The organism is Janthinobacterium sp. PSPC3-1 (genome assembly GCF_049896105.1).
Classification (GTDB): domain Bacteria; phylum Pseudomonadota; class Gammaproteobacteria; order Burkholderiales; family Burkholderiaceae_D; genus Janthinobacterium.
The window spans coordinates 65,270-121,049 of sequence record NZ_JAFCTQ010000018.1 but is presented as its reverse complement, the minus strand read 5'-3'; the positions used below and the strand labels follow the sequence as shown (position 1 = coordinate 121,049).

Below are 55,780 nucleotides of genomic sequence, written 5' to 3'. Positions count from 1 at the left end.
CATGGGTGATGCGGAAATTGCGGTAGTACTCGTCGATCTCTTCCTTGAGCAGCGCGATGCGATGCTGGGCTCGCTCCAGACGCTTGGTGGTGCGCACGATGCCGACATAGTTCCACATGAAGCGGCGCAATTCGTCCCAGTTGTGGGCAATCACCACTTCCTCGTCGGCATCGGTGACCCGGCTTTCATCCCAGTCGGGCAGATACGGCGTGCCCAGTTTTTCCTTGCTTTCGATATCCTGGGCGCAGGCGCGGCCGATCACGATGCATTCCAGCAGGGAATTGCTGGCCAGGCGGTTCGCGCCATGCAGGCCGGTACAGGCCGTTTCGCCCACCGCATACAGGCCTGGCAGGTCGGCGCGGCCGGCCAGGTCCGTCACCACGCCGCCGCAGGTGTAGTGGGCGGCCGGCACGATGGGAATCGGCTGCTTGGTGATGTCGATGCCCAGTTCCAGGCAGCGCGCGTAAATGGTGGGGAAATGTTCGATCAGGAACTCGGCCGGCTTGTGGCTGATGTCCAGGTGCACGTAGTCGAGGCCGCGTTTCTTGATCTCGAAGTCGATGGCGCGCGCCACCACATCGCGTGGCGCCAGTTCGGCCCGCTCGTCGTGGGCCAGCATGAAGCGCTGGCCGGCCGCCGCGCCCGCTTCCGGCGGCAACTTGAGCAAGCCGCCTTCGCCACGGATCGCTTCGGTGATCAGGAAAGACTTGGCATACGGGTGGTACAAACAGGTCGGGTGGAACTGGATGAATTCCATGTTCGACACGCGGCAGCCGGCGCGCCAGGCCATGGCGATGCCGTCGCCGCTGGCGGTGTCCGGATTGGTGGTATATAAATACACCTTGCCGGCGCCGCCCGTGGCCAGCACGGTGTGTTCGGCGGCAAAGGTCAGTACCTTGCCGGTCTGCTCGTCCTGCACATACAGGCCGTGACAGTGCGGCTGGGCATTGCGCTGCACCGGCTTCATGCCCAGCTTGTCGGAGGTGATCAGGTCGATCGCGCAATGGTGTTCGAACAGGGTGATATTCGGATGGGCGCGGACTTTTTCTTCCAGGGTCACTTGCACGGCATGGCCGGTGGCATCGGCCGCGTGGATGATGCGGCGCTGGCTGTGGCCGCCTTCGCGCGTCAGGTGAAAGCCCAGCTCGGCCGAAGCGTCGCGCGTAAACGGCACGCCTTGCTCGATCAGCCATTCGATCGCTTCGCGGCCGTGCTCGACGATATAGCGCGTGGCGCTCTCGTCGCACAGGCCGCCGCCGGCGATCAGGGTATCTTCGATATGCTGCTGGTGGCTGTCTCCGGAGTCGAGCACGGCGGCGATGCCGCCCTGTGCCCAGTTGCTGGCGCCATCGAGCAGCGCACGTTTTGAAATGATCGCGACGGTGCGCGTCTCCGCCAAATGCAGTGCAACCGAGAGACCCGCCAGGCCACTGCCGACAATCGCTACATCAAATTTCATGACATTTATATTTATTTTAGGGGAAGCATACTATAGTCCATTTCACATGATACGGACATGTGTTGAGATAAATTCTGTGAATCAAAGATAGCTGCGGTTGCGGTTTGCGACTCATCAAGGCTTGGGTTGAACAGTTCGCCATGATGGCAAGACCAGTTCCAGTCTGCCAGTTTCCTGGTAGCAGTGGCCTTGCTTTCGGGGGAGACATGATCCGCATATTCAGCCATTACGTGTCGAAGACAGCCTTTGTGCTGTTATTGCTGGAAATTTTGATACTGCTGTTTTCAGCGACCTTCACCTCCCTGATCGGGCTGGCCGACAGCCGTGGCGTGCTGCGCGCGGGTGAAATTTATCTGGCCTCGTCGATCTTCGCGCTGGTGATCGTGTTGTCGATGAGTGCGCTGGGCATGTACCAGCACCGCTCGCGCGAGGATATCCGCAACACCCTGCTGCGCATCCTGCCGGCGTTCGCCCTCGGTTTCGCGGTGCTCAGCCTGCTGGTGCGTTTCGTGCCGTCGCTGCATTTCGGGCGCGGCAGCGTGATCATCTTCGGCCTGGGCGCCATCGGCGTGCTGCTGGCGCGGCTGGTGGTGTTCAAATCGTCGCAGTCGGCGCTGATGGAAGGACGTTTGATCCTGGTCGGCGGCGGCGCGCTGGCCAGGGAGTGCATGGACCTGGCGGCCAGCAAGATCGGTTTCCATCAATTCACGGTGGTGGGCTGCATGAATGTGCCGGGCGAACAGTGCTGCGTGCCGGCCTCGTCCATGTTGCCGGCCGGTTTGTCGCTGCTGGCCATGGCCCGGCGCTACGACGCCCAGGAAATCGTGGTGTCCGTCAGCGACCGGCGCAACGGCGCCTTTCCCGCGCGCCAGTTGCTCGAATGCGCGCTGGGTGGCGTGCGCGTGATCGACGCGGCCACGTTTTTCGAGCGCGAAACCTGCCAGATCCGCATCGATTCCCTGCAACCGAGCTATCTGATCTATGGCGGCGGTTTCGACCAGAGTTTTTTCCGTGCCGCCTCGAAGCGCCTGTTCGACCTGGCCGCCAGCGCCACCATTTTCGTCGCCTCGCTGCCTGTAATGCTGATCACCATGTTGTGCATCCGGCTGGAAGACGGCGGCCCGGTATTTTACGAGCAGGAAAGGGTGGGGCTGGACGGCGTGCCCTTCAATGTATTGAAATTTCGCAGCATGCGCTGCGATGCCGAGCGCGACGGCACGCCGACCTGGGCCCAGGCCAATGACAGCCGCGTGACGCGCGTGGGCCACTGGATACGCAAGCTGCGCATCGACGAATTGCCGCAGATGCTCAATGTGTTTCGCGGCGAAATGAGTTTTGTCGGGCCGCGGCCGGAACGGGCCTTTTTTGTCGACCAGCTCAAGGAGCAGGTGCCTTATTACAATATCCGCCACAGCATCAAGCCCGGCATCACGGGCCTGGCCCAGGTGCGCTACCAGTACGGCGCCTCGGTCGACGACGCCGTCAAGAAGCTGCAATACGATCTGTATTATGTGAAAAACAACAGCCTGTTCCTCGACCTGCTGATCCTGCTGGAAACGGTGCAGGTGGTGCTTTTCGGCAAGGGTAGCCGGTGAACTCGGAGCCGGTCTTGCTGGCCGTGGCCGACGCGGCCGCGCTCAGCCACGGTGTCGCTTCGCTGGCGTTTTTCCTGCTCTCCCTTTTATTGATCAGCAACTGGCGCGCACGCCGGCATGCGCGCGCCTTGCTGGCCGCCTGCCTGGTGACGGGCGCGTGGGCCACCGGGGTGGTGGTGCTGGTGCTGCTGGAGCGGCGCTGGTCGCTGTTTGGCGATGGCCTGGAATTGCTGCGCACCCTGGCCTGGCTGGTGTTCCTGCTGCTGCTGATCGCGCCGTCGCGCGCGCGCCTGCTGGCCCTGGTGGCGGGCGGAACCGGCGTGGCGGCGATCGGCCTGGTGCTGTGGTGGTCGGTCTTGCCGCAGCTGGACGCCGCTCAGGCCGCGCTGGCGCGGACCGCCGCCATCGCCTGCCGCTTGCTGTTGGCCGTGCTCGGCATGCTGCTGGTGGAACAGTGGTACCGCAACACGCCGCCGCTCAAGCGCTGGGGCATCAAGTTTGCGTGCCTGGGCGTGGGCGGCCTGTTTGCCTATGATTTTTACCTGTACAGCGACGCGCTGCTGTTTCGCGAGATCAATGACGATATCTGGGCCGCGCGCGGCATCGTCGATGCGCTGTGCGCGCCGCTCCTGGGCGTGTCGGCGGCGCGCAATCCGGGCTGGGCGCTGGGCTTGTCGGTGTCGCGCCAGATGCTGTTCCGTTCGGCCGCCTTGCTCGGTTCGGCCATCTACCTGCTGGCGATGGCGGCCAGCGCTTATTATTTGCGCTATTTCGGCGGCGCCTGGGGTTCCTTGATGCAGATGGCCTACCTGGGCGGCGCCATGCTGCTGCTGGCCGGCGTGCTGTTTTCGGGCGCCTTGCGCGCCAAGCTCAAGGTGTTTATCAATAAACATTTTTACAAGGCGATCTTTGACTACCGCGAAGAATGGCTGCGCTTTACGCGCGCCTTGTCCGAAGATGGCCCGGCCCTGGGCGAACGCACCATCCAGGCGGTGGCGCAACTGGTGGAAAGCCCGGCTGGCGGCCTGTGGATCGTGCGCGAGGCGGGCGTGTTGACACCGGTGGCCAGCTGGAACTGGCCGCCGCAGCTGCCGTTCGAAGCGGCGGATGGTTCCCTGTGCCGCTTCCTGGAAGCGCGGCAATGGGTGACCGAGGTGGCCGACTGCCAGCGATCGCCGCAGCACTACGGCGGCCTGGTATTGCCGCCGGCGCTGCTGGCGCTGCCCGCCATCTGGCTGCTGGTGCCCTTGATGCTGCACGGAAAACTGTTCGGCGTGGTGGCGCTGGCCCGGCCACGCGCGCGCATCGGCCTGAACTGGGAAATCCGCGATGTGCTGAAAATTGCCGGCAGCCAGGCCGCCAGCTACCTGGCGCACCGCGAATCGCTCGATACCCTGACGGTGGCGCGCCAGTTCGAATCGTTCAACCGCATGTCGACCTTTATCGTGCATGACCTGAAAAACCTGGTGTTTCAATTGTCGCTGCTGCTCAGCAACGCGGAAAAGCATCGCGCCAATCCGGCTTTCCAGGAAGACATGCTGGCCACGCTGGAGCATTCCGTGCAGAAAATGAAGACCCTGCTGCAGAAGCTGGCGCGCGGCGAAGCGCACGATGCGCCCGCGCCCTTGCGGCTGGACGGCCTGCTGCAACTGGCGGTGGCCGCCAAGGCCAGCCTGGAACCAAGGCCGCAACTGGAAATTGTCGATGGCGAACTGACGGTGCTGGCCGACCGCCTGCGCCTGGAGCGGGTACTGGGCCACTTGATCCAGAACGCCATCGAGGCCACCGCCAGCAGCGGCCGGGTGGCCGTGCTGCTACGGCGTGAACAACGCACGGCGGTGGTTGAACTGAGCGATACCGGCGCCGGCATGAGCGAGCAATTCATCCGCGAGCGCCTGTTCAAGCCGTTCGACACCACCAAGACGGCGGGCATGGGCATCGGCGTGTTCGAAAGCCGCGAATATATCCGCGAAGTGGGCGGCAGCCTGGAAGTGCGCAGCGAGCCGCAGGTGGGCACCACCTTTCGCGTGATCCTGCCGCTGCATCCCGCCTGACACACCGCTGAAGCGCAAAGGAAACCACATGGGCAAGCAGAAACTGCTGGTGATCGAAGACGATCCCGGCCTGCAAAAGCAGTTGCAATGGAGTTTTGACGGCTACGAGGTGCTGCTGGCGGGCGAGCGCGAGGCGGCGCTGGCGCAGGTCAGGCGCCACCAGCCGGCCGTCGTCACGATGGACCTGGGCCTGCCGCCCGACCCGGATGGCGCCACCGAGGGGCTGGCCACCTTGCAGCAGATCCTGGCGCTGGCGCCCGACACCAAGATCATTGTCTTGTCGGGCAACCAGGAACGCGCGCATGCGTTAAAGGCGATCGCCCTGGGCGCCTATGATTTTCACCAGAAACCGTTCGACGCCGACATGCTGGGCCTGGTGATCGCGCGGGCGTTTTATCTGCACGCGATGCAGCAGGAAAACCGCCGCATGCTGCAGACCCAGGCCGACTCGCCGCTGGCCGGCATCGTCAGCCGCGACCCCGGCATGCTGAAACTGTGCCGCAGCGTGGAAAAAGTGGCGCCGTCGTCGGCCAGCGTGATGCTGCTGGGCGATTCGGGCAGCGGCAAGGAGCTGATCGCGCGCGGCCTGCATGCGCTCAGCAGCCGCAGCGGCCAGCGCTTTGTCGCCATCAATTGCGCGGCGATTCCCGAACACCTGCTCGAAAGCGAGCTGTTCGGTTATGAGCGGGGCGCGTTTACCGGCGCTGCGCGGCAAACCCTGGGCAAGATCGAACTGGCCCATGGCGGTACCTTTTTTCTCGACGAGATCGGCGACATGCCGCTGGCGCTGCAGGCGAAATTGCTGCGTTTTTTGCAGGAACGCGTGATCGAGAGGGTGGGCGGGCGCGGCGAGATCGCGGTCGATGTGCGCATCATCTGCGCCACCCACCAGGACCTCAAGGCGCTGGCCGGCCAGGGCCGTTTCCGCGAAGACCTGTATTACCGCCTCAGCGAAATCGTGCTGCGCATTCCGCCGCTGCGCGAGCGGGCCGGCGACAGCGCCTTGCTGGCCCACCATTTCAAGAACAAGTTCTGCGCCAGCGAAGGGCGCACCAGCCTGCATTTCAGCAATGACGCACTGCAGGCGATCGAGTCGTATGACTGGCCCGGCAATGTGCGCGAAGTGGAAAACTGCATCAAGCGCGCCGTCATCATGTGCGACGGCCCGCACATCACGGTCGACGACCTGGGCTTGCCCGAGCATGCGCACGCCGCGGCGCCGGACGAGAGCATCAACCTGCGCCAGGCGCGCGATGCGGCCGAATACAAGGTCATGGTACGCGCGCTGGCGCGGGCCGACGGCAATATCGTCAAGGCGGCCGAACTGCTGGGCGTGAGCCGTCCGACCCTGTACGACCTGATGAACCACCACGGCATCAAATAGCCGGTTGCTTGCCCGGCATGTATCAATATCAAGTTTGTGTATGGCGTCGCACATACGCTGGCGGCGCGGCGCGGCATCCTTGTTCTCATCAACTACAAGGAGGCGTCATGAACGCAATCAGCTTATTAATGAAGGACCACAAGAACGTCAAGGCATTGTTTGCCCAGTACGAAGGCTTGAGCGACCGTTCCTTCGCGACCAAGAAAAAACTTGCTGATCAAATCTGCCACGAACTGACCGTGCATACCCAGGTGGAAGAAGAAATCTTCTATCCGGCCGTGCGCCGGCCCATCCATGACGGCGACCTGATGGACGAAGCGGTGGTGGAACACGCCAGCGCCAAGGAACTCATCGCGCAAATCCTCGCCATGGACCCCAGCGAAGACCTGTATGACGCCAAGGTCACCGTGCTGTCCGAGCAAATCGAGCACCACGTCAAGGAAGAAGAGGGCGACATGTTTCCCAAGGTGCGCAAGACCGGCGTCGACCTCGACGCACTGGGCGAGCAGATGGCCGCCCGCAAGGAGCAGCTGGCGGCCTCTGGCACCTGATCACACCACCATATTTTTATAACAGGGGAAACTCATGCAAGCTACGCAATTGTCCGTCTCGGACCTGAATCAACCTGGCGTCTCCTGGGGCGCCGTCATCGCGGGCGCCGCAGCGGCCGCCGCCTTGTCCTTCATCCTGCTGATCCTGGGCGTGGGCCTGGGCTTGTCCTCGGTCTCGCCATGGTCGTTCAATGCGACCGCCATCGGCGTGGGCACCATCGCCTGGCTGGCGTTCATGCAACTGGCCGCGTCCGGCATCGGCGGCTATATGGCTGGCCGCCTGCGCGCCAAATGGAGCTCGGTGCATACCGATGAAGTGCATTTCCGCGATACCGCCCACGGCTTGCTGGCCTGGGCCGTCGCAACCCTGCTGACGGTGGCGATGCTGGCCGGCGGCACGCGCGCTGTGCTGAGCGGCGCCATCGATGCGGGCACGGGCGTGGCGGCGGCAGTTGCTCCAGCTGCGGCCGCCGGTGCCGGTGCAGCCGCATCGAATGCCAGCGAAGGCAGCAGTGGCGTTAATCCACTCGACTATTTCTCGGACATGCTGATGCGCTCGGCACCTGCGCCAGCCACCGCAACCGGCGCGCCAGCCATGCCTGCTGCTGATGCACCGGTGAACGCCGCCGACCAGCGCGTTGAAATCGGCCGCATCTTCGCATCGAGCATGTCGAACGGCACCCTGGCTGCCGATGACCGCGCCTACCTGGGCCAGGTGGTGGCCAAACGCACCGGCTTGACGCAAGCCGAAGCGGAAGCCCGTGTCGACGCCGTCTATGGCCGCGCCAGCAAGGCTGCCGCCGACGCCAAGGCCAAGGCCCAGCAAGCGGCCGAAACGGCGCGCAAGGCTGGCGCCCATACGGCCCTGTGGATGTTTGTCGCCCTGCTGCTGGGCGCCTTTGTCGCCGCCCTGGCAGCGACCTTTGGCGGCCGCCAGCGTGACCACGAGCGCGTATTGCGCCACGTGTCGATCTGATCATTTACCTTATTACAGGAGAAACTCCATGCGTTCCATCCTCTTGCTGTTGCTGGGCATCCCGCTGCCGATCGTCATCCTGATCGCCTTGTTCGTCCATTAAACACTCCAGCCATCGTCAAATCGGGCGCAGCCGCAAGGTCTGCGCCCGATTTTTTTTGTGGTGGCCAGACAATGAACATGGAATCGCCCACCACGTTTTTCAATCGCGATGTTGCTCAAAAAGCCAGTTTCGCCACCAGTAACCAGGGTAGAGGTCGGCATGCAACTGGTGATCGAGGCCCTCATACTCCCTGAATAAAAGGCGTTGGCCACCGCTTTTTTCAATCAGCTTGCTGAGTCTGCGGTCGGCAAGAATCGGGTTCTCGGTATCGGCATTGCCGTGCATGACCCAGATCGGCAAGTCCCGCAGCAGCTCTGCGGAGGTATTTGCTGGGGCGATGCCCGAGACCGGCATGATGGCGGCAAACAAGTTTGGCTTCAAGGTTGGCGCAAGCCAGGCGGCCGAGCCGCCCATCGAGAATCCGAGCGCATAAATCCTGGCGCCGTCCACCGGGTGTTGTTGGGCGAATGTTTCGACCAGTTCCAGCGCTGCGATCAAGTCCGCTGAGGGTTCGGCGTATTGATCCGGTGACGGCGGGCCGTAGTTTGCGCTTCGGACTGGAAACTGCGGCACCAGGACATAGGCTTGATATCGTGCGCGTATCTCCGGCATGGCCCAGGATTTTGCCAGGCGGTCGAGCTGCCGCAGGTTGTCGGTGCCGATGCCGCCGGAGCCGTGCAGTTGCAGTACCAGGGGATAGCGCACGCCTGGCTCCGGTTTCAGTGGCGCCAGGATGCGGTACGGCAGCACCGTCCCATTCGATGCCGTAAAAGTATGCTGCGCAAATAAGCCGGGTTCGACGGACGACACCACGTCACGCGCCATCGGTGCCGCGCCATTGATCACCTCATGCCTCGCCATGTGATGAGCGCATCCGCTCAGTGCAGCGAGGACGACGAGTGCCATCGGCAGTAGGAGTTTGTTCATGTAGACCCTTGGGAGTGTGAGCGCAGCATATGTTCCCAAAAGCATGGCTGGCAGGACGGCTGGTGTCAAAGCTTATTTTTCTGCATCTGCCGGTATTGTTGGCACGGATTTGTGTTGCGTCAAACGGCTGTGTAAGATAGCCGGATCACTTTTTCGAGAACCTCCATGACTGCCACCTCCAAGCGCTCCTTCCTGAAAAACGCCGCCATCGTCGTGCTTGCCGGCGGCATGCTGGCCTCGTGCTCGACCTTGATCGGCCCGCGCGACGTCAATCTGTCACTGGCCAAGATGCAGCAGGGCCTGGAACGCCGTTTCCCGATCGACAAGCGGGTGCTGTCGGTGCTGGAGGTGAAGGTCAGCAATCCGCAATTGTCCCTGCAGCCTGAACGCGAACGGGTGGCGCTGTCGGTCGACGCCAGCGTGACGCCGCCGTTTGTGCGCCAGCACTGGCGCGGCAACCTGGCCATCTCGGGCCGCCTGCGGCTCGACCCGCAGCGCAATGCCGTGTACCTTGCCGACGCCAGCGTGGACCGGGTCAATATCGAGGGAATGGATGAGTCGCAGCAGCGCCAGTTCGCCAAGGTGGCCAGCCTGGTGGCCGACCAGCTGATGCATGAAACACCGATCTACACCTTCAAGCCCGAGGATCTGCGCTATGCGGGCGTGCAGTTCGTGCCGACGCAAATAAAAACCACCGGCAGCGGCCTGGTGGTGACGGTCGAGCCGGTGAAATAGGCCGCCAGCGGCCGTCAGTGTGACGAAACAAACTCGACGCCGGCAAACGCCGGCGGAATGGCGAAGCTCGCCCGCATGCGCCTGGCCTCCGCCGCCGGGGCCAGGCCGAACAGCCGCCGGAACTCCCGGCTGAACTGCGACGCACTGGTATAGCCCACGGCGTGGCATGCCGCTTCCGCCGTCAGGTCCTGGCGCACCATCAGCAAGCGGGCCTGGTGCAGCCGCGTCGATTTCAGGTATTGCATCGGCGATGTCTGCGTGATCGCCTTGAAGTGGTGGTGGAAAGCCGGAATGCTCATGCCCGCTTCCCTTGCCAGCTGGGCCAGGTCGAGCGCTTCCGCGTAAGCGGCATGGATGCGGCGCAGCGCGCGGCCTATCCTTCCATACTGGCCTTTCAGCGCCAGCGCCTCGCGCATCGCGCGTCCCTGGGCGCCGGTCAGCACCCGGAAATACAGTTCGCGCAGCAGGCCCGGTCCCAGCACGACCGCCTCCAGCGGCCGGTTCAACGCCTCCAGGAAACGCAAGATCGACAGGCGCATGTCCGTATCGATGGGACTCGACAGCATGCTCTGCGGCGCCTGGGCCGCTTCGGCCACGGCCTGGCGGTCGATATGCAGCATCAGGTCGGCGGCGATGGCGAAATCGAGGTGCAGGTAGAGCGCCAGCAGCGGCTGTGCCGGCGTCGCATCCGTTTCCATGTCGAACGGCACGGGAACCGACACCGCCAGGTAATGCTGCGCGTCGTAGACGTACAGCCTGTCGCCGAAGTAACCGCGCTTGCAACCCTGGCAAACGATGACGATACCCGGATCATAGAGTACCGGCGTGCGCGTCAGGGCCCGGTCGGAACGCAGGATCCGCACGCTGGGCAGGGCGGTGAGGTTATAGCCTTCGGCCGGCGCCAAGGCCCGCAGCAGTTCGACCATGCGCTGCTGGGCCTGGCCGAAAACGTCATCGATTGGATAGTCGGCTATCGGATGAAACATAGTTTTAGGCAAGAAATATAGCGGATCATGGTTTATTGCAGTGCTTTTTGAAGAATAACATGCCAGTTCCGTTAACTTACTTAAAGAAGGCCGTATGGCATCCAATAAACTCTTGCTGATCACCGGTGTCAGCAGCGGCTTCGGCCGCGCCCTTGCGGAACAAGCGCTGGCGGACGGTCACCGCGTGGTCGGTACGGTCAGGAACGCGCAGGCCGCGGCGGCGTTCGAAGCCCTGTGTCCGGCGCGTGCCCACGCGCGCTTGCTTGACGTGACGCAAGTCGATGCCATCGACGGCGTCGTTGCCGAGATCGAAGCGAACCTCGGCGCGGTCGACGTGCTCGTCAACAATGCCGGCTACGGACACGAAGGCATCCTGGAAGAATCGCCGCTGTCAGACATGCGCCGCCAGTTCGACGTCAACGTCTTCGGCCCGGTCGCCATGATCAAGGCCGTGCTGCCGTCCATGCGCACGCGCCGGCGCGGCCATATCGTCAACGTCACGTCGATGGGCGGCTACCTCACGATGCCCGGCATTGCCTATTACTGCGGCAGCAAATTCGCGCTGGAAGGCATTTCGGACACGCTGGCCAAGGAAGTCCGGGCGTTCGGCATCGCGGTGACCGCCGTCGCGCCAGGGTCGTTTCGCACCGACTGGGCCGGCCGCTCGATGCAGCGCACCGCCCGCTCGATTGCGGATTACGACGCCCTGTTCGATCCGGTTCGCCAAGCGCGGGAGGAGAAAAGCGGCAGGCAGTTGGGCGATCCTGGCAAGGCGGCGCGCGCGATACTGGCCATTATCGAGGAGCTTGCGCCGCCGACGCATTTGCTGCTGGGCAGCGACGCGCTGCAGCTGGTGCGGGGCAAGCTGGCCGGCCTTGGGCGCGAGATCGATGCGTGGGAGCAGCTCACGCAGTCGACCGATGGTTGAGCGCCGATCACCATACCGATGATGATTTTCCAGAAATGACAAAACCGCCCGTGGGCGGTTTTGTCATTTCTGATGCGCAAGCACGCTCAGATATAGTAGATCAGCGCAATGATGGCAACCACCAGCGCGATGCGCGTCAGGTTGTAGGCGTTCTTGTTCCACGCCTTGAAGCGGCGGCGGTACTGGCCCATGGCCCACGAGATGCGGAACAGCTTGCTGATGCCGCCGGCCTGGTCGCCCAGTTCGTTCGGCGAGGCGGCGGCCGTCATCAGGGTGCGGCCCAGCCAGCGGTTCAGTGCCTGCGCCCAGCGGAAACGCATCGGGCGTTCGATGTCGCAGAACAAAATGACGCGGTCGCTGTCGGCGTCGTTGCGGGCCCAGTGGATATAGGTTTCGTCGAACATCACGGCCTGGCCGTCGCGCCAGCTGTGGCGCTCGCCATCGACGTCGATAAAGCAGCGGTCGTCATTCGGCGTCTGCAGGCCCAGGTGATAGCGCAGCGAGCCGGCAAACGGATCGCGGTGCGGGTTGAGCTTGCCGCCGGACGGCAGTTCGGCAAACATGGCGGCCTTGATCGACGGAATCGATTGCAGCAGGGCATAGGTTTGCGGGCACATCTGCTGTGCCGACGGGTGGCTGGCGTCATACCATTTCAGGTAAAAACGCTTCCAGCCGTATTTGAAGAAGGAATTGAAGCCGACATCGTCGTTCTTCTCGGCCGCCTTGATCTTTTTCAGTTCCTGCAAGCGCAGCGCTTCATCGCGGATGATATGCCAGTTCTGCTGCAGCGGCGCCAGTTCGGGAAAGTCGGAGACGGCCAGGTAGGGCGTGGCCGGCACTTTTGAAAACGTGTGCATGAACAGGTTCAGCGGCGCCATGAACGACGAGTGGTCGAAAATCTGGCGCCGGAACGGCAGGCGCACCTTGCCCCGGAAATGGATATGTAAAACGGAAAACACAAAAATGCCCAGCAAGGCCCATTTCATACTCAACCTCGATTGTAAAGAATGGGGCAATTATAACCAGTTAATGCGCGCAGCCATGGGGCAGGGTCGAATGCGCGGCTGGCGCCTGCATGGACAAAAAGGCAGGAGCGCGTCCTGGCGCTAAGTGAAGTGCCACACATTGTAGAGAAATAAGTGCTGAAACTTCGTCTAAAAGCAAATATATAGTACTTTTAGGCATCAAAATTCAGTTTCTGAAAATCTTTTTTTGTTTCCTATGAGTTATAGTCTCGCCTATAGAGAAAGCGCCGGTCCAGACCCGCGCCACTCGTTCGGCAAGACCCCCGACAGCCCAAAAAACGCCAGTCACCGGCCTGTATCCCATACCAGGATACCGCCTGCATCGTATCGCCTGCTGTACCACCTATCGCATCGACGCCGCCGTGTCCGGCAAGCATGTTTATTACAGGAACAGGATTAATCATGAAGTCACAACGTAGTCTTACCATCGGCATGCGCCTGACCCTCGGCTTTGCGGCCCTGGTGGCGCTGATGCTGGTGCTGGCCGCTTTTGCCATGCTGCGCATCGGCGCCATTTCGAATGCCATGAAGGCCCAGGAAACCGTGCAGCAGCAAAAACTCGAACCGCTGTACGTGGCGCGCGAGGCGCTCGACCAGACCGGCCTGGCGGCCCGCAACGCCTATATTTTTCCCGATGAAGCGGCCGCCAGCAGGGAGCTGGCGATTCTCGACCAGCAAAAAGCGCTGTACCTCGATGCGTTGTCGAAACTCGCGCCGGTGTTCAAGGGCGACCCGCAGTTCGACAAGGTCAGCATCGGCCTGAACGCCATGGCGCAGGAACTGCTGCGCCCGCGCCAGTTGCGCGAGGCCGGCAAGATGGAAGAGTACGGCACTTTCCTGGTCAATGACTGCAGCCCCCTGCGGCGCCAGATCGTGGCCGATATCGATGCGGTGCTCAAATCGGTGCAGCGCGAGTCGGCACAGGCCAGCGAAGCGGCGCACGCCATCTATGGCCAGTCGGTACGCTGGATGGCCGTGCTGGCCGCGGTCAGCGTGCTGGTCTGCGTGGTGGTCGGCACCGTCATCACGCGCCGTCTGCTGCGCCAGCTCGGTGGCGAGCCCGACTATGCGGCGGCGATTGCCGACCGCATCGCCCATGGCGAACTGGGCATCGAAGTGGTGACGCGTCCAGGGGACGACAGCAGCATGCTGTTCGCCATGAAGACCATGCGCGACAATCTGTCGGCGATAGTCGGCAAAGTGCGCCGCGGCACGGAAAACATTGCGGCCGCCTCGACCGATATCGCCTCGGGCAACCGCGACCTGTCGCTGCGCACCGAGCAGCAGGCCGGTTCGCTGGAGGAGGTGGCCTCGTCGATGGAGCAATTGATTGCCACCGTGCGCCAGAACGCGGAAAACGCCCAGCAAGCCAATCACCTGGCGCGCGAAGCGTCCAAGGTGTCGGAGCAGGGCGGCAGGGCGGTGGCCGAGGTGGTGCAGACCATGGGCCTGATCAACGCCTCGTCGAACAAGATCGTCGACATTATCGGCGTGATTGACGGCATTGCGTTCCAGACCAATATCCTGGCGCTGAACGCCGCCGTGGAAGCGGCCCGGGCCGGCGAACAGGGCCGTGGCTTTGCCGTCGTCGCCACCGAAGTGCGCAGCCTGGCCCAGCGCTCGGCCGCCGCCGCGCACGAGATCAAGGCGCTGATCCACGATTCGGTCAGCAAGGTCGGCACCGGTACCGTGCTGGTGGAAAAAGCGGGCGCCACCATGCATGACGTGGTGGCCGGCATCGGCCGCGTGACGGGCATCATGGCCGAGATCAGCCTCGCCACGCAGGAGCAGGGCGCCGGCATCGAGCAGATCAACCGCGCCATCGTCGACATGGATAAAGTCACGCAGCAGAACGCGGCGCTGGTCGAGCACGCGGCGGCCGCCGCGCACCAGCTGCAGCAGCAGGCGCAGCAGCTGGAGCAGGAAGTGGGCGTCTTCAAGCTGGCCCACGCCCAGCACCAGCCGCTGCTGCTGGCGGCATAGCCTGCGAAGCGCGGCAAGGTGCGCGCGGTTCCGCTGTTACGCGCTACAATGATGGCCGGACCAGCGCACCCAGGATCACCTATGCAGTTGCACCGGCGTCACGATGTCGACCGCCCGGACTTCTTCCCGAAGGCCCGCTTGCCGGTGCTGCGCCATATTCTCGGCGCCATCGGCTGGGCCGTGCTGACCTGCATCCTCTGCTTTGCCATCCTGTCCGCCGCCAAGGCCCTGCTGCCGCCCCAGTACTGGGGCGTGCACACCGGGCTGGCCAGGTTCCAGCGCGAAATGTCGCTGCCGCTGCTGCTGTTCTGGGTCGTCATCTATTCTCCCATCCTGGAAACGTTCCTGGGCCAGCTGCTGCCGCTGGAAATCCTGCGGCGTTTTGGCGTTGGACAGCCTTTGAGCATTTTTATCGGCGCCATCCTGTGGGGCATCGTCCATTATCTGAGCGGCGGCTTGCTGCATGCAATCGTCGCGCTCGGTTCAGGCGCCATGTTCAGCCTGGTCTACCTGCGTTACCGCGAACCGGGCGTGGCGCCGGCCTATGCCACCACCGCCCTGGCCCGCGCCGTCAACAATGCCCTGCTGCTGATCGCCGTCGCCTACGGTTTTGACGCCTGAGGACGCGCCTGGCGCAGCAAATACAGCAGCAATAGCGCGGTAGCCACCGCCAGCGCCGACAACAGCAGCAATAATTGGCGGAACGCCGCGTCATAACTGGCGCGCAGCAGTTCCATGTTGCCTGGCAGCAGCTGCGCGGCCTGCCGCAAATCGCCCAGCGCGGCGCGGCTGGCCGCTTGCGCCAAAGGCAGGCCTGCCGGCAGCGATTCCGCCAGGCTGATGCCGATCAGGCCGGCCAGCACGGCGCCCGCCACCGCCAGCGCCACGCCATCGGCCGAGACGCGCACCGTATTGAAGATGCCGGTCGCCATGCCGGCCCGATCCGCTTCCACCACATTCAGGGCCATCGCATCCATCAAGCCCCAGGGCAGGCCGATGCCGGTGCCGATCACTAGCAGCGCCCAGGGCGTTGCCGCACCGGCCATGGCCAGCCAGACCAGGCCCACGGCGGCCAGCAGCAAGCCGGCCGCGCACAGGAGTGACGCGCTACACCAGCGCAGCAGCATGCTGGCCAGCACAGGCACCAGCAACAGCGGCGCGGCCAGGGCCATCATCAGGCGCCCGGCCGCCAGCGGCGCCATGCCGTCCACCCCGATGAAGCGCCCGGGCAGCATGACGATCAGCACGATAAACAGGAAAGCGGGCGAGGCCGCCAGCACCTGCACGCCGACAAAGCGGCGCTGGCGGAACAGCGACAGGTCCAGCAATGGCTGCGCGGTTCCTTTTTCGATCCGTATGAAAGCTGCGAGCAGCAGCAAGGCCGCCAGGGCCGGCCACAACACCCATGGGCTGCGCCAGCCGTGCTCGGGCGCCAGCAGCAGCGCCACCGTCAGCAGGCCCAGCGCACCGCTGAAGGTGAGCGCGCCGGGCCAGTCCAGCCGGCCGCCGGCATGCGCCGGGTCCTGCGGCACGCTGGCGCCGGCCAGCAAGAACCCCATCACGCCGAGCGCGGCGGTGGCATAGAAGATGGCCGGCCAGGGCGCCACGGCCAGCACGGCGCCGGCCGCCAGCGGACCGAAGGCCAGGCCCAAGCCAAATGTCGTGCCCAGCAAACTCATCACCTGGTTACGCGCCGCGCCCTGGAACAACGGTGACAGCGAGGACATGGCCGCGGCAAACGCGGCCGCGCCACCCAGGCCCTGCACGAAACGCAGTGCGGCGATCAGGGGCACGGACGACGCGCAAGCGATGGCGACGGTGGCCAGGCAGAACACGCTCAAGCCCGCCAACCAAACGCGGCGCCGGCCCAGCAGGTCGGTCAGGCTGCCGGCCACCATCATGGCGCTGCCATAGCTGAGGATATAGGCGTTGAGGACCCAGTTCAGGGCCGATGGACTGGCGCCCGCCACCTGGCTCAGGGCCGGCAGCGCCACGGCCGGGCCGGTAAACGAGAGCGGTATCAGCAAGCCGGTCAGGCAGGCGGCCAGCACCTGCAGCGACAGGGTGCGGCGGGTGGAAGCGGTGGAAACAATATGCATGGCGACTCGCGGCAAGAGGAAGATGCCAGAGTATGGCGGCGCGGAGATTGCAGAAAAATGGGCTAGACTGACGAACATAGCGGACAAATATGTCTTGAATCAGTCACAAGGGAAGAAAATGGATAGCCTGGGCAGTATCGCCATGTTCGTGCAGGTGGCCGACAGCGGCAGTTTTTCGGCCACCGCCCGCCAGCTGGGCTTGTCGTCTTCCGCAGTGGGCAAAAGCGTGGCGCGCATGGAGGCGCGGCTGGGCGCGCGCCTGTTCCGGCGCAGCACGCGCCATCTGTCGCTGACAGTGGAAGGGGAACAGTTCCTGGCGCGCTGCCGGCGCATCCTGGCCGAGGTGGAGGCGGCCGAGCAGGAACTGAGCGCTTCAGCGAAGGGGCCCAGCGGGAAACTGCGCATCAGCCTGCCACGCTACAGCGGCCTGTTCGATACGGCCATCCTGGCCTTCATGCGGGCCTATCCGGCCGTCGAGCTGGACCTGGATTTTTCGGATACGCTGGTCAATGTCGTCAGCGACGGCTACGACGCCGTGGTGCGCACGGGTGCGCTGGCCGATTCGGGCCTGGCGTCGCGCCGCCTGTGCACGTTTCGCCGCCTGCTGGTGGCTGCGCCTGCATACCTGGCCCGGCATGGCCATCCCGCCACCCCGGCCGGGCTGGCGCAACATACACAGCTGCATTATCGCTTTCCCGCCACCGGCAGGCTTGAGCAATGGCCGCTGGCGCCCGGCGATCCCGTGGCCGCTTCTGCGATGGTCTGCAATAGCGTGGAGATGCGCGTGTTCCTGGCTGTGCAGGGGCAGGGCATCGCCTATCTGCCAGCGTTCACTGTCGGGCGTGAGCTGGCGGCGGGACAGCTGGAAAGCCTGCTTGATGACCATACGCAGGAACAGGCGACCTTCTGGCTGCTGTGGCCGGCCAGCAGTCATCTGCCGCCGCGGCTGCGCGTTTTTATCGATTTTCTGGTTGAAAAGCTTGAGAAAGGCGGGCCGGCGTCGCGGCCCGGGGAACCTTGGTTTGGCACTTGAACCGGTACATGCTTTGCCGGTTCGTCTATTTCTGGCCTTCCTGTTTTTTGCGTGCCCTGTTAAAAACTGGCGCGCAGCGTTAATTGTGCGTTGCGCGGGTCGCCATAATAGCCGCTGCCATACAGGCCATAGCCGCTGTAATACGTCTTGTCGAACACATTGTTGATGTTCAGCACCGCGCTGAGCTTGCTGTTGACCACGTAGCGCGCCATCAGGCCGGCCACGGCGAAGCTGCCTTCATCGGCGCGCGCCGGCACGTCGCCCGTCAGGGTGGTGCTGTACCAGGTGCGGCCCTGCCAGTTCAGGTTGGCGCCGACCGTCAGTTGCCGCCAGGCGCCGGGCAGGCGGTAAGTGGTGGCCAGCTTGGCGCTGCGTTCCGGGCGGGTGGTGTCGATGCGCCGGCCGTCCTTGTCGCGCGGGCGGCTCCAGGTGGCGCCGGCCATGATCTGCCAGCCCGGCCGCAGCTGGCCCGTTACCTCGGCTTCGATGCCGCGCGTGGTGGTGCCGTCGATGGCGCGGTACACTTCGCGCTCGTTGGCATCCGTGCCCACGTAATCGGCCAGATTATCCTGCCGGATCTGGAACACGGCCACGCTGGCGTTGAGCTTGCGGTCGAAAAACTCGCCCTTGATGCCGCTCTCCCACGAGGCGCCGGTGGTGGGCGGCAGCGCCCGCGCGTTGGCGTCGCTGACCGATTGCGGATCGAAAATGCTGGCGTAGCTGAGGTAGGCTGAATAGGTGGCGTTCAGGTCGTAGACGGCGCCCGCATACGGCACCAGCTGGTGCCTCTCCTTTGCGTCATCGCGTCCCGTGCCGCCCCAGCCATACACCAGGTCGCCCGTGCGTTCGTACGAATTGAGGCGGCTGCCGACGATCAGCGACAGGCCGTCGGTCGGCTTGAAGCGAGCCGCGCCATAGGCGGCGTATTCCTTGAATGCATATTGCTGCGTCAGGCTGACCTGCATGGCCGCAGGCTGCGGCACGGTATTGTTCCAGCGGCGATAGTCGATCTCCACATTGCCGCCGCCATAAGCGATGTAGTTGGAATCGCGGTGGCTGGCATTGATGCCGAACACCAGTTCATGCTGGCGCCCCAGCCACTGGAACGGCCCCGTCGCATAGGCATCGAGCGAATTGCTGTCGATGACATAGGTCTTGGCGCCGCGCTGCAATGTGGCCAGGCCCGTCGCCTGGTCGGGATAGGGGCCCCAGCTGATGATATTGGCTTGCAGCTGGTCCGTATCTCCCTTCCAGTGACTCGCTTCGGCCCGCAGCTGCCAGCCGTTGTCGAACAGGTGTTCCGCGGCGGCAAACACGCGCGTGCTGCTGCTGCCCGCGTCGGTCCAGCGCGCGGCCGGATTGAAGGAGCGGGCAAAGCGGGTGCGGCTGCCGTCGCTGTAGAACAGCGGATTCTGGCCGAACGAGGAGCCTTGCGAGCCGATCTTCTGGTAGTCGAGCCCGGCCAGCACCTTTGTGCGTGGCGACAGATCCGCCTCGACCACGCCGTAGGCCACAGTCTTGTTCTGGCGGTAATAATCGATATGCGAGCCATGATCCTGGTAGGCCGCCACCAGCCGCGCGCGCAGCGAGCCGTCGGCATTGAGCGGGCCGGACAGGTCAGCCTCGGCCCGGTAGCGGTCTTCGCTGCCCACGCTGGCTTGTGCGTAGGCCTGGAACTGGCGCGTGGGCTTCTTGCGCACCAGGTTGACGGCGCCGGCCGGGCTGCCGGCGCCGCTCATCAGGCCATTCGCGCCGCGCACCACTTCCACCCGGTCATAGATCGCCATGTCGCGGATGCCCAGGCCGTTCGAGTTGGTGCCAAAATCGAAGGTGGGCACGCCGTCATACTGGAAACTGTTCAGGCTGAAGCCGCGCGCATAGTAGTTGTAGCGCTCGGAGTCGTCGTGCGAGACGGTCACGCCCGGCGTCTGCTGCAGCACGTCGGCCAGGGTGGCGATGCCCTGGTCGTCCATCTGCTGGCGCGTGATGACGGTCAGCGACTGTGGCGTTTCGCGCGGCGACAGCACGAAACGGGTGGCGGTGCCGGCCAGCGCCGCCGCATAGGCGCCGCTGTTTTCCGTTTCCGGCACCGGCGCGTTGCCGGCCGTGACGGTGATCTCGGCCAGGCTCTGTTCGCCGCCCTGGGTCGCGTCGCTGGTCCTGGGCAGTGCGCGCAGGGCGAAGTCGGCGGGCCCCAGGCGTACCGCCGTCAGGCCGCTGCCGGCCAGCAGCAGGCGCAGCGCCGTTTCGGCGTCGTGGCTGCCGGCCAGGCCGGCGCTGTGCAAGCCGCGCAGCTCGCCGGCCTGGTAGGTCAATGTCAGGCCGGCCTTGCGGGCCAGCTGTTCCAGCGCCGCGTCGAGCGGGCCGGCGGCGATCTGCAAGGAGTAGACGGCGCCGGCGCCGGGCGAGGCGCCCTGCTGGGCCATGGCGGGCGCCGCCAGCAGCAACAGGGCGGCGGCGACGGCGCTGGCCAGGGTGGAACGGCAGGGAAGGTGTTTTATCGAAGAAGAGATCATGGCGCTTTCAAGGTGAGTGGTATCTGACTGGTTGCCGTGCGGGCCGGCCAGATCCCCTCAACTTTTTTACGCTTTTTTCAAGGTGACCCAGAAACGCGTGCGGTAGACGGCGACGATGGCCTGCGTTTGCAGCAGCACGCGCAAGGCCCGTTCCGGATCGCCGAGCTGGAATACGCCGGAAATTGGCAGCTGCGCGATGTCGGCGTCGCACTGCAGCAGGCCGTGGCGGTGGCGCGCCAGTTCCGCCACCAGCCGTCCCAGCGGCATCTCGCGCGCCACGATCACACCGTCCAGCCAGGCGGCCGGATCGTCGTGCCGGTCCTGGTCGCGCCAGATGCGCATGCCATCGGTCAGCAGCGCGTCGCCCGCCCGCGCCAGCACTGGTTCAGCGCTGGCGGCCGTCGCCTGCATCTGCACGGCATCCTGCTGCACGGTCAGGCGCGTCAGCGGCACTGCGCCGTCCTCAAGGCGGCGGACGGTAAAGCGCGTGCCCAGTGCCTGCATGCGGGCCGTGTCCGTATCGACCCGAAATGGGCGGCGCAGCGGATCGATGCCGGTGGTGACGGCGATTTCGCCGCGCAGCAGCGTCAGCAGGCGGCGCGCGCCATCGTATCGCACGTTGACGGCGGTGCCGGCATTGAGATTGAGCAGGCTGCCATCGGGCAGCGTGACGGCCAGGCGCTGGCCGGTGCCGGTGCGGTAGTCGGCGCGGCTGTCGAGCACCAGCCAGGCGCCCGTGCCGGTCACGCCGAAGGCGGCTACCAGCTTGAGCGACTGGCGGCGCTGACGCCGGCGCGCCAGGCTGGCGTCCAGGGTGGCGCGGCTTGCGTCCGGTGGCAGGCCGGAGAGCTGGCCTTGCATGGCGGCGATGCGCTGCCACGCTGTTTCATGGCGGGCATCGGCGTCACGCCATTGCCGCAGCGCTTGCAAGGTGGCTGGCAGCGGGCCATGCAGTTGCAGCCGCACGGCCCAGGCGATGGCTTGCTCGACCGGATCGTCCGGATCTTGCGGCGAGACCTGCCGCATCAGGAAAAATACACGCGGTAGCAGGCGCGCCAGGCGCTGGCCAGGTCGCGCTCCACGGTGGCCAGCGACACATCGAGCCGGGCGGCGATGGCCGGTCCGGCCAGGCCGTCGAGCTGGGCCAGCAAAAATGCCTGGCGCGCGCGCGGCTTGAGGGCGTCGAGCGCCGTGTCCAGCCGCAGCAGCGTTTCGATGATCAGCAGGCGCGCTTCGGGCGACGGCGCCACCTGTTCCGGATGAAAGGCCAGCGCCTGCAGGTAGGCTTGTTCCACGTCGCGGCGCCGGTAATGATCGATCACCAGGCCTTGCGCGATGCGCGTCAGGTAGGCGCGCGGGGTGCGCAGCGCCGCTGGCGGACGGTCGCGGCGCTGCAGCAGGCGCATGAAAGTGTCCTGCGCGACATCGGCCGCGTCGGCACCGCTGCCCAGCTTGTGCCGCAGCCAGCCCTGCAGCCAGCCGTGATGGGCGCTGTACAGGACGGACAGATCGGGCGGCGCGGCAGGGGGCATGGCGGGTCAGGAGTGCAATAATTGAGAATGATTCTCAATTATTGCATTGGCGGCGGGAGCTGGCAAGTGCCGCCGGTGCGCCGCACGGCAGGAAGCGCGCTGTCCAAGAGCGCCGGCATTTGTTATAGTTCCAGCCATCTTTCCCTACGCCCCACGCCATTACCCATGTCCAACACCTTCAGCACGCCCCGCACTTTCGGTACGCCTTTATCTTCCACCGCCATCAAGGTCATGCTGCTCGGTTCCGGCGAACTGGGCAAGGAAGTGATCATTGCCCTGCAGCGCCTGGGGGTGGAGGTGATCGCGGTCGACCGTTATCCGAACGCGCCCGGCCATCCGGTGGCGCACCGCTCGCACGTGATCGACATGAGCGACGGCGTGGCGCTGGCGGCCCTGATCGATCTGGAAAAGCCGGACCTGATCGTGCCCGAAATCGAGGCGATCGCCACCGATACGCTGGCGGCGCTGGAAGCGGCCGGCCAGATCACCTGCATTCCGACCGCGCGCGCGGCCCAGCTGACGATGAACCGTGAAGGCATCCGCCGCCTGGCGGCCGAAGACCTTGGCGTGGCAACGTCACCGTACCGCTTCGCCAGCAGCTTGCAGGAATTGCAGCTGGCCTGCCAGGAAATCGGTTTTCCCTGCGTGGTGAAACCGGTCATGTCGTCGTCGGGCAAGGGCCAGTCAAAGCTGGACAGCGCGGCAGAGGTGGAAACCGCCTGGGCGTATGCGGCCAGCGGCAGCCGGGTCGACACGGGCCGGGTGATCGTCGAAGGCTTTATCGATTTCGACTACGAGATTACCCTGCTGACGGTGCGCGCCATCGGTGCTTCCGGCCAGGTCGAGACGCAGTTTTGCGAGCCGATCGGCCACCTGCAGGTGCAGGGCGACTATGTGGAATCGTGGCAGCCGGCGCGCATGGCGCCGCTGGCGCTTGAACGTTCGCGCGAGATCGCGCGCAAGGTGACCGATGACCTGGGCGGGCTGGGCCTGTTCGGCGTCGAGCTGTTCGTCAAGGACGATATGGTGTGGTTCTCGGAAGTGAGCCCGCGGCCGCACGACACCGGCATGGTGACCATGGCCAGCCAGGTGCAAAGCGAATTCGAACTGCACGCGAAAGCCATCCTGGGCTTGCCCGTCAACGTGGCGCTGCGCTCGCCGGGTGCGTCGGCCGTGATCTATGGCCAGCTGGAAGCGAAGGGCATCGCCTTCGAAGGCGTCGCCGATGCCTTGAGCGTGCCGGGATCGGACTTGCGTTTGTTCGGCAAGCCCGAATCGTTTGCGCGCCGCCGCATGGGCGTGGCGCTGGCCACCGCCGACGATATCGATACCGCGCGCCAGCGCGCCGTGCTGGCCGCCTCGAAAGTCCAACCCGTGGAGAAAAAATGAGCGAAGAAGAGCTCCCCCATGTAGCACCGTCGGAGCACGCGGTGGTCGGCAAGGAGGCCGGCGCGCAGATGCTGGCCACCGCCTGCGCCGCGCGCGACGCCTTTTATGCCAGCCTGGGCGCCATCGACGGCGATGTGCTGGCGCCGCTGGTGAACCCGTCGTTCATGGGCGGGCCGCGCTGGCCGTCGCTGCGCCAGGCCTGGCGCGTGATCCGCCGGCCCGGTTCCATTATTATCGCCAGCGATGGCCTCAGCGACCCGTTCGAGGATGACGACGATATTTTCGAGCCGCGCGGCTACCTGGTGGAGGTGTGCGTCGAGGCGCCCCTGTCCAGTATCGAGGGCGACGATATCGCCGGCTCCTGGCTGTTCGACCTGGTGTATCAATTGAGCCAGAACGTGGCCGATCACGGTTCGATCGACTTGCTGGTCGAGCGCCATGGCAGCGTGTCGATGGCGCTGGACCTGCAAGCGCCGCCCGATGGCCTGGAAGACGAGAATGAACAGGTGGGCGTGCTGATCGACGCCACGGCGCCGACCATTCCCGCTTTCTTCGATACGCCGTATGGCCCGGTGATGATGTTGACGGCCACCGTGCTGCAGCCGGCGGAACTGGCCGATATCGGCGAGGCCGAAAACCGCGCCGGCGCGCGCGCGGCGCTGGCCAGCGCCCTGGCCGCCTCGCCGACCGGGCGCCTCAGCGTGGCTGACCGTCCGCCCGTCATTCTGCCGTAGCGGTTTCCCTGGCCGCGGCCGGCGGCTCCTGCCACTGGCCGGCTTTCTTCAGCTGGTTTTTCAGGCCCTGCAAGGGGAAACCCAGGGCGTAGGCCCTGGCCGCGTGCTCGCGCGCCTGCGCGTACTCCTTGCGCTTGACGTACAGCAGGCCCAGGTTGTACTGCAGGGTGGCGTGTTCGGGCGACCGGCGCGCCGCTTCCTGCAGCTGTTCCAGCGCCGCCGCGTCCTGTTTGGTGGCCAGCAGGTAGTTACCGAACACCATGCGCGCCGTCGTGTCGTGCGGCGCGTAGGCGATCGCGCGCTCGAAATAGCAGCTGACCGTGTAGCGCGCGCCCACCGGCTGCACGCGCTTGTCGCGCTGGCCCAGCTTGGCCATCGCGGCCAGTGCCCGGTGATGGTTGGGGAAGTGCTCCAGGGTGTAGCTGATATCGCCACCCAGGCTGCCCGTCATGCCCTGTTTCAGGCTTTCCACATCGCGCGAAAAATGGTATTGCTCGACCACCGCCAGGCCGGCCCGGTCGTCCGAGCTGGTGTAGTCGCCGCCCGGATCGTGTTTTACATAGGGCGGGCAGCCCGATTGCGCGGCGGCGGGGGCGCAGCACGCCAGGCATGCGCAAAACATCAGCAGGATTTTCATGGTGGACTCCGGTGGGTGACCTGGTCGAGCAGTTCGGCCAGCGCATGGCTGCGCGCCTGCCGCGACTGCAGCAGGATGGCGCCCTGGCTGGCCAGCGGCGCGCGGCCCTGGCGCGCCAGTTCCAGGAAACGCAGCAGCGCGCGCGCGCAATCGCCGCTCGAGGCCAGCTGGCCGATGGTGTCGATGCCGCACAGGCGCAGCTTGGCCGCGCTGTCGCCGGCCAGGTCAGTCAGGGCCAGCACGGGACGGCGGCAGCGCAGGTATTCATACAGCTTGGCGGGAATCTGGCCGTTGCAGTTGGCCGCCTGCAGCAGCAGCAAGCCGTCGGCCGACTGCATTTCGCGCAGCGCCTCCTGGTGCGCCTGCAATGGCGCCAGGGTGACCAGGTCGGCGATGCCGAATTTGTCCAGCAGGCCGGCCAGCCAGGCGTCGTGGCCGGTGGCGCGCAGCAGCAGCTGGAAATTGTGCGCCGCCAGCACGCCGCCCTGGCGCAGCTTGGCCAGGGCGGCGAACAGCGCTTGCGGATCGCGCTCGGACGGGTAGATCACGCCGCTGTGCAGCAGCAGAAAGCGGCTGCGGTGGCTGCCCGCCGCGTGGCTGGCGCTGTCTGCAAATCCGGCCTCGTCGTAGCCGTTCTCGATCAGGCAAAAGCGTTCGGCGTCCACTTGCGCCAGGCGCCGGCGGTGGCTGGCGAGGGCGCCCGGCGTGGTGCAGACGATGGCCGCGCTGCGGGCGGCGATGCGCTGTTCGATCCAGCCATGCAGGCGGTGCAGGCGGGCATTGGCGGGATACGGCGCGGCCGGGTCGCTGTCGTCGATCATCGGGTCGCGCTGGTCGGCGATCCACGGCAACCCCGTGAGCTTGTGCAGGGTCAGGCCGATCAGGTGGGCGGTGGCGATCGGGTAGGTGGACCAGATCGCGTCGGGCCGGTAGCGCCGTATCATGGCCAGCCCGGCGGGCACGGCGCTCAGCCACCAGGAACTCCAGCGGTCGGGCAGGGCCAGGCAGGCGGGATAGCGCCCGCGCAGCGACAGATGGCGCGCCGCATCGAGCGCCGCGCTGCGCCGCACCGTCAGCTGGCCGTCGCTGGTGGCGGCGCTGCTGGTGTGGTCGTAGGCGCGCGGGCTGGCGCTCAGTATCAGCGGCTGCCAGCCCGCTTCGGGCAGGTAGCGCGCGAAACCCTGGGTGCGCAGCACGCCGCTGCCGCCTTGCAGCGGCGGAAAATGATAGGCCACCATCAGCACGCGGCGCGGGCCCGGCTGCACGGTCAGCATGAAGCGATCCAGTCGGCGCACAGGCGTTCGACCCGGGCGCGCGCGGCGGCGCTGGAAAAAGTATGATTGGCGCCAGGCACCTCCTCTTGGCGCCAGTTGCGGCGCTGGCCCAGTTCGCGCCAGGCGCGGTTGTTTGCCAGCAGGGTGGTCCATTCGCGCGCGCCCAGGTCGTCGCCGCTCAGGATCAGCAGCACCTTGCCGCGAAAGCAGCCCAGCGCCTGGAACAGCAGGGCTGCCGGCGCCTGCGCCTCCTGCCGGTCGTCGTGGGTGTCGGCCGCCACCTGGCGCAGCGAGGCCAGGCTGTCTTTCATTTGCACGCCGCCGCCGGCCAGCTTGCGCCAGAAGTCCGCTTGCAGCAGGCGCGGCAAGTAATAGTGGCGCAAGGTGGCGCGCGCCAGGCCTGCCGGGCTGCGCACCCAGGGATTGAGCAGTATCAGGCCGCTGATCCGCGGGTCGCGCGGCGCGTGGCAGGCGGCCGCCGTGGCGCCGTCGCACAAGCCCCATAGCACCACTTCGCGCAGGGCCGGCACGGCGGCGAAAAACTGCGCCAGCGCGGCGGCGATGTCGGCGTCGACCTGGCGGTAGTCGCGCGGTGCCCCTTCGCTGTCGCCCATGCCGCGATAGTCGAAGCGCAGCACGGCGACGCCGCGCGCGGCCAGGAAGCGCGCCAGCAGAACGAACTGGCGGTGGCTGCCGGCGCGGTATTGCGGCCCGCCCGTGACGATCAATACGCCGCGCGGGCCCGGCGCGGGCGGCATTGTCAATATGCCGACCAGGCGCGCATCGGCGTCGTCGGCGCAGCGAAAGCGCAGCGCCAGTTGGTGGACGGTTGCCAGGGTGTCCGTGGTGGACAGTTCAGCGTGCATACCGGGGATCTCCTTCGTCGAGCCAGTCGTGGCAGACACTGGCGGTAGCGTCCAGCAATTGTGGGCACTCGAGCAATTCGGCGCTGTTCCAGAACGGACCGTCGGCAAAGCCGGCGATGTGCAGCGCCACGCCCGCACCGCGCCATTGCTCGGCCAGCCTGGCGGTGGGCGCCGGCAATACCGGGGCGTCGCCGCTCAGGTATTCCAGCCAGTAGACGGGCAGCGGCGGGCGCAAACTGCCGGCCGCCATCGCATCGATGGCCTGCGCCAGTTCGGGCGCCAGCAGGTAGCCGGCCACTTCGACGGCGCGTCCGGCCGCCAGTTCGGCGCGCGCCTGGCCGGGCGCTTCGGCCTGGCCCGCCAGCATGCGGCCGGCCAGGCGCAGGCGCAGGAAGCGATCGATGGCACGCCGGCCGTCCAGCTCCGGCTGCCACAGCAGCAGCCGCTGCAGCGGCACCGGCGGATGCGCGGCCAGTTCCAGCGCCAGCAGGGCGCCCAGGCGCAAGCCCCACACGGTCAAGGGGCCGTCGACCCGTTGCGCCAGCCAGGCGCAGGCCAGGTGCAGGTCGTTGCGCCAGATGCTCCAGCGCGCGTCGCCGAAATCGCCGCTGCTGTCGCCGCAGCCGTACAGGTCGAGCTGCAGCACGCTGTAGCCGGCGGCGGCAAAGGCCCGCGCCTGCATCGCGGCCACATGCCGGCTTTTGTTGAGTTCTTCGGCAAACGGGTGGATGTAGACGATGCCGCCACGCGCAGGCCGGCCCGGCGCTGGCAGGTGCAGCAGGCAGTAGCGCTGGCCGCCGGAGGCCGGCAGGAAGAACGGCAGCAGGCTGGTGGTGGCATTGAGCATCAGCGCAAATCCGCTTGCGCCAGCTTGGCGTCGACAAACGCCTGCAAGGTGCCGACGGTGGCGAAATGGCGGGCGTGGATGTCGTCGTCCTCGATGGTGAAGCCGAAATGGTCTTCCAGCGCGGCGATCACGCCGATCACGGCCATCGAATCGAGTTCCGGCAAGCTGCCCAGCAGCGGCGTATCGTGCGCCAGCGGTTGCGTGCCCAGTCCCAGCGCGGCGCGCAGGATGGCGGTGATGGTATCAAGTGGCGGCATGGCGGCTCCAGGGTAAATGATCAAAGCGGAAACTGGGGAAACTGGCGGGGTGGCGCGACAAATGCAGATAAGGCGGCAGGCTGGCGATCATCCATTGCCAGCGGCCGCAGCGGACAAAAGTGGCCGTGCCCAGGCTGATGGCGCCCAGGCGCGCATGGGCCGCCAGCGAGCCGCGGTTGAAGCGCGAGATACGGCTGCACGACCAACGCACGCCTTGCGCGTGCAGCCGGGCGTTGGCTTCCTCCCACAGGCGGGCGAACACCAGTGCGCCGCGCTGCTCCGGATGCACCCAGACGTCGAGGTCCCACGACAGCTCGGGCGCCAGCACATAGCGCGCGCGCACCTCGTCTTCCTGGCAGGCGCCGCGCAGCAGCCACAGCCAGCCGGCCATGGACGGCGCCGCATCAGTTGCCTGGTGGACGCGCGCTACCAGGCATTGCGCGCCCTGGCGGTAGCGGTCCCGCAGCACCGTCAAAGGCCGCGCGGGGCCGGGCGGCAGCGCGTCTGCCGCCAGGCAGGGGGTGACGGCGATCGCCTTGCCACGGCCCCGGCACAGCGAATCGGGCGCCACTGGCTGTGCCACGAACTGATAGCGGTGCAGCGCGCAGCGTTCGCCGGGCACCGCCTGCAGCAGGCGCGCGCACGCATGCCAGGCGCCGTCAATCCAGCCCAGCTGGCGCAGGCTGGCGGCGATATGGCGAACGAGGTTCAGGAACCAGGCCATGGCGAAATAGGATGGGGCGGCTGGACAGCCAACGTTGTCCATTAGAGCGCAGCGGCGCTGATGAGTCTTGCGCCGCCTCAAGTTGTGCCCCCGCGCCCTGTTAGTTGATAAAAATCAAGAACTGCCCCGGCGTTTGTCCCAATCATAGGGGGATGCATGAAATGCATCATGCGCGCATAGACAAGGGCAGACGATGGCGACACTGATCCATGACTTTATCTTCGAGACGGCCCGCCAGGCGCCCGACGCGCCGGCCTTGAGCTACCAGGGCGTGCCGCTGGCGTATGGCGCGCTGGCGCAAAGCGTGCGCGACTGCGCCGGCGCGCTGCTGCAGCTGGGCTTGCGGCGCGCCGCGCGGGTGGCCGTCTACCTGGAAAAACGCCAGGAAAACGTGATCGCCATGTTTGGCGCGGCGGCCGCCGGCGGCGTGTTCGTGCCCGTCAATCCGCTGCTGAAACCCGAGCAGGTCGCTTATATACTGGGCGACTGCGGCGTGTCCGTGCTGGTCACCTCGCGCGAACGGCTGGCCCAGCTGGCGCCGGTGCTGGCCAGCTGTCCCGGCTTGCGTACGATTATCGTGACCGGCGAGCGCGGCCCGGATACCGCCCTGGGCGGCGTGCAGATCCTGTCCTGGTCGTCGGTGCTGGAGCTGGGCGCCGATCTGCCGGCCAGGTCCCGCGACATGCACGCCATGATCGATCAGGACATGGCGGCGATTTTATATACGTCGGGCAGCACCGGCCGGCCCAAGGGCGTGGTGCTGTCGCACCGCAATATGGTGGCCGGCGCGGTCAGCGTCTCAAGCTACTTGCGCAATACGCCGCAGGACCGGCTGCTGTGCGTGCTTCCGCTCAGCTTTGACTATGGCCTGAGCCAGCTGACCACGGCGTTTGCCAGCGGTGCCTGCGCCGTGCTGATCAATTACCTGCTGCTGCGCGACATTGTCGAAGCGGTGGAGCAGGAGGCGATCACGGGCCTGGCGGCGGTGCCGCCGCTGTGGATACAGCTGTCGCAGCTGAGCTGGCCCTTGTCGACGCCCTTGCGCTATATCACCAATTCGGGCGGCGTGATGCAGCCGGGCACCGTCGACAAGCTGCGCGCGCAGCTGCCGCGCACGCAGATATTCCTGATGTATGGGCTGACGGAAGCGTTCCGCTCCACCTATCTTCCGCCGGAACAGCTGGCCAGCCGCCCCGATTCGATCGGCAAGGCGATTCCGAATGCCGAAGTGCTGGTGCTGCGCGCCGACGGCAGCGTGTGCGACGACGAGGAACCGGGCGAACTGGTGCACCGTGGCGCGCTGGTGGCGCTCGGCTACTGGAACGATGCGGCGCGCACGGCCGAGCGCTTCAAGCCGCTGCCGCCCCAGGCCGATGGGCTGGTGCTGCCCGAACTGGCCGTCTGGTCGGGCGACACGGTGCGCCGCGATGCCGATGGTTTCCTGTATTTCGTCGGCCGCAACGATGAGATGATCAAGACCTCGGGCTACCGGGTCAGCCCGGCCGAGATCGAGGAAGTGGCGTATGCCAGCGGGCTGGTGGGCGAGGCGGCCGCGCTCGGTGTGCCGCATCCCTTGCTGGGTGCGGCCATCGCCCTGCTGGTGACCCCCGCGCCGGGCGTGGAACTGGGGCGCGAGGCGCTGCTGTCGGCCTGCCGCAAGCATTTGCCTGCCTACATGATGCCGCTCTGGATCGATATCCGCGGCGAGGCCTTGCCGCGCAATCCGAACGGCAAGATCGACCGGGCGCTGCTGGCGCGCGAGATTGCCGAGGTGCTTGCCGCCATCCCCGTCAACGCCGGGGAGCGGCCATGAACGCGCGCGGCCTGCCCGTGCATGCGGCCCTGCAACAACTGGCGGCGCGCGATGATGTGCTGCAGTTTGGCGGCTTGTCCCTGACCCGGCTGGCGCAACGTGTGGGGCGCACGCCGTTCTACGCCTACGACCGCGCGCGGATCGCGGCCCGCGTGGCAAGCTTGCGCGCCGCGCTGCCGCCAGGGGTGCACCTGCATTATGCGATGAAGGCCAATCCGATGTCGGCCGTGGTGCAGTGGCTGGCGGGGCTGGTTGACGGCATCGACGTGGCGTCGGGCGGCGAACTGGCCACCGCGCTCGACACCACCATGGCGCCAGGTGCCATCAGCTTTGCCGGCCCCGGCAAAAGCGAAAGCGAGCTGGCGCGGGCCGTGGCGGCCGGCGTGCTGATCAATGTCGAGTCGCGCGCGGAGCTGGAAAAGCTGGCCCTGGCCAGCGACCGGCTGGGCGTGGCGGCGCGGGTCGCCGTGCGGGTCAACCCCGATTTCGCGCTGCGCCGCGCCGGCATGCGCATGGGCGGCGGCGCCCAGCCGTTCGGTGTCGATGCGGCGCTGGTGCCGACCTTGCTGGCGCGCATAGGCCAGCTGCAACTGGATTTCCACGGCTTTCACGTGTTTTCCGGCTCGCAAAACCTGTCGGCCCCGGCCCTGGCGGAAGCCCAGGCGGCCAGCGTCGAGCTGGCGCTGCAATTGGCGCATGACGCACCGTCCGCCTTGCGCGTGCTCAATATCGGCGGCGGCTTCGGCGTGCCGTACTTTCCGGGCGACATGCCGCTGGACCTGGCGCCGCTGGCCGACAACCTGCAGCGCCAACTGGACAAGCTGGCCAGGGCGGCGCCCGGCGCCCGTCTGAATATCGAGCTGGGCCGCTATCTGGTGGCCGAGGCCGGCATCTATGTGTGCGCGGTGATCGAGCGCAAGTTGTCGCATGGCCAGATATTCCTCGTCACCGATGGCGGCTTGCACCATCACCTGGCCGCGTCGGGCAATTTTGGCCAGCTGATCCGCAAGAATTATCCGGTAGCGATCGGCAACCGCCTGCACGGCGGCGAGCGCGAAGTGGTGTCCGTGGTCGGGCCGCTGTGCACGCCGCTGGACTTGCTGGCCGAACAGATGGAAATGGCGCGCGCGGCCGAGGGCGACCTAGTGGTGGTGTTCCAGTCGGGCGCCTATGGCCTGACGGCTAGCCCGACCGCGTTTCTCGGCCATCCCTTGCCGGCCGAGGTGCTCGTATGAGCGGCCTGTGCGGTTGGCTGGGGGACGGGGATGTCTCGGCGATCAGCGCCATGGCGGCACCGCTGTCGCGCCTGGACCAGGCGCCATTGCAGTGGCGTACGGGCGAGAAAGGCACGGTGGCCGTGGCGGCCGGCGACGGTGCCAGCCATCTGTATCAGCAGGATGGCTTGCTGATCGCCCTCTGGGGCCACCCCATGCTCGATGATTCCGCCTTGAATGTGGCGCAGCGGCTGGCGCCTGTCTGGCTGGCGCGCGGCGCGGCCGCCTGCGCGGCCTTGTCCGGCGAATTTGCGCTGGCCGTCGTCGATGGTTTTTCCGGCCAGTTGCTGCTGGCCGTGGATCGCGCCGGCAGTTATCCGCTCAGCCATGTGAGCAATGCGCAGGGCGTGTTCTTTGCCTCCTCGAACGACGCGATGTTGGCCCATCCGGCAGTGCGCGGCGCGCTCGACCCGCAGGCCCTGTATCACTATCTGTTTTTCCATATGGTGCCCGCGCCGGAAACGCCGTGGCTGGGCTGGCAGCGCTTGCTGCCGGGAGAATACCTGCATGTGCGCGCGGGAAAACAGTGCAAGGGAAGTTACTGGTCGCTGGCCTTCCAGGAAAAAACCATGGCCACCTTTGCCAGCCGCCAGCAGGCTTTTTTGCGCATTTTGCGCCTGGCGGTGGAAAGCAGCCTGGGCGATGTGGCGGCCACCACCGGCGCTTTTCTCAGCGGCGGCACCGACAGTTCCACCATCGCCGCCATCGTGCGGCAGGTGACGGGATCGGGCGCGCGCGCCTATTCGATAGGCTTTGACGCGCCCGGCTACGACGAAATGGCGTATGCGCGCCTGGCCGCCAGCCACGCCGGCTGCGTACACCATGAATATTATGTGACGGCGGCCGACGTGCTGGCCGCGATCCCCGCCATGGCGGCCGGGTTCGACCAGCCCTTCGGCAATGCCTCGGCGATCCCCGCCTACTATTGCGCGAAAATGGCGCGCGACGACGGCATGACGCGCATGCTGGGCGGCGATGGCGGTGACGAATTGTTTGGCGGCAACGAGCGCTATGCGCGCCAGGCCTTGCTGTCCAGCTATGAACGCCTGCCGGCCATGCTGCGCCAAGGCATCATCGAACCGCTGCTGTTCCGTGCAGGGTTGACGCGGCCATCGCGGCTGGGGGACAAGGCGCGCAGCTATATCGAGCAAGCCACCATGGCGCTGCCGGCCCGGCTGGAAAGTTATAACTTGCTGCAGCGCTATGGCCATCGCACGGTGCTGGAAGATGCTTTCCTGGAAACCATCGTTCCCGGCATGGCGCTCGATCAGCTGAACAGCGCATATTTGCAGCGGCCGGAACGCCAGCTGAGCCAGATCAATGCCTTGCTGGCTCTCGACATGCGCTTCACCCTGGCCGACAACGACTTGCCCAAGGTGCGCAAGGCTTGCGAACTGGCCGGCGTGGAGGCGGCGTTTCCCTTCCTGCACGACGCGATGGTGGCGTTTGCCGCCAGCCTGCCGCCCGGCGACAAGCTCAGGGGCATGCGGCTGCGGCCGTTTTTCAAGCAGGCGCTGGCCGATATTTTGCCCCGGGCCATCTTGCGCAAGAAAAAGCACGGTTTTGGCCTGCCGTTCGGTTTGTGGCTGCAAAGCCATGCACCGCTGCGTGAGTTTGCTTTCGACAACCTGGCCCAGCTGCGCCTGCGGGGCATCGTGCGGCCCGGCTTTATCGACGATCTCCAAGGCCGCCTGCTGCTGGAGCATCCCGCGTATCACGGCACCATGGTGTGGATACTGATGATGCTGGAACAATGGCTCAGCGCGCATGCACTGGGCTTTGCCGCCGGTTCTGGCGCAGCCGCCATAAAAATGCCAGGCGTCCTCGATCCCACGGCGTAAAACGGGGCAGCTGGAACAGATCCAGCCCGGCGCCCGGCCGCGCCACGCCCCAGTCGGTGGCCAGCGCGGCGGTAAAGCCCAGGCTCTTGACGATCTCGACATGGGCCGGCCCGTAATCGCGGCCGGCCTTGCCGTTCGGATAGGCAAACAGGGTCATGGGCGCTTGCAGCAGCTGTTCCAGCTCGCGCTTGCCGTTGGCGATATCGTTGCGCGCCGCGCGGTCGGACATGGCGGCCAGGATGGGGTGGCTGACCGTATGCGCGCCGATGCCCATGCCGGCCGTGTGCAGCCACTGCAGCTGGGCAGTAGTCAGCATCGCAGGGGCCATGGTGCGCGTGGCCCCCCCCGCGCGCCGGCGCAGTTCGACGGCCAGGCGCTGGCGCTGTTCGAACGGCAGGTATTTCAGGTGCGCCAGCACATGCTCGATGGCGGCGCGGCGCTGGGCCAGGCTGGCCAGTGGCAGGCAGTCCAGCCCCAGGTCGCGCAAATCCAGGGAGGCGCCCGGCGCCTGGCGCACGGCGTCGATCACGCGGTCGTTCCACATCTGCCCGCCATTCAAATAGCCGGTGGAGATAAAAAAAGTGGCGTGCAAGCCGTATTGCCGCAGCAGGGGCAGCGCGTGTTCGGCATTGTCGGCATAGCCATCGTCGAAGGTAATGCAGGCCGCGCGAGGCGGCAGGCTGCCGTCCTGCAGGCGCTGCACGGCCACAGGCAAGGGCAGCACCGTATAAAAGCGCTTGAGCAGGCGCAACTGGCGCTCGAACAGGGCGCGGTCGACTTCGCCGGGGAACAGCGGGTCGGGCCGGGCCAGCACCCGGTGGTAGATCAGGATCGACAGCTCGGTCCCGCTCATGGCTGGCCCGCCATGCCGGACTCGGCCGCTGCCGGCCCCTTGCGCAGCGGCACCAAACGCTGCGCTTTCACGTGCTGCTCGACCAGGATGCGGGTGGCGATCAGCACCGCCATCAAATAATAGGGCATGTCGAAATACAGCAGGCTGAGGAAAGCGCCGCCGACGGCAAAACCCACCATGCTGGCCTGGCACATGGTGGCCAGGCCCAGCGCCCAGGCCAGCTCGGCCTTGCCGCGCGACTGCCGGATAATGGCGGCCGCCGTGCGCCAGGTGGCGCAGCCCAGCGCCAGGTAGAGCGCCAGGCCGACGAAGCCATGTTCGCCGAGGGCCTGGAAATAAATGCTGTGCGCCGCGTGCACGGCCTGCGGATCGGGCGCATAGCGGGCAAAGATGCCCGCATCGGACACTTCGAAGCCGCCGCCCAGGAAACGGTCGCGTGCCAGGTTGTACGCCATCTGCCAGGCATTCAGGCGGCCCTGGGCCGAACTGTCTTCCTGGAAGGTATTGATGGTATCCATGCGCTCGGCCCAGCGCTCGGGCATGAAAGCGAGCAGCAGCGGCCCCAGCAAGCACAGCAGCGCGCCCAGCGCCACTTTCTTGCCGCTCTTGATCCACATGAACAGACACATGGCGGCGATCGCCAGCAGGCCGCCGCGCGAATACGAGCCCAGCGCGGCCAGGGCGCTCAGCACCATCGCGGCCGTCAGTCCATGGCGTACCCAGCGCTTATCGCTATTTTGCTGCAGGTAATACATCAACGGTATCGTGATGATCAGCGCCAGGGCCAGCGCATTGTTGTCGCCGATAAAAGTCGCTTCCGGCCCCCAGACCCGTTCCGTGCCGCCGCTGCGGATGGTGAAGATGCCGCCCTTGACGCCATAAAAGCCGATCGAGCCGACCAGTACCCACACCAGCCGGATGATATCGGTGCGGGTGCGTATCAGCATCATCACCACAAAGCTCATCAGCATGATCTTCATGACCTTGTTCCACTGCACCCAGGATGGCCCCGGCAGCAGCGCAAACGGGGTCGTCACGTTCATCCACAGCACGAACAGCAGCAGCAATACGCTGACGGGCGTCATCGGCAGGCCCTTGGGCGTGCGCGACAGCAACATGCCGAACATGGTGACGACGGCGATGATCATGGCGAACGGCAGCTGGGTGGCAAAGCCCCAGCCTTGCGTATGCGGGTTCATCACGCTGACCCAGACCCACATCAGGGCGCCAGTGGCGGGCACCTTGACGATGAAGGGGAGCGAGCCGAACACGATAAGGGTAATCAGTATGTCGCGCATGGAGAGAGGGTTCCTGGCTGGCGGTGTCGCCTAGTGTTATCGCATCGCAGGCGCCTGGCATTGACCCCTGTCAACGGCTGGGGAAATTCGCTCAGTACACTGCTCGGTAACCTTGCCTTCCCCCAAACACAGGAGACGCGCGCTTGTTGACCGTACTGATGGCGACCTACAACGGCGCCGCCACCTTGCCTGAAGTACTGCGGGCGTACACGGCGCTGGCCAGGCCCGCCGGCGGCTGGCGCCTGGTGATTGCCGACAATGGCAGCAGCGACGCGACCGCCGAGGTGATCGCCGCTTTCCAGGGGCGCTTGCCGCTGAGCACTTTGCACGTGGCGCGGCGCGGCAAGAATGCGGCATTGAACGCCGCGCTGGAACTGGTCTTGCGCCAGAGCGGTGACGGCCAGGATTTGCTGGTGTTCACCGACGACGATGCGATTCCCCAGGTGGACTGGCTGCGGCGACTGCAGCAATGCGCCGCGCGCCAGCCCGGCCATGCGCTGTTTGGCGGCGCCATCGTGCCCGCCTGGCGTCTCCCTCCCGCGCCATGGCTGCACGCTCGCACGCCAGCGGGCCTGACCTGGGGCCTGACCGAACCCGGCTTGCCGGACGGCCCCATTTATCCGGGGCTGGTGTGGGGCGCAAACATGGCGGTGCGGCGGCGCATCTTTGCCGACGGCCTGCGTTTTGACGACAGTATCGGCCCGAATGGCGCCAGCTATGCCATGGGCGGCGAAGTCAATTTCAACCTGCGCCTGGCGCAAGCGGGCCACCTGGCCTGGTTTTGCCCGCAAGCATGTGTGGCCCATATCATTCGCGCCCATCAGGTGGCGGTGCCGTGGGTGCTGCGCCGGGCCTGGCTGCATGGACGGGGGCGCTTCCGCCAGCAAACAGACAGCACCGTGCCGCGCTGGATGCTGGGGCGTTTCATGCGCGATAGTATCGGATGGCTGGGCGCCTGGCTGCGGCGCGACCGTGAAGACATGTTCGTGCGGCGCTGGGAGCTGGCCAATATCGCCGGCTATTGCCAGGAGGCGTGGCAAAACAGGGTGCGACGCCCCGCGCGCATCCTGATCACCAGTTACTCGGGCGAGTTGGGCGGCATGGAGCTGCGCATGGCGCAGGAGGCGCGCATGCTCGACGGCGCCGGCTATCACAGCCTGCTGGCGCTGCGGCGTTTTGCCGGCTTCGACCGGTGGGCGCAAGGCTTGCGGGGCCAGCAGGTGCGCATCAGCGTGTACCAGCCGCCGCTGTTCATCGAGCACTGGCCATGGCGCAGGCTCAATTTGCTGCGCGCGCGGCTGACGGGCGCCTGGCGGCTGCGGCGCTACCGGGCCGACCTGGTCCATGTGGCGTTTTGCTGGACCGCCTATGGCGCCTCGATTCTGTGGCAGGCCAGCCGCTGCCGGCTGCCGGCCGTGGTCAGCGTGCACAATGCGTTTCCGCTGGAGCCGTTCAGCGCCTGGCAGCGGCCGCTGCTGGCCACGGCCATGCAGTGCGTCAAGGGCGTGTATGCCGTCTCGCCATCGGCCTTGCAACATTTCATGGACCTGTACCGCGACATGCTGGCGCCTGGCACGCGCCTGGCCGTGATACCGAACGGCGTCGATACCGATCTGTTTACCATGTCAGGCGAGCGGCGGCGGCTGGCGCGAGAACAGCTGGGCCTGCCGCAGGACGCACTGGTGCTCGGTTCGGTGGCCAGGCTGTCGCCGCAAAAACGGCCCGAGGCGCTGCTGGCCATGTTTCTGCGCCTGCGGCCACGCTTTCCCCATCTTTATCTGGTGCTGGCCGGCACCGGCCCGCTGGAAGCGGTGCTGCGGCTGCAGGTGCAGGCGGCCGGGGCCGATGGGCAAGTGATCTTTACCGGCTACCAGGCCCGCATCGAGCTGCTGATGCCGGCCTTCGACCTGCATCTGCTGCTCAGCCGCAACGAAGGCTTTGGCATCGCCACCATCGAGGCGATGGCCTGCGGCGTGCCGGCCGTGGGAACGGATGTGCCCGGCACCCACGATATCCTGCACGATTGTGCCGGTGGCCTGCTGCTGCCGCTGGCCGACGAGCTGGCAGCCTGCGAGGCGGTGGCCAGCCTGCTGCGGGACGCGCCCCGGCGCGCGCAAATGGCGCTGGCGGCCCGCCGCGAAGCCGAAGAGCGCTATTCGATGCCGCGCCTGGAACGGCAATTGCGCCAGTTCTATGCCGGCCTGGTCTGACCGGCGCCCCGGATGAACGCCACCCGCCATTCGCTGCTGTTTTCCTTTGCCGAAAAATACACGGTGCTGCTGCTGGGCATGGTCGCCACCATGATCTTGTCGCGCCTGCTGACGCCGGCCGAAGTGGGCGTGTATTCGCTGGGCGCGGTGCTGGTGGCGCTGGCCCAGGTGGTGCGCGACTTTGGCGTCGGCCAATACCTGATCCAGGAAAAGCAGCTCGACATGGTCAAGCTGCGCGCGGCGCTGGCCACCAGCCTGCTCGTCGCCTGGCTGCTGGCGCTGCTGGTGCTGGCCGCCAGCGGGCCACTCGCCGGTTTTTACCAGGAACCACGGCTGCGGCTGGTGCTGCAATTGCTGTCCATTAATTTTGTCCTGATCCCGTTCAGTGCGCTGACCATGCCCATCTTGCGCCGGCAGCTGCGCTTTCGCGCCATCTATGCCATCAATGCGGCCAACAGCGTGACGAATCTGCTGGTGGCGGTCGGCCTGGCGCTGCTGGGCTACAGCTACATGAGCCTGGTGTGGGCGGCGCTGGCCGGCAGCCTGGCCTCCCTGCTGGCGAGCCTGCTGCTGCGCCCGCGTGAACTGCCGTGGCTGCCGGGCCGGCAAGGCATGCGCACAGTGGCGGCGTTTGGCGCGTATTCGACCGGAGGCGGACTGATCGATGAAGCCAGCGTGGCGGCGCCGGACCTGATTATCGGCAAGCTGATCGATATCGAAAGCCTGGCCCTGTTCGGCAAGGCGCAAAGCGTGCTCAATATGTTCAACCAGCTCATTACCAGCGCCATCTCGCCGGTGGTGTTTCCCCTGTTCGCCGCCAACGAGCGCGCGGGCGGGCAGGGCGGGGCGGGGCCGGCCTATCTGCGCACGGTCAGCTATATGACGGCCTTGAGCTGGCCGTTTTTCTTCTTTCTTGCATGCATGGCTTTGCCCTTGGTCAAATTGCTGTACGGACAGCAGTGGATCGCCTGTGTGCCCTTGATACGCATCATGTGTCTGTCATCGGCCGTGTATAGCATGTTCAGCATGGCACGCTACCTGCTGGTGGCAACCGGCAAGATGCGGATGCAAGTCGGTATCGACGCCTGGTCCGGCGTGCTGAAGGTGGCGCTGGTGCTGGCGGCGGCGCCGTTCGGCCTGGTGGCGTTGGCCTGGGCGGTGGTGCTGGCGCTGCTGTTGCGAAGCGCGCTCAGCTACCGTTCGCTGCGCGCGGCCTGCAATCTCGATTGGCGCTTGCTGCTGCGCACGGTCAGCAAAAGCCTGCTGCTGTGTGGCTGCACCGCGCCAGCGCCGCTGCTGGTGGCGCTGTGGCTGCCCGATGACCTGCCGCACGCCATGCCCTTGCTGGCGCTGCTGGCAACCGGTCTGGCCAGCCTGCTGTGCTGGATCGCCGGCATTTTTCTGTTGAAACATGAACTCGCTGCCGAATTTTTGCTGCTGCAGCGCAAGCTGGCCGGCAAGCTGCTGGCGGCCAGGACACCGCCTTGAAGGAATACCATGCGAGTTGGCATCCTGTCTTATCCCATGCTGTTCCAGCGCGACGGCGGCCTGCAGATACAGGTGCGGGAAACCGTTGCCGCCCTGAACCGCCTGGCACCGTGCGCCGGGCGGCCATTGCAGGTGCGGCTGGTCGATGCCAATCACGACCGGCTGGCCGATTACGATCTGATCCATGTGTTTTCCGCAATCAATGGCAATTTTCGCATCGTCGAAATGGCAAGCGAGCTGGGCCTGCCGGTGGTGTTGTCGCCGCTGCTGTCGCCGGGCTGGAACCGCGCCACCGCCCGCCGCGCCGAGCTGGCGGACCGGCTGGCCGGCCGTTTGACGGACTGGATGGTGCAAACCAGCTACGCCCAGACCAAGCGCGCGCTGCAACTGGCCAGCCTGGTGATTGCCTTGGGCGAGGCCGAGCGCGATGCCATCACGCAGGGATTCGGCGTCGTTCCGGAGAAAATCCGCGTGTTTCCGAATGGCGTCAATCCGCATTTTTTTACAGCCAATGGCGACCTGTTCCGGCGAGAGACGGGCATCGCCGGCCCCTTCGTGCTGATGGTGGCCAGCATCTCTTCGTATAAAAACCAGCTGGGCCTGGCGCTGGCGCTGGCCGGCAGTGCGCTGCCGGTGGTGCTGATCGGCGCCGCGCCGCGCCACGAATTGCCGTATCTGCAGCAACTGCTGGCCTTGCCGCACGTCAGCTGGCTGGGCAGCCTGGAGCACGCCGATCCGCTGCTGGCCAGCGCCTACCATGCGGCCGCCGTGGTAGCCTTGCCCAGCCAGGGCGAAGTGCTGCCTTTGTGCGTGCTCGAAGCGCTGGCGGCCGGCACGCCGGTGGTGATGACGGCGCAAAGCGCGCTTGAGCTGCCCGATTCCACGTTTGCGCTGCGCAAGGTGCGCTGGGACGATGGCGCCGCCCAGCGCCTGGTCATCGAACAGCTGGTGGCCGAGCAACCGGAGCGCGCCAGGGTGCAGGCGCTGGTCAGCCAGTTCAGCTGGGACAGGGTGGCGGCGCAGATCGCCGACTGCTATCACGGTCATGTCCAGTTGCATGACGCCAGCCAGCCGGCCAGGAGGCACCATGCTGTTTAATTCCTTCGGCTTCCTGTTTTTTTACCTGCCCATCGTGCTGGCAGGCTATTTTTTGCTGGGAAGGTCGGGTCGGCCGCTGTTGCCCGCCGCCTGGCTGGCTGCCGCTTCGCTGTTTTTCTACGGCTACTGGGATGTGCGCTATCTGCCGCTGCTGCTGGGCTCGATCACCGTCAACTACCTGGGCGGGCGCTTGATCGGCGCTTGCACGGGGCCGGCCAGGAAGCGCACGCTGGTGGTGGCGCTGGCGGCCAATCTGTGCTTGCTGGCCTGGTATAAATACGCCAATTTTTTTGTCGACAGCGTCAATAGCCTGGCGCACGCCGCTGGCGCTGATGGCCTGCCGCCGCTCGATATCATCCTGCCGATCGGCATCTCTTTCTTTACCTTTACCCAGATCTCCTTCCTCGTCGATTGCTACCGGGGCGAGGTGCGCGAGTACCGCTTTATCCACTATGTGCTGTTCGTCAGCTATTTTCCACACCTGATTGCCGGGCCGGTGCTGCATCACCGCGAAATGATGCCGCAATTCGCCGATGCGGCCAATACGCGCCCGCATGCCAGTCACTTTGCCATCGGCCTGTCGATTTTCGTGGTCGGACTGGCCAAGAAAGTGCTGATTGCCGACAACCTGTCACCACTGGCAATCCCCGTGTTTGCGGCCGGCGCTCAGCCGACCCTGCTGGAAGCGTGGATCGGCGTGCTGGCGTATACCTTCCAGCTGTATTTTGATTTTTCAGGCTATTCGGACATGGCGATCGGCCTGTCGCGCCTGTTCGGCGTCAAGCTGCCGCTCAATTTCAACTCGCCCTATCAAGCTGTCAATATCGCCGAGTTCTGGCGCCGCTGGCACATGACCTTGTCTCGCTTCCTGCGCGACTACCTGTATATCGCGCTGGGCGGCAGCCGGCGCGGGCAGGCCATGCGCTATCGCAACCTGATGCTGACCATGCTGCTCGGCGGCTTGTGGCATGGCGCCGGCTGGACCTTTGTTATCTGGGGTGGCCTGCACGGGCTGTACCTGGTGGTGCAGCAAGCCTGGCAGCAACGGTTCGGCGTGTCGGCCAGCCGGTGGTGGCCGCCGCTGCTGACGTTTTTTGCCGTGATGCTGGCCTGGATCTTCTTTCGCGCGCCCGACGTGGCCACCGCCTGGGACATCGCCGGCGCCCTGTTCGGCGCGAATGGCGTCAGCCTGCCGCGCGGCCTGGAAACGGTTGCCTCGCCGCTGGCGCACTGGGGCTGGCAGCCGGCCTTTGACGGTATTCGCTGGATACAGCTGGAAGGGCCGGGCCTGCCGGTGTTGCTGTTGGCCATGCTGCTGGCTTTCAAGGCGCCAAATACGCAGGAAATATTTGTTTATTACGAGCCATGTATTGAAAAAGTATTTCAAGACGGACAGTTGGGCCGCCGGGCCTGGCACTGGCGGCCCACGCGCCGCTGGAGCCTGGGGTTTGCGGCGCTGTTTGTCGCCTGCATCTTCGGCATGAACCGCGTCACCGAATTTCTCTACTTTCAATTCTGACCATGGATACTTCGGATACCCTGTCTTCACGCCGCTATGTCGGCCTGTTCTGCGGCTGTGCCGCCGGCGCGCTGTTGCTCGTTTCCATTGTGAATTATCAGGTCGACCCCTATCTGCTGCACCAATGGGACAGCCCGCTGCTGCAGCGGCTGCAGCCGACGCGCGAAAAGCTCAGCGTGTGGGGCAAGACCTATGCCGTGGCGCGCTACCGGCCGGCCGTCGTGTATATCGGCAATTCGCGCACGGAAATGGGCTTGCCGGCCGGCGTGCGCGCGCTGTTCGACGGCAAGACCGTCTTCAACAGCGCCGTCTCGGGCGCGTCGATCGGCGACGCCATGCTGCTGGCCCGGCACGCGGCACGGGTCAGCCATGTCGACACCATGGTGTGGGGCATCGATGCGCCCTCGTTTTCGATGGAGCAGGGCTCGGCCGGCATCGAGCCGGGCCTGACGGACGAGGGACCCGCCTTTTTCGCGCGGCGCGCCCTGCTCAACGTCAAGCGCGGCCTGACGGTCGACATGACGCAAGACAGCTTGCGCCTGCTGCAAGGCAATTTCGGCAGCGTGTGCCTGTCCAGCCTGGCCCTGCATGGTCAGCGCGACCACCGCTGCTTCAGCGATCGCATCAAGGGCTGGGGCGGCACGGCGCCGGCCATGGTGCCGCGCCTGCAGGAATTCGGCGACGGCGCCGGCCCCACGCCAGACGCGCTGCAAGCGTTCGACGCCACGGTCGGCAAGCTGTGCCGCGACGGCACGCGCTTGCGCCTGTATGTCAATCCCACCCATGCGATGACGATGGACGTGCTGTACTGGCGCGGCAAGTGGCCGGCCATGGAGCAGTGGCAAGGCGATATCACCAGGCTGGCCGAACGCCACCGGGCCCAGGGCTGCGACCTGCGCTTGGTCGACTTTTCAGGCTTTAACAGCATTACCAGCGAAGCCATACCGCAATTTGGCGGCAGGCGCGAAATGCGCTATTACTGGGAAGCATCGCACTACCGCGACAATGTGGGCCGCATGATATTGTCGCGCCTGTTCGGTGGCGATGGCGGCACCGTGCCCGACGACTTCGGCATCGAATTGCGCAGCGACAACCTGGCCGCGCACCAGGCCGCCATGCGCGCCGCGCGTGACCGCTTCCACCAGGACCATCCGCAGGAAACCGCCTTCGTGCGCAAGCTGATCACCTTGCCGCGGGTACGGCAGTGATCTTTTTACAATAATTTCTTTGCAATCGTTTTCCAGGGCAGAGGAAGCGTACGCTATGATGGCGTTTTTGCCATCGGCCTCACTACTTTTCCAGGAAGCCCCATGAAAATCGCCTTCTTTGGCAGCCAGCCCTACGACCGCCGCTTCTTCGACGAAGCCCTGCCATCCCAGCCCGACGCGTCCAGCATCGAACTGGTCTATCACGACGCCTTGCTCGGTGCGGACACCGCCATCCTGGCGCAGGGCGCCGGCGCCGTTTGCGTGTTCGTCAACGATGTGCTCGACACCGCCGTGCTGGAAGCCTTGCACGGCTACGGCGTGCGCGCCATCCTGCTGCGCTGCGCCGGCTACAACAACCTGGATTTGCCGACGGCCAGACGGCTGGGCTTTTTTGTCGCGCGCGTACCGGCGTATTCGCCCGAAGCGGTGGCCGAACACACCCTGGCCATGGTGCAGACCCTGAACCGCCACACGCACCGCGCTTACGCCCGCGTGCGCGAAGGCAATTTTTCACTCGATGGCCTGCTGGGGTTCAACCTGCATGGCAAGACGGTGGGTATCGTCGGGACCGGCAAGATCGGCCTGGCCACGGCGCGCATCTTCAGGGGCTTCGGCTGCAAGGTGCTGGGCCACGACCCCTATCCTTCGCCTGATTTTGCCGAGCTGGGCACGATGGTGGACTTGCCGCAGCTGCTGGCCGAGGCGGACATCGTCTCGCTGCATTGCCCCTTGATGGACAGCACGCGCCACCTGATCGGCCCGGCCACGTTGCCGCAGATGAAGCGCGGCGCCATGCTGGTGAATACCTCGCGCGGCGGCCTGATCGATACCGGCGCCGTGATCGACGCGCTCAAGTCGCGCCAGCTGGGCGCCCTGGCGATCGATGTGTACGAGCAGGAAAGCAGCCTGTTCTTCCACGATCACTCGTCCGACATCATTGACGACGACATCTTCCAGCGCCTGATGACGTTCCCGAATGTGCTGGTGACGGGCCACCAGGGCTTCTTCACCATCGAAGCCCTGCGTGAAATCGCCGCCATCACGTTTCACAACCTCGATTGCTTCCGCAATGGCGGCGATTGCGGCAACAGCGTGGCTTGAGTTCAGGCCGGCGCCGGTTTCTTTTTCGGCGCGGCTTTCGGCTTGGGCAGCGGCAGGGCGTCGGTGGTGCGCCGCGCCAGCTGGACCAGCCAGTCGCGCTCGTCCCACTGTTCGCCGCCGATCAGGAACCAGGGCTTGGCTTGCGGATAGGGTGGCGCCTCCTGCGGCGTGCCTATCCAGGCCCGCCCGGCGTCGGTCGGCTTGATATACAGCTGGTCGTCGGCGATGATCGCGAACATCTTGCCGTCGCAATACAAGCCTGTTTCGCCGAACATTTTCTTTGCCACCAGCGCGCCCGCGCCGGCCATCTGGTCGAGCAGGAAGTCGACCGTACCTTGCTGTGATGCCATGTATGCTCCCCGAGAGTGTTCAGTGTAGCGCAAAAATCGGCTACACTGCCCGGCCATCGTTGCAGGATCACCAACATGAACGCCATCGTCCACCACGGCATCACCATCGTCACCCTGACCATCGGCGCCGATATCGCCAGTGGCTGCCTGCCGGGCCAGACGGTGATCTGCGAACGGCCCGACGGCTGGTGGCTGTATTTTGTCGACAGCGACGGCAGTGTCGACGGCTACGACAGTCCGTTCGGCAGCCATGCGCAGGCGCTGGGGGCGGCCAGGGCGGCCGCCGAGTTCAGCGCGGAATAGATCGGGCGCTCAGTGTGGCTGCGCCAGGATGCTATGCGACAACTCCATCGAGGGTCGGGCATCTTCCTCCAGGCCTTCCTTCACCAGCCGCGCACAGCCTTTTTCGCAGGCCAGCAGGGACTGGCGCAGCAAGGGGAATTCGCTGCGCCAGCGCCGCAGGATGGCTTGTTCGTCGCTGCGCGCGGCATCGTCGAGGTAGACGGCCGCGCCTGGCGCCAGGCGGGGAAACAGCAGCGGACCGGCCGGATAGCGGGCATGCGTGGCGGTCGCCTGCGGCGGGCCGTCGATCACCAGCATGTCGATCGGCAAGCCGGCGGGCAGGCGGTCGGTGGCGTACCAGGGCCAGGTTTCGCCCTGCAAGGGATGCGCGCGCAGCGGCGCGGCGATCACTTGCGCCCAGTCCGACAGGCCGTGGCGCGCCAGCTCGGCCCGTGTCTGCGCCGCATACGCGGCATCATGCTCCAGGCTGTAGACCTGGCCCGCGCCCTGCAGCTGCATGCAGCGCGCCAGCACCACGGTCGAAGCGCCGCTGCTGCATTCGACCACCACCTGCGGCCGCGCCGAGCGCGCATGGCGCGCCAGTTCCAGCAGGAAATCGGGCGAGCCGGCCCAGCCGCGCGTGGACGGCAGGCTTTTGTCCAGCTTCAGTTCGCGCTGCAGGCCATCGAGCGCTTCGAGCTGGCGGAACAAGGTGGCCGGCGCGCTGTCTGCCTGGTCGCGCAACTGGTGCGCCAGCAAATGGATCAGGCGCACCTTGTGCAAGGTCCAGGCGCACAGCAGCAGGGTGGCGGCGAGCAGCAGGAGAGTAAGGTAGTTGGACATGAAAAAGCCTTTCTAGAAAAAATCAGGTCACCTTGCTGACCACATAGCGGTATTTGCCCGAGGCCTCGGAGGCGATCTCGTCCACCTCGTCGATATCGATCGCCACCTGCGCGCCCAGCCTGGCCTGGAAGCCGGCCACGATGAGCGCGCGGGTAGTCGCGTCCAGCAGTGGCAGGCACACCAGCAGCACGCGCGTGTGCAGCAGGCTTTCCTGGATGATCTTGAAGCCGCGCACCTGCGGCAGTTCGCGCAGGATGTACACCAGCGCCAGGCCATGCATCACGGTGCCGTCCGTGGCGGTGAGGAAATCCGTGCTGCGGCCCTCGATTTTCTGCAGCAGCGGCAAGCCGCGCCCGCAACCGCAGGGCGCCGTGCCCAGCGCGCCGATGTCGCCGGTGGCGTAGCGGATGAAGGGGTAGTCGCGCGTGGCCAGGTGGGTGACGACGATTTCGCCGAGGCTGCCCGGCGGCAGCGGCTGGCCGGCGGGATCGACGATTTCGACGATGATGTCTTCGGCTGTGATGTGCATGCCGCCGTGCGGGCATTCGTGGGCGATAAAGCCGGCGTCGCGCCCGCCGTAGCCATTGGCCACCGGGCAGCCGAAGGCGGTGGCGATCTGCGCGCGCTGCTCGTCGTACAGGCGCTCGGAGGTGACGAAAGCGACTTTCACGCCCAGGCCGTCGAGCGGCACGCCGTGCGCGCCGGCATGGCTGGCGATGCGGCACAGCGCCGACGGGTAGCCGAACAGCATGCGCGGGCGCAGCCGCCGCAGCCGGTGGATGAAGCCGTCGACCCTGGCGGGCGACATGGCAAACGCCGGCAGCAGGGTGCTGCGCAGCAGCCAGTCGCGCAGGCGGCGCAGCCGGTCCTGGGCGTGCAGTTCGATGGGCGAGCCCCACAGCACCACCTCGCGCTCACCGATATCGACCCCCCACCAGCGCGTGGCGCGCCATTTGGCGGCGATATCGTGGCTGATGCGCTTGCGTCCCAGGAAAAACAGCAGCGGCTCGCCACTCGAGCCGCCGGTGGAGAACGGACGCAGGCCATCGGCGCGGTCGGACTTGAAGGCGTCGCGCGCGGCGCTGATATCGGCTTTGCGCAGCAGTGGCAGGCGCGCCAGGTCGCTCAGGCTGTGCACCTGGCGCGGATCGAAGCCGATGCGCTGGAACAGCGCGCCGTAATAAGGGACATGGGCACCCGCATGGCGCAGCAGTCGGCGCAGCCGCGCCAGGCGCCAGCGGTCCAGCTGCTGCGGCGTCCACCATTGCGAGCGCTCCATGCGGCGCAGCAGGCGCACGCTGTCGTGCCGCTTGAGCTTTTCGTGCAGCGGAAACAGCCAGTGCGCCACCAGGCGCGCATAGCCGGACGGACGCGGCGCGGCCAGGATGCGCCGGTACAGCGCCGCCAGCTGCGGCCCCACATGTGCCCAGTCGAACTGCGCCGCGTGCGCCAGGCCGTTGGCCGCCAGCCGGCTGGCCTGTTGCGGCTCGCGCAGCAGGGCAAGCATGGCCTGCGCCATGGCCGGCGCGTCGCCGGGCGACACCAGCAGGCCCGTCACGCCGTGCTGCAGCAAGGCCGGAATGCCGCCCACATTGGTGCTGACCACGGGCACGCCGCAGGCCAGCGCTTCGAGCACGGAAATCGGCATATTGTCGGCCAGGCTGGGATTGAGCACGAGCGTGCTGGCCTGGTACAGCGCCGGCATGGCGGCGTTGGCCACATGGCCGGCAAACGTCACCGCCTCCATCACCTTCAGGTCGATGGCCAGGGTTTCCAGCGCGGCGCGCTCGGGACCGTCGCCGGCCAGCACCAGGCGCGCGCCGGGAAACGCCTCGCGCACGATGGCAAACGCGCGCACGGCGCTGGCGTTGTCGTACAGCGCCTGCAGGTGGCGCGCCACCAGGATCACCGGGCCATCTTTGGTGCCCTGTCCGGCCGCTGGCGTGAACCGGCGCAGGTCGACCACATTGGGCACGATATGGGCCGCATGCCCCCCCTGTTCGAAGATCTGGCGCAGGAAGCGCGACGGCACGGCGATCGCGTCGGCGCGCAACAGGCTGGCATCGACCAGGCGCCGGTGGCGCGCAAAGAAGGCCGCCGCCTCGCCGCCACGGTAATTGAGCAGCACCGGTTTGCCGCACAGGCTGGCGAGCCACAGCGCCGGCGCGCCCTGCAAATGCCAGGACCAGCCCGAGTTGGCCATCACATGGAACAGGTCGACCGTGCGGCTGGCACGCCACAAGCGCCACAGGAAGATGGGCAGGCGCAGGGCCGCGCGCAGGTAGCGCACGCGCGCCAGCCATGGCGGCAGCACCTCGGCATTGACGGCCAGCAGCTCGACCTTGGCCCCTTCTGCGCGCAGCAGCGCCGCCAGTTGCGCCGCCTGGTTGGCCATGCCGCCGGCCGGCGGCGCCTGCGGGCCGACCAGCGCGATGCGCATGCCGGCGAGCATCATCGGGTGCGCTCCGCCGGCGGCCGCGCCATGCCGGCGAGCGTGCGTTGCGCCGTCAGGCGCCGGTAGACCTCGGCATAGCGCGCCACGCTGCCGGCCCAGCTGCGTTCGCGTTCCACATAGGCGCGTGCGCGGCGGCGCAGCAGCGGCCAGCTGGCTGGCTGGTCCAGCAAGGCCAGCACCGATTGCGCCAGCGCCTCGGCGTCGTTGGCGCGAAACAGCACGCCGGTCTGGCCATCCTTGATCAGTTCGCGGTGGCCGCCGACGTCGGAGGCGGCCACCAGCCGGCCCTGCGCCATCGCCTCCAGCGGCTTCAGGGGCGTGACCAGTTCCGTCAGGCGCATCGGCAGGCGCGGATAGACCAGCACGTCGATCAGCTGATAATACTGCGCCACCAGTGCGTGCGGCACGCGCCCGGCGAACACCACCTGGCCGGCGATGCCCAGCTCGACGGCCAGCGCGCGCAACTGCGCGTCCTGCGGGCCGCCGCCGGCCAGCAGCAGGCGCAGTGCAGGCGCCGCGGCCAGCATGCGCGGCATGGCGCGCAGCAGCAGCGCCAGGCCTTCATAGGCGTAGAACGAGCCGATAAAGCCGATCACGGGGTGGCCGGCCAGTCCCATGGCGCGTGCCAGGCCAGGCTGCATGGGCACCGCATCCAAGGCGGCGACATCGACGGCGTTGGGAATCACGGTGATTTTATCGGGTGGCAGGCCGCGTGCGCACAAGTCCTGGCGCAAGCCTTCGCAGATGGTGGTGATGGCGTCGGCGCGGCGCAGCGCGTGGTTTTCCAGCATGCGCGTCAGGCGGTAGCGCAGGCCGCCGGGCCGGCTGCTGCCATGGTCGGCGGCCGCGTCTTCCCAGAAGGCGCGCACTTCGTAGACCACCGGGATACCGAGGGTGCGCCCGACACCGAGCGCGGCGATGGCGTTCAGGGCCGGCGAATGCGCATGCAGGATGTCGGGTTTCAGCTGCAGCGCAAGCTGGCGCAGGCGGCGCGCCAGGCCCCGGATCACGCTCCACTGGCGCAGCACGGGCAGGCGCGCCCACCATTGCCGGCCGGGCGCGGTGCGGTAAAAGTGCCAGCCGTCGGCGACCTGGTCCATGGCGTCGGACGGGCCCTGTTTGGCGCCGGTCAGGTGCAGGGTTTCCCAGCCCAGCGCGCGCTGCTGGGCCAGGATGGCCACGGTACGGAAGGTGTAACCGCTGTGCAGCGGCAGCGAGTGGTCGAGGATGTGCAGGATGCGCATGGCCGGTTCCGTATCAGCAATGGTGGCGGTGGCGGGAGTCAGGCGGTGGCCAGTTCCCGCGCCGTGGCGGCGGGCAGCGGCACTACCTGGCGCAAAAAGGACTCGAACATCAGCAGCGACCACAGCGGTGCGCTATGGTCGCGCCGGCCCGCGCCGTGCTGGTCGATCAGCTGATCGATATAGTCCATGTCGAACAGGCCGCATTGCGCCATCACGGGGCTGGTCAGGCGCTGGCGCAGGCGCTCGCGCAGCGGCCCGCGCAGCCAGGCGGCCAGCGGCACGGAAAAGCCCATCTTCTGGCGATACAGCAATTCGTCGGGCAGCAGCGGCCGCAGCGCCTTTTTCAGCAGGTATTTGCCGGTGCCGCCGCGCAGTTTCAGCTGCGGCGGCAGGCCCGACATCCAGGCCACTAGTTCATGGTCGAGCAAGGGCGAGCGCACTTCCAGCGCGTGGGCCATGCTGGCGCGGTCGACCTTGGTCAGTATGTCGCCCGGCAGATAGGTTTTCAGGTCCAGGTACTGCACTTGCGACAGCGGGTCCTGCGCCGGACTGGCCAGGGCGTGGCGGCGCAGCACGTCGACCGCGCGGTAGCCTTGCAGGCTGCGCCGCAGTTCGGGGCTGAACAGGCGCGCGCGCATGGCGTCGCCGAGGATGCTGACGCTGTGAAAATAGGCATCGGTGGTGTCGCGCGCCAGCCCTTCGAAGGTGGTCTTGGCGCGCAGGAAGCGCGGCGCCCAGTCGGCCTTCGGGTAAAGCCGGCCCAGGGTGCCGAACAGCGAACGGCGCAGCCCCTGCGGCAGCATGGCGCGCATTTTTTCTTCGCGCGCATGCAGGTTGTAGCGCCGGTAGCCGGCCAGGCTTTCGTCGCCGCCGTCGCCCGACAGCGCCACCGTGACGCGCCGGCGCGCCAACTGGCACACGCGGTAGGTGGGCATGGCCGAACTGTCGGCGAACGGTTCGTCGTACAGCGTGGCCAGCAGGTCGATCAATTCGAAATCGTCGGATTCGACCTGCTGCGCGTGATGCAAGGTGCCATAGCGGCGCGCCACCATGCTGGCGTATTGCGCTTCATTGTAGGCGGGGTCGCCGAACGAGATCGAGCAGGTATTGACGGGCGCCGCGCTTGAGCCGGCCATCATCGCCACCACCGCGCTCGAATCGACGCCGCCCGACAAAAACGCGCCCAGCGGCACCTCGGCCACCATGCGGATGCGCACCGCTTCGCGCAGGCGCGCCAGCAATTCGTCGGTCGCCTGCGCTTCGCTGGCCGGCGCATGTGGCACGAAGGGCACGTCCCAGTACTGGCACGGCGCCGGCAGCGGCTGGCCGGCGCGGATGCACAGGGTGTGGCCCGGCGGCAGCTTGTGCGCATGGCGAAAGATGCTGCGCGGCTCGGGCACATAGCCGTAGGCAAAATAATCCTCCACCGCCAGCGGATCGAGCTCGCGCGGCATGGCCGGGTGCGCCAGCAGCGCCTTCAGTTCGGAGCCGAAGGCCAGCGTGCCGTCGGTCAGCTCGCCATAATACAGCGGCTTGACGCCGAGCCGGTCGCGCGCCAGGAACAGCAGGTGGCGCCGGCGGTCCCACAGGGCAAAGGCGAACATGCCGCGCAGGCGCTGCACGCATTGCTCGCCCCATTGTTCCCAGGCGTGCACGATCACTTCCGTGTCGCTGCTGGTGCGGAACTGATGGCCGAACTGGCGCAGTTCGGCCATCAGGGCGCGGTAATTGTAGATTTCGCCATTGAAGACGATGGCCACGCTGCGGTCGGCATTGAACAGCGGCTGCTGGCCGCTGGCCAGGTCGATCACGGACAGGCGCCTGTGGCCCAGGCCCAGGCCCGGCTCGCGGTGCATGCCGTCCTCGTCCGGCCCGCGGTGGCGCAGGCTGTGGGTCAGGCGCGCCAGCAGCTTTGCTTCGATGTCGCGCTGGCCCTGCAGATCAAAGATGCCGACGATGCCGCACATGGAGGTCCTTTCAGGGATAAGTGGAAAGCGGGGAGGGCGCTTCGGCGCCCGTCAATCGGTCATACACGGCCAGGTAGGCGCCGGCCATGGCGGCAAGGCTGTGTTCGGCCAGCACCTGGCGCCGTCCGCGCGCGCCGTGGCGCGCACCCAGTTCGGGCGCGCGGTAGTAGTCAAACAGCGCGGCGGCCAGCAGCTCGGGCGAACGCGGCGGCACCAGCGCGCCGCTCCAGCCCGGCTGCACCAGTTCCGCATTGCCGCCCACGTCGGTGGCCACCACCGGCAGCCCGGTAGCCATCGCTTCCAGGATGGTGTTGGAACTGCCCTCGGCCAGCGACGGCAGCACGAACACATCCATGGCGCGCAGCAATGGCGCCACGTCGTCGCGCGTGCCGGGCAGCCAGGCCTGATGCTGCGCGCCGGCCTGCGCCAGCAGATCCAGGCAGGGTTGGCGGCAGGGACCATCGCCGACGATCATCAGGCGCAGGCGTGCGCGTTCGTACCGGTCCAGTTTTTCCAGCAGCAAAAGAAAGGCGCGCACCAGCGACAATTGGTCTTTCACGGCCGCCATGCGGCCGACGCTGCCGACCACATACGCGCCATGGCACAGGAAGCCGGGTGGCCCCACCACGGCCGGCGGACCGAGGCGCGGATGAAACTGCACGCTGTCGACGCCGTTGCCAATATGGCTGACCCTGTCGGGCGGCACGCCGATGGCCTGCACCAGCCACTGGCCCAGGTCGGCACTGACGGCGATGAAATGCTGGATCAGCGGCCGCATCAGCTTGCGCAGCAGCCGGTATTTGCGCTTGGCGCCTTGCGGGTCATCGATGTCGCGCCCGTGTTCGCCATGCACGCGCAGGCGCACGCCGGCGATGGCCGCCAGCAGCTGCGCCTCGATGCAGCAGAGGTTGCGCGTGTGCACCAGGCTGGGACGTAACTGCCGCAGCAGCCGGTACAGCCGAAGATAATGCCCCGGATCCTTGCCTTCGCGCTTGCCCAGGCTGATGATCTCGACCCCGGGCGCGCTCAAGCGCTGGCGAAACACCGTGGCGTTTTTCATGCAAACGATGGCGTGCCGGTAGCGCCCGGGCGGCATATGATTGATCAGATTGACCAGGCCGTTTTCCAGGCCGCCCACGTCGAGCTGGTGGATGACATGCACGATCAGCGGCGGCGCGCCGGCCGCGCTGCTGCTGTCGGGCGGATCAAGGCGCATGCGGCACCCCCTGCAAGGTCTGTTCGATACCGGGCAGCGCCGCCTGCAGGAATGCCTGCAGCCGGGCGCGCGGTGGCGGCGCCAGTTCATCGTAGGCGCTTGAGACCATGATGTCGGCGCCATCCTGGCGCATGCCCAGCAGCTTGCCCCTGGCCAGCAGCAGCTTGACCAGCGCCGGACTGGCCGTCAGCACGCCGCCCTGTTGGTAGCTGCGCCAGACCAGCACCCGCTCGCCACCATGCGCCAGCACCGTTTCGCGTACCTGCAAGGTACGTTCCGGCAGGCGCAAGCGGCGCGTCTGCTGTCCCAGCGGCAGCCAGCGCGCGCCGAACGGCGTGACCTGGTGCGTGAGCAGTTCGGCATGGCGCGCCTGGTGCGCATACCAGGCCAGTTGCAGGTTCACTTCGGACGAGCCTTGCCGATAGGTGGCGTGCAGGCGCAGCGGCGCGCCCGCCAGGGTGGCGCTCCAGTCGGGCGCACTGGCGGGCACCAGGCGCCAGCCGGGCGGCGCCGGCAGGGCCAGTTGCGTGGTCTGGCGCTCCGGTGGCGGCGCTTCCTCGCTGCGCCAGGCCAGCGCCGGCCAGGCGGCCGCGATCACGATGCAGGCGGCCGCTGCCTTGACGGCGGCCCGCAGGGCGCCGTGCGGCGGCATGGCCTGGTTGGTGGCCAAGGTCAGTGCCGGCATGCGTTCGCGCCAGCGGCTGGCGAGCAGCAACAGCAACAGCATCACCAGGCCGAAAAACAGCCAGCCATACACCAGGTGATCGACACCGACGGCCAGGCGCATGTCGCTGTGGTGGCCCAGCATGACGATCAGCCAGGCGCGCACGCCGTTGGCCAGGATCGGCACCAGCAGCGCGCAGGCCATCACGGCCAGGCGCCGGCGCGTGCTGCGAAAGTGCAGGTGGGCAAACAGCGCACCGAGGGCCAGCGAGGCGATCACGTAGCGCAGCCCGCTGCAGGCTTCGACCACCGACCAGTTGCCGCTAGGCAGGGAAAAATAATTGCCGTCCCTGAATACCGGCACGCCCGACAAGTGCAGCGCGCCGACCGTGAAACCGGCCGTAAAGTCGATCAGGGGTGGCAAAAACACTTCGCCGAAGGGCACGGCCAGGAACAGGTAGCTCAGTGGAAAGGCCAGCAAGCGCAGGGCTGGCCAGCCCAGGATGGCCAGCACGGAAGCGGGCAGCATGGCGGTGGCCGCATATTGCTCGGCCACTTGCACGTAGGCCAGATCGGCCAGCAGCCACACCACACCCAGCACGAACAGCAGCAGCACGCCCGCCATCGACGGGCGCGGCGGCAGGGCGGCCAGGCGCGCGCGCTGGCGCCATGCCAGCCACAGGCTGATCGGCACGATCAAAAAACCATGGGCGAAGGTCTGCGAGCGCGACCAGACTTCCAGCATGCCCCAGAAAGTGGCGTGGTACAACAGCACGATGGTGGCCATGGCCAGCATCAGGAGCGGCACGCCATGGCTGGGCGCGGCGGGCGCCGGCACCGGCCACATCGGCTGTGGCGACGGCATGCTGGCCGCGACGGTGGGCGAGGCCAGCGTCATGGCGCTTCCGATTCTTGCACCGGCCGCAGGCTGGCGGTAGCGCCGGGTGTGCCTTGCTGCACGGGGTGCGGCTTGAGGTCGAGCATGGCGCCCAAGGCCTGCAAATTGCTTTCCCATTGATAATCTTGCAAGATCATCTGGCGCGCGCAAGCGCCCATATCCACGCTTGCGCCTGGCTGGGCGGCGGCGCGCAGCACGCGCGCCGCATGGTGAATGAACTCGGCCTCGTCACGCGCGAGCAGCAGTTCCAGCCCGGGCTGGGCGGCGATGCCTTCGAGCGCCTGCGGCGACGCCAGGACGATTTTGCCCATCGCCATCGCCTCCAGGACCTTGTTCTGCACCCCGCGCGCAATGCGCAGCGGCGCCACCGCCAGGGTGGCGCCCGCCAGATAGGGGCGGATATCGTCCACCGCGCCGGTGATGGTCACGCCGGCAACCTTGGCCAGGGCCTGCACGCGCGGCGCCGGCCGGCTGCCGACAATATAAAAGAGCAGTTGCGGAAACTGGCGCCGCAGGGCCGGCCACACATGGCGCACGAACCACTGCACGGCGTCGATATTCGGCCAGTAATCCATGGCGCCCGTGAATACCAGTACTTGGGTGCCGGGCGGATACGGATCGGCGGCACACGCGCCGGGTGCAAAGTAGACGCTGTCGACGCCGTTATTGAAGTGGCGCGTCTTGCGCCGCGCCATCGGGGCGCACAGGCGGAACAGGGCCGCTTCGGCTTCCGAGACAAAACTGGCGGCGGCAAACTGCTGCGCGATATGGCGCTCATACTGCAGCAGCTGCTGCGACTCGCGCCGGTACAACTGCGACAAGGGCCACGGTTTGCTGTCGCCATACTGGCGCCATTTGTCGGAATCGACATCGACAAAGTCGATCACGCGGTGCAGATGGCGTGCGCCGCTGCCGTCGATGTACTGCGCCATGGGGCCGGAAAACGCCAGCGCATGGCGTACCTTGCCGCTCGCCAGCAGGCCGTCCACCCATGCCAGCAGGCTCGCGTCGCGGTAGTACTGCACGCTCATGGCCTGGCGCGACAGCAGGGCCTGCACGGCGCGCCAGCGGGCCGCCGTCAAACGCAAGTCGACAAAGCGCGTGCTGGCGCACAGGGCGGCCACCTGGCGCGTGTATTGCCAGTCGGCTTCATCGTCGATAAAGCAGCCCAGGTGCACGCGGAAATGCCGGCTCAGGTATTGCAACATATGCCAGGAACGTATCTTGTCGCCCTTGTTGGGCGGATACGGCAGCCGGTGCGTGATAAAGAGCAGTTCGCGCATGGCTAGCCCAGCTGCCGCACAAGATGCGGCCCCAGCAGATTGGCCAGCGGCAGCGGCAGGCGGCGCCAGGCGCGGATGAACAGCGCGTACTTGGGGTTGAGGGGATTGATGTCGGGCAGTGCGGCCGCGCGGATCAGCTTGTAGGCATAGGGCAGCGACTGCGGCGCAAAGCCCCAGTTTTTCTTGAAGTCAAAGGCGCCCGTGCCCAGCTTGCTGCGGCCGAAATCGAACTGGCGCACGCCGCGCGTGCCGGCGCGCCGCA

General features: G+C 66.4%; 47 protein-coding genes (2 of these 47 cut by a window edge). 22 read left to right on the top strand and 25 right to left on the bottom strand.

Going from position 1 to position 55,780, the window contains the following annotated elements; translation table 11 throughout:
• A protein-coding gene (gene nadB, locus ACP7B7_RS18970; RefSeq protein WP_426077696.1) for an L-aspartate oxidase crosses the window boundary here: on the bottom strand, positions 1–1,459 show its 5' portion. 155 nt of this gene lie to the left of the window's left edge; the window shows 1,459 of its 1,614 coding nt (coding positions 1–1,459); the start codon lies at positions 1,457–1,459; its stop codon lies beyond the left edge, outside the window.
• 206 nt (positions 1,460–1,665) lie between these two features.
• On the opposite strand from nadB, the gene ACP7B7_RS18965 reads away from it, so the two are divergent.
• The 5 genes from ACP7B7_RS18965 (at position 1,666) to ACP7B7_RS18945 (ending at position 8,019) form a co-directional block, all read left to right on the top strand.
• Complete coding sequence (locus tag ACP7B7_RS18965) at positions 1,666–3,054, top strand: TIGR03013 family XrtA/PEP-CTERM system glycosyltransferase (RefSeq protein WP_426077695.1); 1,389 nt, start codon at positions 1,666–1,668, stop codon at positions 3,052–3,054.
• Complete coding sequence (prsK, locus tag ACP7B7_RS18960) at positions 3,051–5,108, top strand: XrtA/PEP-CTERM system histidine kinase PrsK (protein WP_426077694.1); 2,058 nt, start codon at positions 3,051–3,053, stop codon at positions 5,106–5,108. Before ACP7B7_RS18965 ends, prsK begins: the two co-directional genes overlap by 4 nt.
• 28 nt (positions 5,109–5,136) lie before the next feature.
• Positions 5,137–6,492 (top strand): PEP-CTERM-box response regulator transcription factor, encoded by a 1,356-nt coding sequence (gene prsR / locus ACP7B7_RS18955; protein WP_426077693.1) that lies wholly within the window; start codon positions 5,137–5,139, stop codon positions 6,490–6,492.
• 107 nt (positions 6,493–6,599) lie between these two features.
• Positions 6,600–7,043: a hemerythrin domain-containing protein gene (locus ACP7B7_RS18950; RefSeq protein WP_426077692.1), complete on the top strand. Its 444-nt coding sequence runs from the start codon at positions 6,600–6,602 to the stop codon at positions 7,041–7,043.
• A 34-nt stretch (positions 7,044–7,077) separates the two neighbouring features.
• Positions 7,078–8,019, top strand: a complete 942-nt coding sequence (locus ACP7B7_RS18945) for a hypothetical protein (protein WP_426077691.1) — start codon at positions 7,078–7,080, stop codon at positions 8,017–8,019.
• A 202-nt stretch (positions 8,020–8,221) separates the two neighbouring features.
• On the opposite strand, the gene ACP7B7_RS18940 is transcribed toward ACP7B7_RS18945, so the two are convergent.
• Entirely contained in the window at positions 8,222–9,049 is an 828-nt protein-coding gene (locus ACP7B7_RS18940; protein ID WP_426077690.1) for an alpha/beta fold hydrolase, read from the bottom strand.
• Between the two features lie 165 nt (positions 9,050–9,214).
• Here ACP7B7_RS18940 and ACP7B7_RS18935 point away from each other — a divergent pair, with 165 nt between their 5' ends.
• Positions 9,215–9,784: a DUF1439 domain-containing protein gene (locus ACP7B7_RS18935; RefSeq protein WP_426077689.1), complete on the top strand. Its 570-nt coding sequence runs from the start codon at positions 9,215–9,217 to the stop codon at positions 9,782–9,784.
• Positions 9,785–9,798: 14 nt separating this feature from the next.
• Here ACP7B7_RS18935 and ACP7B7_RS18930 read toward each other — a convergent pair whose 3' ends face one another.
• A complete protein-coding gene (locus tag ACP7B7_RS18930; RefSeq protein ID WP_426077688.1) occupies positions 9,799–10,770 on the bottom strand; it encodes an AraC family transcriptional regulator N-terminal domain-containing protein in 972 nt (323 codons plus the stop codon).
• A gap of 94 nt (positions 10,771–10,864) precedes the next feature.
• On the opposite strand from ACP7B7_RS18930, the gene ACP7B7_RS18925 reads away from it, so the two are divergent.
• Positions 10,865–11,698 (top strand): oxidoreductase, encoded by an 834-nt coding sequence (locus tag ACP7B7_RS18925; protein ID WP_426077687.1) that lies wholly within the window; start codon positions 10,865–10,867, stop codon positions 11,696–11,698.
• 86 nt (positions 11,699–11,784) lie between these two features.
• On the opposite strand, the gene lpxO is transcribed toward ACP7B7_RS18925, so the two are convergent.
• Positions 11,785–12,684, bottom strand: coding sequence for a lipid A hydroxylase LpxO (lpxO, locus tag ACP7B7_RS18920; protein ID WP_426077686.1), 900 nt, complete (start codon positions 12,682–12,684; stop codon positions 11,785–11,787).
• A 441-nt stretch (positions 12,685–13,125) separates the two neighbouring features.
• Between lpxO and ACP7B7_RS18915 the strand changes: the two genes are divergently transcribed.
• Positions 13,126–14,706: a methyl-accepting chemotaxis protein gene (locus tag ACP7B7_RS18915; protein ID WP_426077685.1), complete on the top strand. Its 1,581-nt coding sequence runs from the start codon at positions 13,126–13,128 to the stop codon at positions 14,704–14,706.
• An 81-nt stretch (positions 14,707–14,787) separates the two neighbouring features.
• Positions 14,788–15,327 carry a hypothetical protein gene (locus tag ACP7B7_RS18910; protein WP_426077684.1) on the top strand — a complete coding sequence of 180 codons (540 nt, stop codon included), beginning with the start codon at positions 14,788–14,790 and terminating at the stop codon, positions 15,325–15,327.
• On the opposite strand, the gene ACP7B7_RS18905 is transcribed toward ACP7B7_RS18910, so the two are convergent.
• On the bottom strand, positions 15,309–16,805 hold the full coding sequence (locus tag ACP7B7_RS18905) for an MFS transporter (RefSeq protein ID WP_426077683.1): 1,497 nt from the start codon (positions 16,803–16,805) through the stop codon (positions 15,309–15,311). The genes ACP7B7_RS18910 and ACP7B7_RS18905 overlap by 19 nt on opposite strands.
• A gap of 118 nt (positions 16,806–16,923) precedes the next feature.
• On the opposite strand from ACP7B7_RS18905, the gene ACP7B7_RS18900 reads away from it, so the two are divergent.
• Positions 16,924–17,838: a LysR substrate-binding domain-containing protein gene (locus tag ACP7B7_RS18900; RefSeq protein WP_426077682.1), complete on the top strand. Its 915-nt coding sequence runs from the start codon at positions 16,924–16,926 to the stop codon at positions 17,836–17,838.
• Positions 17,839–17,897: 59 nt separating this feature from the next.
• Here ACP7B7_RS18900 and ACP7B7_RS18895 read toward each other — a convergent pair whose 3' ends face one another.
• The 3 genes from ACP7B7_RS18895 to ACP7B7_RS18885 all read right to left on the bottom strand — a co-directional run bounded on the left by ACP7B7_RS18895 (position 17,898) and on the right by ACP7B7_RS18885 (position 21,886).
• Complete coding sequence (locus tag ACP7B7_RS18895) at positions 17,898–20,354, bottom strand: TonB-dependent siderophore receptor (protein ID WP_426077681.1); 2,457 nt, start codon at positions 20,352–20,354, stop codon at positions 17,898–17,900.
• A 66-nt stretch (positions 20,355–20,420) separates the two neighbouring features.
• A complete protein-coding gene (locus tag ACP7B7_RS18890) occupies positions 20,421–21,380 on the bottom strand; it encodes a FecR domain-containing protein (protein ID WP_426077680.1) in 960 nt (319 codons plus the stop codon).
• Positions 21,380–21,886 carry a sigma-70 family RNA polymerase sigma factor gene (locus tag ACP7B7_RS18885; protein ID WP_426077679.1) on the bottom strand — a complete coding sequence of 169 codons (507 nt, stop codon included), beginning with the start codon at positions 21,884–21,886 and terminating at the stop codon, positions 21,380–21,382. Before ACP7B7_RS18885 ends, ACP7B7_RS18890 begins: the two co-directional genes overlap by 1 nt.
• Positions 21,887–22,051: 165 nt before the next feature.
• On the opposite strand from ACP7B7_RS18885, the gene purT reads away from it, so the two are divergent.
• Both purT and ACP7B7_RS18875 read left to right on the top strand, forming a co-directional pair.
• Positions 22,052–23,275, top strand: a complete 1,224-nt coding sequence (gene purT, locus ACP7B7_RS18880) for a formate-dependent phosphoribosylglycinamide formyltransferase (protein ID WP_426077678.1) — start codon at positions 22,052–22,054, stop codon at positions 23,273–23,275.
• The gene (locus ACP7B7_RS18875; protein ID WP_426077677.1) at positions 23,272–24,009 is read left to right on the top strand and encodes a hypothetical protein; all 738 of its coding nucleotides are present in this window, start codon (positions 23,272–23,274) and stop codon (positions 24,007–24,009) included. Before purT ends, ACP7B7_RS18875 begins: the two co-directional genes overlap by 4 nt.
• Here the strand turns inward: ACP7B7_RS18875 and ACP7B7_RS18870 are convergent.
• The 6 genes from ACP7B7_RS18870 to ACP7B7_RS18845 are packed head-to-tail and all read right to left on the bottom strand — an operon-like array spanning position 23,996 to position 28,614.
• Positions 23,996–24,646 carry an ABC transporter permease gene (locus ACP7B7_RS18870; protein WP_426077676.1) on the bottom strand — a complete coding sequence of 217 codons (651 nt, stop codon included), beginning with the start codon at positions 24,644–24,646 and terminating at the stop codon, positions 23,996–23,998. The genes ACP7B7_RS18875 and ACP7B7_RS18870 overlap by 14 nt on opposite strands.
• Positions 24,643–25,920 carry a glycosyltransferase gene (locus ACP7B7_RS18865; RefSeq protein ID WP_426077674.1) on the bottom strand — a complete coding sequence of 426 codons (1,278 nt, stop codon included), beginning with the start codon at positions 25,918–25,920 and terminating at the stop codon, positions 24,643–24,645. Before ACP7B7_RS18865 ends, ACP7B7_RS18870 begins: the two co-directional genes overlap by 4 nt.
• Positions 25,914–26,786 carry a hydrolase 1, exosortase A system-associated gene (locus ACP7B7_RS18860; protein ID WP_426077673.1) on the bottom strand — a complete coding sequence of 291 codons (873 nt, stop codon included), beginning with the start codon at positions 26,784–26,786 and terminating at the stop codon, positions 25,914–25,916. Before ACP7B7_RS18860 ends, ACP7B7_RS18865 begins: the two co-directional genes overlap by 7 nt.
• Positions 26,776–27,633: a hydrolase 2, exosortase A system-associated gene (locus ACP7B7_RS18855; protein WP_426077672.1), complete on the bottom strand. Its 858-nt coding sequence runs from the start codon at positions 27,631–27,633 to the stop codon at positions 26,776–26,778. The genes ACP7B7_RS18860 and ACP7B7_RS18855 overlap by 11 nt, the downstream gene beginning before the upstream one ends.
• The gene (locus tag ACP7B7_RS18850) at positions 27,633–27,890 is read right to left on the bottom strand and encodes an acyl carrier protein (protein ID WP_308921073.1); all 258 of its coding nucleotides are present in this window, start codon (positions 27,888–27,890) and stop codon (positions 27,633–27,635) included. Before ACP7B7_RS18850 ends, ACP7B7_RS18855 begins: the two co-directional genes overlap by 1 nt.
• Positions 27,877–28,614 (bottom strand): hypothetical protein, encoded by a 738-nt coding sequence (locus ACP7B7_RS18845; RefSeq protein WP_426077671.1) that lies wholly within the window; start codon positions 28,612–28,614, stop codon positions 27,877–27,879. The genes ACP7B7_RS18850 and ACP7B7_RS18845 overlap by 14 nt, the downstream gene beginning before the upstream one ends.
• A 193-nt stretch (positions 28,615–28,807) precedes the next feature.
• On the opposite strand from ACP7B7_RS18845, the gene ACP7B7_RS18840 reads away from it, so the two are divergent.
• The 3 genes from ACP7B7_RS18840 to ACP7B7_RS18830 are packed head-to-tail and all read left to right on the top strand — an operon-like array spanning position 28,808 to position 33,542.
• Positions 28,808–30,427, top strand: coding sequence for an acyl-CoA ligase (AMP-forming), exosortase A system-associated (locus tag ACP7B7_RS18840; protein WP_426077670.1), 1,620 nt, complete (start codon positions 28,808–28,810; stop codon positions 30,425–30,427).
• Positions 30,424–31,662 carry a pyridoxal-dependent decarboxylase, exosortase A system-associated gene (locus tag ACP7B7_RS18835; protein ID WP_308921076.1) on the top strand — a complete coding sequence of 413 codons (1,239 nt, stop codon included), beginning with the start codon at positions 30,424–30,426 and terminating at the stop codon, positions 31,660–31,662. The genes ACP7B7_RS18840 and ACP7B7_RS18835 overlap by 4 nt, the downstream gene beginning before the upstream one ends.
• A complete protein-coding gene (locus ACP7B7_RS18830; protein WP_308921077.1) occupies positions 31,659–33,542 on the top strand; it encodes an asparagine synthetase B family protein in 1,884 nt (627 codons plus the stop codon). The genes ACP7B7_RS18835 and ACP7B7_RS18830 overlap by 4 nt, the downstream gene beginning before the upstream one ends.
• On the opposite strand, the gene ACP7B7_RS18825 is transcribed toward ACP7B7_RS18830, so the two are convergent.
• Both ACP7B7_RS18825 and ACP7B7_RS18820 read right to left on the bottom strand, forming a co-directional pair.
• On the bottom strand, positions 33,460–34,395 hold the full coding sequence (locus ACP7B7_RS18825; RefSeq protein WP_426077669.1) for a polysaccharide deacetylase family protein: 936 nt from the start codon (positions 34,393–34,395) through the stop codon (positions 33,460–33,462). The genes ACP7B7_RS18830 and ACP7B7_RS18825 overlap by 83 nt on opposite strands.
• Entirely contained in the window at positions 34,392–35,693 is a 1,302-nt protein-coding gene (locus ACP7B7_RS18820; protein WP_308921079.1) for a putative O-glycosylation ligase, exosortase A system-associated, read from the bottom strand. Before ACP7B7_RS18820 ends, ACP7B7_RS18825 begins: the two co-directional genes overlap by 4 nt.
• 143 nt (positions 35,694–35,836) lie before the next feature.
• On the opposite strand from ACP7B7_RS18820, the gene ACP7B7_RS18815 reads away from it, so the two are divergent.
• The 6 genes from ACP7B7_RS18815 (at position 35,837) to ACP7B7_RS18790 (ending at position 44,317) form a co-directional block, all read left to right on the top strand.
• On the top strand, positions 35,837–37,903 hold the full coding sequence (locus ACP7B7_RS18815) for a glycosyltransferase (protein WP_426077668.1): 2,067 nt from the start codon (positions 35,837–35,839) through the stop codon (positions 37,901–37,903).
• Between the two features lie 12 nt (positions 37,904–37,915).
• Positions 37,916–39,391: an oligosaccharide flippase family protein gene (locus tag ACP7B7_RS18810; protein WP_426077667.1), complete on the top strand. Its 1,476-nt coding sequence runs from the start codon at positions 37,916–37,918 to the stop codon at positions 39,389–39,391.
• A gap of 9 nt (positions 39,392–39,400) precedes the next feature.
• Positions 39,401–40,489 carry a glycosyltransferase family 4 protein gene (locus ACP7B7_RS18805; protein WP_426077666.1) on the top strand — a complete coding sequence of 363 codons (1,089 nt, stop codon included), beginning with the start codon at positions 39,401–39,403 and terminating at the stop codon, positions 40,487–40,489.
• Positions 40,479–42,008, top strand: coding sequence for an MBOAT family O-acyltransferase (locus tag ACP7B7_RS18800; protein WP_426077665.1), 1,530 nt, complete (start codon positions 40,479–40,481; stop codon positions 42,006–42,008). Before ACP7B7_RS18805 ends, ACP7B7_RS18800 begins: the two co-directional genes overlap by 11 nt.
• A 2-nt stretch (positions 42,009–42,010) precedes the next feature.
• Positions 42,011–43,216, top strand: a complete 1,206-nt coding sequence (locus ACP7B7_RS18795) for a hypothetical protein (protein WP_426077664.1) — start codon at positions 42,011–42,013, stop codon at positions 43,214–43,216.
• Between the two features lie 102 nt (positions 43,217–43,318).
• Positions 43,319–44,317 (top strand): 2-hydroxyacid dehydrogenase, encoded by a 999-nt coding sequence (locus tag ACP7B7_RS18790; protein ID WP_426077663.1) that lies wholly within the window; start codon positions 43,319–43,321, stop codon positions 44,315–44,317.
• 2 nt (positions 44,318–44,319) lie between these two features.
• On the opposite strand, the gene ACP7B7_RS18785 is transcribed toward ACP7B7_RS18790, so the two are convergent.
• Positions 44,320–44,667 carry a TfoX/Sxy family protein gene (locus ACP7B7_RS18785; protein WP_426077662.1) on the bottom strand — a complete coding sequence of 116 codons (348 nt, stop codon included), beginning with the start codon at positions 44,665–44,667 and terminating at the stop codon, positions 44,320–44,322.
• Between the two features lie 75 nt (positions 44,668–44,742).
• On the opposite strand from ACP7B7_RS18785, the gene ACP7B7_RS18780 reads away from it, so the two are divergent.
• A complete protein-coding gene (locus ACP7B7_RS18780) occupies positions 44,743–44,970 on the top strand; it encodes a hypothetical protein (RefSeq protein WP_426077661.1) in 228 nt (75 codons plus the stop codon).
• A gap of 9 nt (positions 44,971–44,979) precedes the next feature.
• Here the strand turns inward: ACP7B7_RS18780 and ACP7B7_RS18775 are convergent, their stop codons facing one another.
• The 8 genes in view from ACP7B7_RS18775 to ACP7B7_RS18740 are tightly spaced (at most 38 nt apart) and all read right to left on the bottom strand, a layout consistent with a single transcriptional unit that may run on beyond the window.
• A complete protein-coding gene (locus tag ACP7B7_RS18775; RefSeq protein ID WP_426077660.1) occupies positions 44,980–45,792 on the bottom strand; it encodes an O-methyltransferase in 813 nt (270 codons plus the stop codon).
• A 22-nt stretch (positions 45,793–45,814) separates the two neighbouring features.
• On the bottom strand, positions 45,815–48,247 hold the full coding sequence (locus tag ACP7B7_RS18770) for a glycosyltransferase (RefSeq protein WP_426077659.1): 2,433 nt from the start codon (positions 48,245–48,247) through the stop codon (positions 45,815–45,817).
• Entirely contained in the window at positions 48,244–49,491 is a 1,248-nt protein-coding gene (locus ACP7B7_RS18765) for a TIGR04063 family PEP-CTERM/XrtA system glycosyltransferase (RefSeq protein ID WP_308921090.1), read from the bottom strand. The genes ACP7B7_RS18770 and ACP7B7_RS18765 overlap by 4 nt, the downstream gene beginning before the upstream one ends.
• 38 nt (positions 49,492–49,529) lie before the next feature.
• Positions 49,530–51,458 carry an XrtA/PEP-CTERM system amidotransferase gene (locus ACP7B7_RS18760; protein WP_426077658.1) on the bottom strand — a complete coding sequence of 643 codons (1,929 nt, stop codon included), beginning with the start codon at positions 51,456–51,458 and terminating at the stop codon, positions 49,530–49,532.
• 10 nt (positions 51,459–51,468) lie between these two features.
• Positions 51,469–52,674: a TIGR03088 family PEP-CTERM/XrtA system glycosyltransferase gene (locus ACP7B7_RS18755; protein WP_426077657.1), complete on the bottom strand. Its 1,206-nt coding sequence runs from the start codon at positions 52,672–52,674 to the stop codon at positions 51,469–51,471.
• Positions 52,664–54,235 (bottom strand): exosortase A, encoded by a 1,572-nt coding sequence (gene xrtA / locus ACP7B7_RS18750; protein ID WP_426077656.1) that lies wholly within the window; start codon positions 54,233–54,235, stop codon positions 52,664–52,666. Before xrtA ends, ACP7B7_RS18755 begins: the two co-directional genes overlap by 11 nt.
• On the bottom strand, positions 54,232–55,518 hold the full coding sequence (locus tag ACP7B7_RS18745; RefSeq protein WP_426077655.1) for a TIGR03087 family PEP-CTERM/XrtA system glycosyltransferase: 1,287 nt from the start codon (positions 55,516–55,518) through the stop codon (positions 54,232–54,234). Before ACP7B7_RS18745 ends, xrtA begins: the two co-directional genes overlap by 4 nt.
• Before the next feature lie 2 nt (positions 55,519–55,520).
• On the bottom strand, positions 55,521–55,780 hold the final stretch of the coding sequence (locus tag ACP7B7_RS18740; RefSeq protein ID WP_426077702.1) for a FemAB family XrtA/PEP-CTERM system-associated protein. 835 nt of this gene lie beyond the right edge of the window; the window shows 260 of its 1,095 coding nt (coding positions 836–1,095); its start codon lies beyond the right edge, outside the window — the gene reads right to left on this strand; its stop codon occupies positions 55,521–55,523.

What these genes read in the sequence shown, in the direction of transcription:
- ACP7B7_RS18965 (WP_426077695.1), top strand. Translation starts at nt 1,666, where the DNA reads ATGATCCGCATATTCAGCCATTACGTGTCGAAGACAGCCTTTGTGCTG.
- prsR (WP_426077693.1), top strand. Translation starts at nt 5,137, where the DNA reads ATGGGCAAGCAGAAACTGCTGGTGATCGAAGACGATCCCGGCCTGCAA.
- ACP7B7_RS18950 (WP_426077692.1), top strand. Translation starts at nt 6,600, where the DNA reads ATGAACGCAATCAGCTTATTAATGAAGGACCACAAGAACGTCAAGGCA.
- ACP7B7_RS18945 (WP_426077691.1), top strand. Translation starts at nt 7,078, where the DNA reads ATGCAAGCTACGCAATTGTCCGTCTCGGACCTGAATCAACCTGGCGTC.
- ACP7B7_RS18940 (WP_426077690.1), bottom strand. Translation starts at nt 9,049, where the DNA reads ATGAACAAACTCCTACTGCCGATGGCACTCGTCGTCCTCGCTGCACTG.
- ACP7B7_RS18935 (WP_426077689.1), top strand. Translation starts at nt 9,215, where the DNA reads ATGACTGCCACCTCCAAGCGCTCCTTCCTGAAAAACGCCGCCATCGTC.
- ACP7B7_RS18930 (WP_426077688.1), bottom strand. Translation starts at nt 10,770, where the DNA reads ATGTTTCATCCGATAGCCGACTATCCAATCGATGACGTTTTCGGCCAG.
- ACP7B7_RS18925 (WP_426077687.1), top strand. Translation starts at nt 10,865, where the DNA reads ATGGCATCCAATAAACTCTTGCTGATCACCGGTGTCAGCAGCGGCTTC.
- lpxO (WP_426077686.1), bottom strand. Translation starts at nt 12,684, where the DNA reads ATGAAATGGGCCTTGCTGGGCATTTTTGTGTTTTCCGTTTTACATATC.
- ACP7B7_RS18915 (WP_426077685.1), top strand. Translation starts at nt 13,126, where the DNA reads ATGAAGTCACAACGTAGTCTTACCATCGGCATGCGCCTGACCCTCGGC.
- ACP7B7_RS18910 (WP_426077684.1), top strand. Translation starts at nt 14,788, where the DNA reads ATGCAGTTGCACCGGCGTCACGATGTCGACCGCCCGGACTTCTTCCCG.
- ACP7B7_RS18905 (WP_426077683.1), bottom strand. Translation starts at nt 16,805, where the DNA reads ATGCATATTGTTTCCACCGCTTCCACCCGCCGCACCCTGTCGCTGCAG.
- ACP7B7_RS18900 (WP_426077682.1), top strand. Translation starts at nt 16,924, where the DNA reads ATGGATAGCCTGGGCAGTATCGCCATGTTCGTGCAGGTGGCCGACAGC.
- ACP7B7_RS18895 (WP_426077681.1), bottom strand. Translation starts at nt 20,354, where the DNA reads ATGATCTCTTCTTCGATAAAACACCTTCCCTGCCGTTCCACCCTGGCC.
- ACP7B7_RS18890 (WP_426077680.1), bottom strand. Translation starts at nt 21,380, where the DNA reads ATGCGGCAGGTCTCGCCGCAAGATCCGGACGATCCGGTCGAGCAAGCC.
- ACP7B7_RS18885 (WP_426077679.1), bottom strand. Translation starts at nt 21,886, where the DNA reads ATGCCCCCTGCCGCGCCGCCCGATCTGTCCGTCCTGTACAGCGCCCAT.
- purT (WP_426077678.1), top strand. Translation starts at nt 22,052, where the DNA reads ATGTCCAACACCTTCAGCACGCCCCGCACTTTCGGTACGCCTTTATCT.
- ACP7B7_RS18875 (WP_426077677.1), top strand. Translation starts at nt 23,272, where the DNA reads ATGAGCGAAGAAGAGCTCCCCCATGTAGCACCGTCGGAGCACGCGGTG.
- ACP7B7_RS18870 (WP_426077676.1), bottom strand. Translation starts at nt 24,646, where the DNA reads ATGAAAATCCTGCTGATGTTTTGCGCATGCCTGGCGTGCTGCGCCCCC.
- ACP7B7_RS18865 (WP_426077674.1), bottom strand. Translation starts at nt 25,920, where the DNA reads ATGCTGACCGTGCAGCCGGGCCCGCGCCGCGTGCTGATGGTGGCCTAT.
- ACP7B7_RS18860 (WP_426077673.1), bottom strand. Translation starts at nt 26,786, where the DNA reads ATGCACGCTGAACTGTCCACCACGGACACCCTGGCAACCGTCCACCAA.
- ACP7B7_RS18855 (WP_426077672.1), bottom strand. Translation starts at nt 27,633, where the DNA reads ATGCTCAATGCCACCACCAGCCTGCTGCCGTTCTTCCTGCCGGCCTCC.
- ACP7B7_RS18850 (WP_308921073.1), bottom strand. Translation starts at nt 27,890, where the DNA reads ATGCCGCCACTTGATACCATCACCGCCATCCTGCGCGCCGCGCTGGGA.
- ACP7B7_RS18845 (WP_426077671.1), bottom strand. Translation starts at nt 28,614, where the DNA reads ATGGCCTGGTTCCTGAACCTCGTTCGCCATATCGCCGCCAGCCTGCGC.
- ACP7B7_RS18840 (WP_426077670.1), top strand. Translation starts at nt 28,808, where the DNA reads ATGGCGACACTGATCCATGACTTTATCTTCGAGACGGCCCGCCAGGCG.
- ACP7B7_RS18835 (WP_308921076.1), top strand. Translation starts at nt 30,424, where the DNA reads ATGAACGCGCGCGGCCTGCCCGTGCATGCGGCCCTGCAACAACTGGCG.
- ACP7B7_RS18830 (WP_308921077.1), top strand. Translation starts at nt 31,659, where the DNA reads ATGAGCGGCCTGTGCGGTTGGCTGGGGGACGGGGATGTCTCGGCGATC.
- ACP7B7_RS18825 (WP_426077669.1), bottom strand. Translation starts at nt 34,395, where the DNA reads ATGAGCGGGACCGAGCTGTCGATCCTGATCTACCACCGGGTGCTGGCC.
- ACP7B7_RS18820 (WP_308921079.1), bottom strand. Translation starts at nt 35,693, where the DNA reads ATGCGCGACATACTGATTACCCTTATCGTGTTCGGCTCGCTCCCCTTC.
- ACP7B7_RS18810 (WP_426077667.1), top strand. Translation starts at nt 37,916, where the DNA reads ATGAACGCCACCCGCCATTCGCTGCTGTTTTCCTTTGCCGAAAAATAC.
- ACP7B7_RS18805 (WP_426077666.1), top strand. Translation starts at nt 39,401, where the DNA reads ATGCGAGTTGGCATCCTGTCTTATCCCATGCTGTTCCAGCGCGACGGC.
- ACP7B7_RS18800 (WP_426077665.1), top strand. Translation starts at nt 40,479, where the DNA reads ATGCTGTTTAATTCCTTCGGCTTCCTGTTTTTTTACCTGCCCATCGTG.
- ACP7B7_RS18795 (WP_426077664.1), top strand. Translation starts at nt 42,011, where the DNA reads ATGGATACTTCGGATACCCTGTCTTCACGCCGCTATGTCGGCCTGTTC.
- ACP7B7_RS18790 (WP_426077663.1), top strand. Translation starts at nt 43,319, where the DNA reads ATGAAAATCGCCTTCTTTGGCAGCCAGCCCTACGACCGCCGCTTCTTC.
- ACP7B7_RS18785 (WP_426077662.1), bottom strand. Translation starts at nt 44,667, where the DNA reads ATGGCATCACAGCAAGGTACGGTCGACTTCCTGCTCGACCAGATGGCC.
- ACP7B7_RS18780 (WP_426077661.1), top strand. Translation starts at nt 44,743, where the DNA reads ATGAACGCCATCGTCCACCACGGCATCACCATCGTCACCCTGACCATC.
- ACP7B7_RS18775 (WP_426077660.1), bottom strand. Translation starts at nt 45,792, where the DNA reads ATGTCCAACTACCTTACTCTCCTGCTGCTCGCCGCCACCCTGCTGCTG.
- ACP7B7_RS18770 (WP_426077659.1), bottom strand. Translation starts at nt 48,247, where the DNA reads ATGATGCTCGCCGGCATGCGCATCGCGCTGGTCGGCCCGCAGGCGCCG.
- ACP7B7_RS18765 (WP_308921090.1), bottom strand. Translation starts at nt 49,491, where the DNA reads ATGCGCATCCTGCACATCCTCGACCACTCGCTGCCGCTGCACAGCGGT.
- ACP7B7_RS18760 (WP_426077658.1), bottom strand. Translation starts at nt 51,458, where the DNA reads ATGTGCGGCATCGTCGGCATCTTTGATCTGCAGGGCCAGCGCGACATC.
- ACP7B7_RS18755 (WP_426077657.1), bottom strand. Translation starts at nt 52,674, where the DNA reads ATGCGCCTTGATCCGCCCGACAGCAGCAGCGCGGCCGGCGCGCCGCCG.
- xrtA (WP_426077656.1), bottom strand. Translation starts at nt 54,235, where the DNA reads ATGACGCTGGCCTCGCCCACCGTCGCGGCCAGCATGCCGTCGCCACAG.
- ACP7B7_RS18745 (WP_426077655.1), bottom strand. Translation starts at nt 55,518, where the DNA reads ATGCGCGAACTGCTCTTTATCACGCACCGGCTGCCGTATCCGCCCAAC.